Raw genomic sequence first — 57671 nt, 5'->3', positions numbered from 1 at the left:
CCACCGAACTCGCTCGACGCGGCGCCTCGGTCGTCATCACGAGCCGCAAGGCCGAACCACTCGAGGACGCGGCCGGTCGGATCCGGGACGCGGTGCCCGGCGCGACGGTATCGGCGTGTGCCGGCAACACCGGCGACGCCGACGACAGGGCCGCCGCGGTGGCCGCCGCCGTCGCGCAGGGCGGCGGCATCCACATCCTCGTCAACAACACCGGCATCGCACCGCTTGCCGGTCCGCTGATGGGCGCCGACCTCGCCGCGTACCGCAAGACCTTCGACACCAACGTGGTCGCCGCCCTGGGGTTCGTCCAGGAGGCGTATCGAGCAGGCATGAAGGACACCGGTGGTTCCGTCGTCAACATCTCGTCGGTCGCCGGCTTACGGTCCACGGGTGTCATCGCGGCCTACGGGACGTCCAAGGCCGCACTGATCCGACTCACCGCCGAACTGGCGTGGGAACTCGGCCCGACCATCCGCGTCAACGCGATCGCACCGTCGATCGTGCGAACCAAGTTCGCGTCGGTGTTCACCGAGGGCGACAACGAGGCACGCGCCGCCGCGTCCTATCCGATGAAGCGCATCGGCGAACCCGAAGATGTCGCCCGCGCGGTCGCGTTCCTCGCGAGCGACGAATCGGCGTGGATCACCGGCGAGACCCTCGCCGTCGACGGTGGCATGCTGGCCACCGGCGGTTCATGACGTTCCGGCTCGACGACATGGTCCCGTCCGGATCGCCGCCGGTGACGAAGGACGGGGTGTGAGCTCCGGAGTCATCGTCGCGGGGGCCGGACCCGCCGGCCGCGCCCTCGTCCACCGATTGGCACATGCCGGCGTATCGGTCACGCTGGTGGACCCGTCTCCCGACCGGACCTGGCGGTCCACCTTCGCCTGCTGGTCCGACGAGCTGCCCGACTGGATCGAGCCGTCCGCCGTCGCCGCCCGGACCGAACGGGTCGGGGTCGCCGGTCGCGGCCTCGAGGAGGTGGCCCGCGGCTACACCGTCTTCGACACGCCCGGCCTCCAGCGGTCACTCACCCTCGACGGGGTTCCGATCAGGACCGCACGCGTGGTCGAGATCGACGGCGAGCGGGTCCATCTCGATGACGGAACCGTGCTGACCGGCGACGCAGTGGTCGACTGCCGCGGTGCGCTCCCCCATGACGCTCCTCGACAGACGGCGTACGGGATCGTCGTCGATGCACGGACAGCTGCGCCGATCCTGGCCGGACACGAAGCGCTGCTGATGGATTGGCGGGGCGGCGCGACTGACCGCCGGGCGCTGCCGTCGTTCTTGTACGTCGTACCCCTCGGCGGGGGCGAGTACCTCCTCGAGGAGACCTGCCTCGCCGGCTATCCCGCATTGGGTCTCGACGAGCTCGAGCGGCGTCTCGCCGACCGTCTGGACGGGATGCCGTCGGAGATCCTGCGGGTCGAGCACGTCGATTTCCCGCTGACCGGCTCGTCGCCACAACCGTGGCGCGACACCACGTTCCGGTTCGGCGCCGCGGGCGGATTCAAGAACCCGACAACGGGTTACAGCGTCGCGACTTCCCTGATGTGCACGGACGCGGTGGTGTCGGCTCTGGCCGCGGGCCGCGACCCCGCCGCGGATCTGTGGCCGTCCTCCACCCGCGCGGTACACAACCTGCGTCTGCGCGGACTCAGCGCGCTGCTCCGGCTGAGCCCTGCACAGACCATCGCCTTCTTCGAGGCGTTCTTCGCGATGCCCATTGCCGCACAACGCAGTTACCTGAGCGGTCGCGACGATCTCACCGGCACCATGGGCGCGATGACCCGGGTCATCAAGGCCGTCGACATGCGCACCCGCGCAGTGGTCGCGCGCGGTGCCATGTCGACTCCGGCATGGGCAGGCGACGCCGAGTGACCCGGTCGGGGATCCGATCCGGTCAGGGTTGCGCGCGCAGCGACGGCGCCATGATCTCTTCGATGGGCCCCGACAGGTACCGGGCGTACCGGCCTGTCAGGTGGAACCTGCCGGAGTACACCAGCTGATCGGCGATCACTGCCGGGCAGATCTCGGTGCAGAACCAAGGGTCGACGTCGATGAAGGTCTGGCCAGTGATCTCCGCGGCACCCGACCAGCCCGACTGGACCGGGAGAGCCTGCGACGCCGGCTCAGCGCATCGGGTGAGGTCGGTGGGATCGGCCGCCACGCACTCCGACGGACTCTCCGCCGGACGCGGGATACCGCCGAGCAGATAGGCTTTCGTGCCGGCGGGCAGCTCGTTGATCGTTGTCACCAGTCCGTCGCGCCAGATCTGTGGAGTGGTGTCCCGCCCGGGTCCCTGGTTGCCGCCGTCGTGCCAGCCGGCCATGACGACGATCTCCGCCTTCTCCCGGCCGATGGTCTCCATCCGCCAATCCTGCCAGTCGTCACATTCGGTGTAGGCCCGTTTGAGCTGCCACTGGTAGTAGGTCAGTGCAGCGGGGCCGCAGTTGCTCTTGGTCAATGCGAGAACTCGCCACCCGTTGCGCTTGCCGATGAGGTCGAACGCCGAGTGCCACATCGATGCCGCCGAGTCGCCGATGAGCGCCATGGTCCGGTTGCTGGTGGTGTCCCCGAGAATGCATGGTCCGATGTCGTCGAGCCGACCGACTTCCAGCGGCGGTTCGCAGTCCTCGACCGACCACTGGTCGGAGTAATCACCGCTGGCCGCCAGCAACTCGTCACTGGTGATGGTCGGCGGCAGGTCCCGCAGCGCAGTTGCGGCCCGGACCGCTGCCAGGACGTCGGTGGTCGACACCGCCGGGACGGTCTCCGATTCCGTACTCGTCGCGGCGCCCGACCGTTCGGGAACCGCCTGACATCCGCCCACCATCACGGCAGCACACAACGACACGGCCGCCACGACCTTGGCGGTGGCTCTCCTGGTCATCCGACGATCCTTTCGCAAAACACTCTCAGAACAGTTGCTGGACAAGGGGAATCGGGAGTGCCCAGCGGTAGCGCTCGAAGGCTGCGGCCGCGAACACGACGGCGACGCTCGCCGGGATGATGGCCAGACTCCACCACGGACGGTCGGCGAGGGCGCGCGACCGGCGGATCGGGTTCTCGAAGGCGTGGTACATGCCCGCCGCACACACGACGGTCGCACCGATGAGGAGCAGTTGAACCGGCAGGGTGAAGTCGGCACCGATGCGGGCAGCGGCGATGGTGAACAGCGGCCAGTGCACGAGATACAGCGAATAGGAGATGTCCCCGAGGTAGACGAGCACGCGCGCGCCCAGCACGGACACGGGAGCGGCGCGCTGCGTACGCATTCCGGTGATCAGGACCGCAGCGGTGCCGAGCACCGGGATGACGGCGATCCACCCCGGGAAGCCTCCGGTGTCGTCGAGGGCCACCACCGACCAACCGATGGCCACGAACCCGGCCCAGGCGAGTGCGGTGGCCACGGCCTGCCGCGCGACGACCCTGGTGGTCAGCCACGGTCTTGCGACGGCGAGCAGACAGCCGACCGCGAGCTCCCAGGCGCGGGTGAAGGGCGAGAAGAACGCTTCGACCCCGTTGACCGGGGTCAGCACGATCGAGTACAGGTAGCTCGCCAGCGCGAGCACGACCAGAACCCCGACGAGCAACTGCCGCAGAGTGACCAGTCTCGTCCGCGCTGCAACGCCGAGCGCCAGGATCATCAGCAGTGGCCAGACCAGGTAGAACTGCTCCTCGACCGCCAGCGACCAATAGTGTTGCAGCGGCGAGGGATCGCCGCCGAGCCGGGCATAGTCGGACCCGGTCTCGATGAAATGGAAGTTCGCGAGGAACAGCGATGCGGCTGTGGCATCCGGTAACACCCGAGCGCCCCGGACGAAGTTCGTGAACTCGAATGTCGCGACGACGGTGAGCACGATCACCAGGGTTGCGGCAGGCACGATTCGTCGAGCACGCGCGGCGTAGAAGCCGAGGAACCAGGCGCCACGCGATTCGGTGGGCCGCCGCAGAAGCATCTCGGTGATGACGTACCCGGAGATCACGAAAAAGACGTCGACCCCGACGAAACCGCCTGGGAAGCCCGGCATTCCGACATGGTCGAGAATGACCACCAGAACCGCGACCGCGCGCAGGCCCTGGACGACGGGGCTGCGGTGCCGTCGGGAGGATGCGGGCTGTTCGTCGCGCGCGGCGCCGACTGCAATTGCCACCGGCCCTGCCTTCGCTCCCCTGTGAGCTACCTGTGCAGCTCCTGGAGGGAAGCTAGCATGCAGGTTAGGCTAACCTCAAACTGTCGGCCTTGAGCGGACGGGCGATCGCAACCAGAGAAGCGCTTTCTGTATCCAGCGCGCAGATAACCGGACGTAGCGATTTTGTGCCGAGTACTTTTGGCGTCAACTGGGGGCCTCACGATCACGAGTACTGTCCCGGAACTTGACCGGCTGGATGTCAACGATCACAACCCTGTCGGGGGTGCTCGCGGGCACGTGCCGTCCTCCCGCGCAGACGAGTGCAAGGCGGAGCGGGCGCAACACAGGCGTCAGCTCCGCAGGGCCCGCCACCGCCGGATCACTTCGTCGACGTCGACGGTGTGCACGACGACGCTGTGCGGCAGCATCATCTGACGCGACGCCAGATGTGCCTCGCGCACACGGCGGTTGAAATCGGTCAGAATGTCCCGGACGGCGTTCTCGTCGGCGATGTCGCGCAGCGACTCCGGAAAGTCCTGTGCCTCCCGGCGCAATTGCAGCGGCGCCGGAAGCAGCGCCGACGAATCCAGGTTCTCATCGCGAATCTTGCGTTTGACCCACCAATCGGGATCGTCGCTGTCAGTGAGATCGAGCGGCTTGCCAGCACCCGGCAGATCATCGAACTCGCCGCGTTCGGTGGCCTCGCGGATCATCCGCTCGACGCGCGACTCGAAACGCCTCATGCGATCGCAGCCGGTGAATGATGCCAGACCGTCGGTTTAAACGGTGAAGCCGAGGGCGCGGAGCTGCTCGCGACCGTCGTCGGTGATCTTGTCGGGCCCCCACGGCGGCAGCCACACCCAGTTGATCTCCAGTTCGGTGCACAACCCGCTGCTGACGAGTGCGCCGCGGGACTGGTCCTCGATCACATCGGTCAGCGGACATGCCGCGGAGGTGAGGGTCATGTCGATCTTGGCGACCGCATCGTCGGTCACCTCGATGCCGTAGACCAGTCCGAGGTCGACGACGTTGATCCCCAGTTCGGGGTCCACCACGTCGCGCATGGCCTCTTCGACATCCTCGATCGCCGGTAGCGAGGTCGCCGGTGCCGGCGGCGTCCCCGTCACCCCGGTGTCGGTCGGGGCCGGGTCGGTGGTCACTGTGTCGTCACTCATGCTGTCTCCGCTCGTGTCTCATGACTGTCCATCGTCTGCGCGAGTGCGTCCTTGAAGGCCATCCAGCCCAGGAGTGCGCATTTGACGCGCGCCGGGTACTTGCTCACCCCGGTGAAGGCGATGCCGTCGCCGATGACGTCCTCGTCACCGGCGTCCTTACCGCGTGAGGTCATCATCGCGTTGAACGACGCGACGGTGGCCAGGGCTTCGCCGACCGATTGGCCGACGATGAGGTCGTGCAGCACCGACGTCGACGCCTGCGAGATCGAACATCCCTGTCCGTCGTAGGACACATCGTCGATGGTCGAGCCGTCGTCGGACACCGCCACGCGCAACGTCACCTCGTCTCCGCAGGTCGGGTTGACGTGGTGGACCTCCGCGCCGAACGGTTCGCGGAGTCCGCGGCCGTGCGGGTGTTTGTAGTGGTCCAGGATCACTTCCTGGTACATCTGTTCCATCCGCATCGCTCAGACCGTCCCGAAGAACTTCTGCGCCTTGACGATCGCGGCGCCGAGCGCATCGACCTCGGCGAACGTGTTGTACGCGGCGAAGGATGCACGAGCGGTGGCGGCGACGCCGAAGCGACGATGCAGCGGCCACGCGCAGTGGTGGCCGACCCGGATGGCCACGCCTTCGTCGTCGAGGATCTGACCGAGGTCGTGGGCGTGGATGCCGTCGACGAGGAACGACACCGCTCCCCCGCGGTCCGCAGAGGTGGCCGGACCGACGATGCGCAGACCCTCGATGGCGCCGAGCACCTCGAGTGCGCGTTCGGTGAGGTCATGTTCGTGGGCGGCCACCGCGTTCATACCGAGGGTCTCGAGGTAGCGGACAGCCGCGCCGAGTCCGACGACCTGCGAGGTCATGGGAACACCGGCCTCGAAGCGCTGCGGCGCAGGCGCGTAGGTCGACACCTCCATGGTGACCGTCTCGATCATCGAACCGCCGGTGATGAACGGGGGCAGCGCATTCAGCAGGTCGGCCTTGCCGTAGAGGGCTCCGACCCCGCTGGGTCCGAACATCTTGTGCCCGGAGAAGGCGGCGAAGTCGACGTCGAGTGCCGGGAAGTCGACCGGCATGTGCGGTACCGACTGGCACGCGTCGAGCACGACCAGCGCGCCGACAGCGCGCGCCCGGGCGACGAGCTCGGGCACATCGGCGACCGCGCCGGTCACGTTCGACTGATGGGTGAACGCGACGATCTTCACCGTCTCGTCGAGCACCAGCGAGTCGAGGTCGATCCGGCCGTCGTCGGTGACCCCGTACCAGCGCAGAGTCGCACCTGTGCGGCGGCAGAGTTCCTGCCACGGCACGAGATTGGCGTGATGTTCCAGCTCCGTCACGACAACGGTGTCGCCGGGTCCGAGCGGTGCACCACCCAGAACGGGAGCCGAGCGCGGGTCGCCGAGGGTGTAGGCCACCAGGTTCAGCGCCTCGGTCGCGTTCTTGGTGAACACGAGCCGCTCGGACGACGCCCCGACGAACTGTGCGATGACCTCGCGCGCGTCCTCGTAGGCGTCGGTCGCCTCCTCGGCGAGCTGATGGGCACCCCGGTGCACGGCGGCGTTGTGGTGGGTGAGGAAGTACCGCTCGGCGTCGAGTACCTGGACCGGCCGCTGTGAGGTCGCGCCCGAATCCAGGTACACCAGCGGCTTCTCGTCACGCACCGTGCGAGACAGGATCGGGAAGTCGGCCCGCAGCGCGGCGACGTCGAGTGCCGACGCGGTCACCTCGGTCGAGAGTGTCACCAGAGCACCTCCTGTGCTGAGGTAGTCGGAACGGTCGAGAATTCCGGGCGGGCGAGAGGGTCTCAGACGGCCTTGGCCGCAGAGGTGAAGCGCTCGTAGCCCTTCTCCTCGAGCACGTCGGCCAGCTCGGAACCGCCGGACTCGACGACTCGGCCGTTGACGAACACGTGCACGAAGTCGGGCTTGATGTAGCGCAGGATACGGGTGTAGTGCGTGATCAGGAGGACGCCGCCGTTGTCGCGCTCCTTGTAGCGGTTGACGCCCTCGCTCACCACGCGCAGCGCGTCGACGTCGAGGCCGGAGTCGGTCTCATCCAGGATTGCGATGCGCGGCTTGAGCAGGTCGAGCTGGAGGATCTCGTGGCGCTTCTTCTCACCGCCGGAGAATCCCTCGTTGACGCTCCGCTCCGAGAACGACGGGTCGATGTCGAGCGCGGTCATCGCCTCCTTGGTCTCCTTGACCCAGTGACGCAGCTTCGGCGCCTCACCACGCACGGCCGTGACGGCGGTGCGCAGGAAGTTCGACATCGAGACCCCGGGGACCTCGACCGGGTACTGCATCGCCAGGAACAGGCCCGCGCGGGCGCGCTCGTCGACGCTCATCTCGAGGACGTCTTCGCCGTCGAGGGTGATCGATCCGGAGGTCACCTCGTACTTGGGATGGCCGGCGATGGCATAGGACAGCGTCGACTTGCCGGAACCATTGGGTCCCATGATGGCGTGGGTCTCGCCCGACTTCACGGTCAGGTCGACACCCTTGAGGATGTGAATGGGCTCGGCGTCGGTGTCGCTCTGGACGACGTCGACGTGCAGGTCACGGATTTCCAGTGTGGTCATGTCGGTTCTTTCTCAGGCTGTGGAATGTTCGTGGGCTGGCGCGACGGGCGGTCAGGCGCCGGCGATCTCGAGCTCGCGTTCGACTGCGGCGGAGAGACGTTCGCGGAGTTCCGGGACACCGATCTTGGCGATCACCTCGCCGAAGAAGCCACGGATGACCAGGCGACGCGCCTGATCCTCCGGGATACCGCGGGCCTGGAGGTAGAACAGCTGCTCGTCGTCGAATCGTCCGGTGGCACTCGCGTGGCCTGCCCCGACGATCTCGCCGGTCTCGATCTCGAGATTCGGCACCGAGTCGGCCCGGGCATTGTCGGTGAGCACCAGGTTGCGGTTGAGTTCGAAGGTGTCGGTGCCCTCGGCCTCGGCCCGGATGAGCACGTCGCCGATCCACACGGTGTGGGCCTCGCGGGAGCGGTCGCCCGACGTATCACCCTGCAGCGCACCCTTGTAGACCACGTTGGACCGGCAGTGCGGCTGACTGTGATCAACGAGGAGACGCTGCTCGAGGTGCTGGCCGGCGTCGGCGAAGTACAGACCCCACATCTCGACGTCGCCACCGGGCGCGTCGTAGTGGACGATCGGTGACAGCCGAACGAGGTTGCCGCCGAAGCTGATCGCGAAGTGGCGGACCACGGCGTCACGGCCCACGCGCACGTGGTGCGTGGCGACGTGCACCGCGTCATCCGCCCAGTCGTGGACGTTGACCACGGTGAGCGCTGCGCTGTCGCCGACGACGAACTCGACGTTCTCGGCGAAGGTTCCGCTGCCCTGCTGGTCGAGGACGACCACCGCGCGGGCGAACGCCTCGAGGCGGATCTGGATGTGACCGAACCCGGTCTCACCCTCGCCGGGACCGGTCACCGTGATGGTGACCGGGTCGGCGAGCTCGACTTCGCGGCCCACGGTCACCACGGTCGCCTGCGTGAACGACGAGTACGCCTGTGCGGCAACACGGTCGAACGGCACGCCGCCCTCGCCGAGACGCTTGTCGTCCCGGCCGACGGTCTCGACCGTCACGCCGTCGGAATCCCCGGGGGTGGTCACCTCCACGCCCGCCTCCGCGGTCCGCTGCGCGGACCCGTCGTGCAGACCGCGCAACCGACGGAACGGGGTGAAGCGCCAGGCCTCCTCGCGAGGACTGGGCACCTCGAACGCGTTGACATCGAACGAGGTGAACAGCTCACCCTTGTTGACGACGGGCGCCTGGGAACCAGGGGTGGACACGGGCAGTGTGGGATCGGCCATCAGCCGACAGCTCCTTCCATCTGAAGCTCGATCAGGCGGTTGAGCTCGAGCGCGTATTCCATCGGGAGTTCCTTGGCGATCGGCTCGACGAAGCCGCGGACGACCATCGCCATCGCCTCGTCCTCGGTGAGGCCACGGCTCATGAGGTAGAAGAGCTGGTCGTCGCTCACCTTGGACACGGTCGCCTCATGTCCCATCGTCACGTCGTCCTCGCGGATGTCGACGTAGGGATAGGTGTCGCTGCGGGAGATCGTGTCGACGAGCAGCGCATCGCATTTCACCGTCGAGCGGCTTCCGTGAGCGCCGTTGTTGATCTTGATCAGACCGCGGTAGGACGCGCGTCCGCCACCGCGGGCCACCGACTTGGAGACGATGTTGCTCGAGGTGTTCGGAGCGAGGTGCACCATCTTGGAACCGGTGTCCTGGTGCTGTCCGGGACCCGCGAACGCGACCGAGAGGACCTCGCCCTTGGCGTGCTCACCGGTCAGCCACACGGCCGGGTACTTCATGGTGACCTTGGAGCCGATGTTGCCGTCGACCCACTCCATGGTGGCGCCGGCCTCGGCCTTGGCTCGCTTGGTGACCAGGTTGTAGACGTTGTTCGACCAGTTCTGAATGGTCGTGTAGCGGCACCGGCCGCCCTTCTTCACGATGATCTCGACGACCGCGGAGTGCAGTGAATCCGTCTTGTAGATCGGCGCGGTACAGCCCTCGACATAGTGCACGTAGGCACCCTCGTCGACGATGATCAGCGTGCGCTCGAACTGGCCCATGTTCTCGGTGTTGATCCGGAAGTAGGCCTGCAGCGGGATGTCGACGTGGACGCCCGGCGGCACATAGATGAACGAGCCGCCCGACCACACCGCGGTGTTGAGTGCGGAGAACTTGTTGTCACCCGCGGGGATGACGGTCCCGAAGTACTGCTGGAAGATCTCCGGGTGCTCTTTGAGCGCGGTGTCGGTGTCGAGGAAGATGACGCCCTGCTGCTCGAGGTCCTCGCGGATCGAGTGATAGACGACCTCGGACTCGTACTGCGCCGCGACACCGGAGACCAGCCGCTGCTTCTCCGCCTCGGGGATGCCCAGCTTGTCGTAGGTGTTCTTGATGTCTTCGGGCAGGTCGTCCCACGTGGCGGCCTGCTTCTCGCTGGAGCGCACGAAGTACTTGATGTTGTCGAAGTCGATACCCTCGAGACCCGCACCCCAGCCGGGCATGGGCTTCTTGTCGAAGATCTTCAGCGCCTTGAGGCGCTGTTCGAGCATCCACTCGGGTTCGCTCTTCTTCGCCGAGATGTCGGCGACGACCGCCGGTGACAGTCCGCGCTTGGCGCTCGCGCCCGCGACGTCGGAGTCGGCCCAGCCGTAGCCGTACTTGCCGAGGGCGGCGATCGTCTCCTCTTGGGTGAGGGGCGCCGCGGGGGTCGGGGTGGCCGGATCGGTGACAGTCATCGCGTGGCCTTTCGGGTTGTCATGGCGTTCGGTGTCGGTGCAGAGGTCGCGCGGCGCGATACGGGCTGGATATCGAGGTCCGCCGCGGCCCCTGGTCGATCGGGTCTGTCCTCGTGCGCCCCACCCGGCGGCGGGTGGATCGGCACATGGGTCGTGCAGGCGCAGTCACCGTTGGCGATGGTCGCCAGGCGCTGGACGTGCGTGCCGAGGAGTTCGGTGAAGACCGCGGTCTCCGCCTCACACAGCTCCGGGAACTCGGTGGCGACGTGCGCCACCGGGCAGTGGTGCTGGCAGATCTGCAGGCCGGTCCCGACCTGACGTGTGTTGGTCGAGTACCCCGCGCTGGTGAGGGCATCGGCGATCTCGTCGACCGTGTCGGCCACCGTCACCGGATCGGTGCTGGGACGGACATCGGCCACGATGCGTTCGACGCGTTCGCGGGCGAATTCGGCGACCGCGTCCGTGCCTCCGAGGTCACGGAGCTTGCGCATGGCCGCGCCCGCGAGGTCGTCGTATGCGTGCCGCATCTTGCCGCGCCCGGTGGCGGTGAGCTGGAAGTACTTCGCGGGTCGGCCCCGGCCGCGCTGGCCGAATCCCGGCGAGGCGACTTCGATGTCTCCCGCACCTTCGAGGGCGTCGAGGTGGCGTCGGACTCCGGCCGCCGAGATCCCGAGACGCTCGCCGATCTCACCCGCGGTGAGGGGTCCGTCCTCGACGAGCAAGGTGACCACGGCCTCACGCGTCTGACCGTCGTGGTGCGTGTCGGCGGCACCGGTCGTTCCAGCGACGCCCGTACCAGCGGAGGGCACGGCGCCGGCACTGTCCGAAGACAGCACAACATCGTTCCGCATGGTTTTCACAACACGAGTGTGACGTAATTGCTTCCCACCTGCCAGCAAGGGTGCCCTTAGCGCAGGGGGTCGTCGGGCCACCACGTCCGGCTATTACAGTCGTCGTGTGCCCGAAACCACAGCTCCGCGCCGCGTGCCGGACTACTTCGGACTCGTGTGGACCCGGTTGCTCGCCGTGCTGAACTACCTCGGACTGCGCAAACAGCGCCCCGCCGACACCGCTCCCGCCGACACCGACCGCGGCGACTACGGCAAGACGCTCGCCCGTCTGCACGACGACGAGCGCGAGGTCGGACCGCTCAACGCCGAGGAGACCCGTCGGTTGCGCCGCATCAAGCTGTTCGGCGCCACGGGTTCGGTCCTCATCCTCATCGGCGCCCTCGGGACCGGTGCGGTACCCGTGCTGCAGAACCCGGTGGCCGGGATGCGGGTCCTGTCGTTGCCGTCACGAATGTTCGGTACCGCCCTCGCGTTGTCGATCGGTGGTGCGATCACTCTGGTGGTCGCGTGGCTGCTGCTCGGACGGTTCGCGGTCGGCCGGTTCAGCGTCGAGGTGCGTCACGGCCGGAGCCCCGAGCGCCGCATGAGCCGGCGCCAGGCCGATCGGACCCTCATGCTGTGGATCGCGCCGATCATCGTGGCGCCCCCGCTGCTCAGCAAGGACATCTATTCGTATCTTGCGCAGAGCGCGATCGCGTTCCGCGGCATGGACCCCTACTCGGTGAGCCCGGTCCGTGGGCTGGGGGTCGACCACATCCTGACCAGGTCGGTCCCCAACCTGTGGCGCGACACCCCGGCGCCCTACGGTCCGTTCTTCCTCTGGATCGGTGAGGGCATCACCAAGGTCACCGGCGACAACATCACCGCCGCGATCTTCCTGCACCGCATCGTCGCGCTGACCGGCGTCGCCCTCATCGTCTGGGCACTCCCGCGACTGGCCCGCCGATGCGGGGTGTCGTCGGTGGCCGCACTCTGGCTCGGGGCGATGAATCCGCTGGTCATCCTGCATCTCGTGGGCGGCATCCACAACGAGGCCCTGATGCTCGGGCTGATGCTCGTCGGTCTCGAGTTGAGCTTCCGTGCGATCTACGGCGCCGAACGATTACGCCGACCGGGCACGTTCGTCCCCACCCGCGCGGGTTGGTTGCTCGTCGCCGGCGGCGCCGTGCTCGCGGCATCGGCGATGATCAAGGTCACATCGATGCTCGCGCTCGGCTTCGTCGGCATCGCCCTGGCCATGCGCTGGGGCGCCACGCTGCCCGCTCTCCGTCACGCCCCGATCCGCGAATGGTGGGGCCGGTCGCGCTGGTCGGTGTACATGCTGAGCGCGTCCGCGGCCTTCTACGTCGTGGTCCTCGGCGTCGTGATGATGGGCATCTCGCTGGGAACCGGCCTCGGCTTCGGCTGGACCGGCACATTGTCGACGGGCGAGATCGTCCGCTCCTGGATGTCGATGCCCACGCTGCTGTCGGTGACCACCGGGCGGATCGGGGTGACCCTGGGTCTCGGCGAACACACGCAGGCGATCCTCGAGGTGGCCCGACCCATCGCACAGCTCGTCGCCGCCCTGTTCATCGTCCGGTGGATGCTGGCCACCCTCGGGGGCCGACTCCATCCGCTCGGCGCGCTCGGTGTGTCGATGGCCACAGTTGTGCTGTTCTTCCCGTTCGTCCAGGCCTGGTACCTCCTCTGGGCCGTGATCCCGCTTGCCGCCTGGGCCACCCGTGCCTGGTTCCGGATCTCGACCATCGCCGCATCGGCGATCATCGCGATCGTGGTGATGCCCACCAGTTCCAACACGAGCGGAGTAGTACTGGCACAAGGACTTCTGGCCGGCGTGATCATGGTCGCGGTTCTCACCGCACTGTTCTTCGAGGACCGTGCGCCCCGTCGCCGGCGCCGTCGCGGACCGTCACCGGACGACGACGAGGCCCCCGCCGCGTCGGCATCGGCGCAGCGATGAGCACGCGCACGGTGGGCCCTGTCACCGTTTTTCGTCCCTGGGCTCCGAGCGCCTAGTCTGACCTGTGTGCGAAGCACGACCTCTCGGCAGATCAGCGACGACGATCGGGTGAACGATCGTCGGCTCCGCGATCCCGGGTCCGGAGGCTCGTCCACGGATTCACCCACCCCGCCCCCTCCCGCCGTCGAGGTCCGGGGTCTGGTCAAACGCTTCGGTGACCGCACCGCCGTCGACCGGCTCGACCTCACCCTCGAACGCGGCGAGATCCTGGCCCTCCTGGGTCCCAACGGCGCGGGCAAGACCACGACCGTCGAGATCTGCGAGGGCTTCACCGCGCCCGACGCCGGGAGCGTGCGCGTCCTGGGACTCGATCCCATCGCCGACAACGACGCGCTCCGACGCCGGATCGGCGTCATGCTGCAGGGTGGCGGCGCCTACCCGGGAGCTCGAGCCGAGGAGATGTTGCGCCTGGTCGCGGCGTACTCGGCGGATCCCATCGACCCCGAGTTCCTCCTCGACGCACTCGGACTGACCGAGGTCCGGCGTACGTCCTATCGACGCCTGTCCGGCGGACAGCAACAGCGCCTCGCGCTGGCGTGTGCGGTCGTCAGCCGACCCGAACTGGTCTTCCTCGACGAGCCGACCGCGGGACTCGATGCGCACGCCCGCCTGGTCGTGTGGGAACTCATCGATCGGCTCAGGGCCGACGGTGCCTCCGTGCTCTTGACGACGCACCTGATGGACGAGGCCGAAGAGCTCGCCGACCACGTCGCGATCATCGACCACGGGCGAGTCGTCGCCGACGGGACGCCCGCCGACCTCACGAGCACCGGGGCGGAGAACGAACTGCGTTTCACCGCACCCCGCGGACTCGACCTGTCGATGTTGGTTCTCGCGCTTCCGGAGGACTACCACTGCACGGAAGCGACCCCCGGCTCCTACCTCGTGATCGGTCCGATGACCCCGCAGGTGCTGGCGACCGTCACCGCATGGTGCGCCAAGATCAACGTCCTCGCGACCGACCTTCGCGTCGAGACGCGCAGCCTCGAAGACGTCTTCCTCGATCTGACCGGACGGACTCTTCGACCGTGACCTCACCCGCACCCACCGGACTCCCCCGTCCCGCCGACCGTGCCGCCGGAACCTTTCCCGACGGCCTGTTCGGTCCGGCTCCCCGTGCGGCGTCGCTACCGGCGATGATCGCGGCGCAGAGCACCCTCGAACTCAAGCTCCTGCTCCGCAACGGCGAGCAGCTGCTCCTCACGATGTTCATCCCCATCACGCTGCTCGTCGGATTGTGCCTGCTGCCGATCGACACCGGCCTCGGCGCCGGCCCGGCAGAGCGGGCGGCCTTGTTCGTCCCGGCGATCCTGACCGTGGCGGTGATGTCGACAGCGTTCACCGGGCAGGCGATCGCCGTCGGGTTCGACCGTCGCTACGGTGCACTGAAACGCCTCGGCGCCACGCCTATCCCGCGCTGGGGGATCATCGCGGGCAAGTCGATCGCCGTGCTCGTCGTGGTCGCGCTGCAGTCGGTGATCCTCGGCGCGATCGGTGCCGCGTTCGGGTGGCGGCCGAGTCCGGTCGGCCTGCTGATCGGTGCGGTCGTGCTCGCGGTCGGCACCGCCTGCTTCGCTGCGCTCGGTCTGCTGCTCGGCGGCACGCTGAAGGCCGAGGTGGTCCTGGCGCTGGCGAACCTGCTCTGGTTCGCGTTCATCGGCCTCGGCAGTCTCGTCGTCGTCGATTCCAACATTCCCGATGCCGTGCACTGGATCGCGCGGTGCATCCCCTCGGGGGCCCTGAGCGAGGCGCTCGAGATGGCCTCGGAGGGTTCGTTCGACGCCTTCGGGGTGGGTGTCTTGCTGGTGTGGGCCGCGGTGGCCGGCACCTTGGCGGTGAGGTGGTTCCGATTCCGATGACATCCGATACTTCCAACGCTCCGGCGACGTCCCGGTCCGGCGAGCGACCCGCGTCCGGTGGGGACGCCCCCCGTCCGCTGACCGGCCCGTGGCGGTTCGTCCCCGGCTTCGGTCGGCCGACAGCCCGATTCGTGCACCGTTGGGCGATCGCCCTGCTCGTCTCGAACGTGGGCATCGTGGCGACCGGCGGCGCGGTCCGTGTGACCGCCTCGGGACTCGGTTGCCCCACCTGGCCGCGGTGCACCGACGAATCGTTCGTGCCGCACGGCGAGCTGGGCATGCACGGCGCGATCGAGTTCGGCAACCGCCTGCTCACCTTTGTGCTGATCATCATCGCCATCGCGACCTGGGTCGCGGTCCTGCGCCTCGCGGGGTCGGCGCGTCGGGACAAGTGGCTGGTCACCCTGATCGCGCTCGGCATCCCGTTCCAGGGGGTCATCGGCGGCATCACGGTGCTGACCCAGCTCAATCCGTGGGTCGTGGCGCTGCACTTCCTGCTGTCGATGGCGTTGGTGTCGGCATCCACCGTGCTGGTCTACCGGATGCGCCCGTACCCCGTTCCGGCCGAGCCCGAGGCCCTCGACTCGGACGCCCCTCCGACGGCGACCCGCCGACTCGGCATCTACCTGGCCTGGCTCGTCTACCTCGTCACCTGGGTGACGATCTACCTCGGCACGGTCGTGACCGGCTCCGGGCCGCATGCCGGCGATGCGGACGCCCCGCGCAACGGTCTCGACCCCGGCAACGCGACACAGCTGCACGCCGATGCCGTCTTCGCCCTCGTCGGACTCGCGATCGCGGCCCTTGTCTACGCGCGGGTCTTCGCGCGTCCGCAGCAGCGATCGGCAGTGGTGTTCATGCTGCTCCTGTTGCTGCAGGGTGTGATCGGGTTCGTCCAGTTCGCGACCGACCTGCCCGTAGCCCTCGTCATCGCGCACATGTTCGGCAGCGCGGTACTACTCATCGGCGCCACCTGGCAGCTCGTGATCGCCAGGAACCCGATCCCGAAGAACCCGGTCACGAAAAAGGCAGACCCGCTGCGCGAGCCTGCCTGATCGACGTCGGACCTCAGAGGATGGCGCGGTTACGCGCCCGCGGGAAGCGCTTCTGCCGCGCGACCCAACCAGCCATCTTGCGGTAATGCGAAGTCGACACCGTCGTCTCCGACGTGAGATCGCGGTCCCATTCGGCGATCTCGAGACCGTCCACCGCGTCCACCACGGCCTGCGCGGTCGCGAGATCCGGCACGACCCGGTCACCGAGGATGCCGTTTGCGTCGCCCACCAGCGTGATCCGTACGCCGGCATCGCCGATGGCCTGGAGGACGACCTTCGCGCTTCCACCTTCGCGGGCGACGAACTTGCGTACCGAGGCGACGACCTCGGTGGGTGCCTCGATCTTCTGCGGCGTGTCCGAGTTCTCGTCGGCGGTGGTGTTCGTCATGGGGGTCAGCATACCGGGGTGATTTCTGCGTGTAGAACGGTGTCGTGCGTGCTATCCAGGTGACCCGCCACGGCGGACCCGATGTCCTTACCTTCGGCAGCGTCGACGATCCCATCCCCGCGGCCGACGAGGTGATCGTCCGGACCTCCGCGGTGGGCGTCAACTTCATCGACACCTACCTGCGTCGCGGTCTCTATCCCTCGACGCCGCCGTACATTCCCGGCACCGAGGGCTCGGGCGTCGTCGTCGCCACCGGCCCGGACGTGACCTCGTTGCACGAGGGCCAGCGCGTGGCGTGGTGTGCGGCACCCGGGTCCTACGCCGAGCTCGTCGCGGTCCCGGCGTCGAAAGCGGTCCCGGTGCCCGACGCCGTCGACGATGCGGTGGCCGGGTCGTCGTTGCTGCGCGGTCTGACCGCTCATTATCTTCTCGACGGGAGCGCCCATCCCCAGGCGGGTGATCCGGTCCTCGTACACGCCGGCGGTGGCGGCGTGGGGCTGATCCTCACCCAGCTCGCCAAGCGCCGAGGACTGACGGTCATCACGACGGTGTCCTCCGACGAGAAGGAGGAACTCTCCCGTGCGGCGGGTGCCGACCATGTTCTGCGCTACGGCGCGGACCTGAGCTCCCGTGTCCGTGACCTCACCGAGGGGCGCGGGGTCCCGGTGGTCTACGACGGCGTCGGTGCCGACACCTTCGAACAATCGCTGGCGTCGACCGCGGTCCGGGGGATCATCGTGCTCTTCGGGGCGGCGAGCGGTCCGGTGCCGCCGTTCGACCTCCAGCGCCTCAACGCCGCCGGATCGCTGTCGGTGACCCGGCCGACGCTCGCGCACTTCACCGCGACGTCCGAGGAGCTCCACCGGCGGGCAGACGAGTACTTCGCGGCGATCGTCGACGGTAGCGTCGAGGTACGTGTCGGACAGCGCTACCGGTTGGCCGACGCGGCGACGGCCCACGCAGATCTGGAAGCTCGCGTCACGACGGGCACGACGGTGCTGGTGCCCGCAGGGGTCTGATCCGGCCTCAGAAGTAGGACGAGATGGTCTGCAGTCCGACGACCGCGTCGATCGCCAGACCGCAGAACACGATGGCGAGGTACTCGTTGGACTGCAGGAACACCTTGAGGGGCGCGACCTCGACACCGCGTTTGGTGTCCCGGTAGAGCTTGGTGACCCGCTCGAGGAACCACGCACCGGCGGCGAGCGCGATCACCGTGTAGATCCAGCTGGTCGCCGGGATCAGCAACAGTGAGCTGATGACGGTGAGCCAGGTGTACACGAGCATCTGGCGGGTGACGCGTTCCTCCGTCGCGATGACGGGGAGCATCGGCACGCCGGCGGCCTTGTAGTCCTCCTTGTAGCGCATCGCAAGCGCCCAGGTGTGCGGCGGCGTCCAGAAGAAGATGACGGCGAACAGCACGATCGGCTGCCAGCTGATCGTGCCGGTGACCGCGGCCCAGCCCACCATTGTCGGCATGCATCCGGCGGCACCGCCCCACACCACGTTCTGCCAGGTGCGACGTTTGAGGATCAGGGTGTAGACGCCGACGTAGAACAGGATGGTCGCGGAGACGAGCAGCGCAGACAGGAGATTGGCCGCGAAGTACAGCACCGCGAAGGACGCGGCCCACAGCACGAGACCGAAGACGAGAGCGCTGCGTGTCGAGACGGCCCGGCGGGCCAGCGGACGCCGGGCGGTGCGCTTCATCTTCTTGTCGATGTCGGCGTCGGCCACCATGTTCAGGGTGTTGGCACTGCCGGCGCCGAGCCAACCGCCGATCAGGGTGAAAGCGATGACAGCGATGTCGACGTGGCCGCGGTCGGCCTGCAGCATGACCGGGATCGTCGCGACGAGAAGCAACTCGATGACACGCGGCTTGGTCAGCGCGATGTAGGCGAGCACCGTCGCACGCACACGCCCGGCCCACGACAGATCGGCCGGCGCGACCGAGTCGGTCGATACCTGCGGATTCGATGCGGTGTCGGTCGAGTGAGATGCGGCGGAACTGTCCCCGCTCGCACGCTCCCCTATCCTCACGAACACTCCTCGTCCGCCCGCACAGACGCCCGCGGGCTACTACAGAGCATGGTAGACGTTTGCCTTTGCGAACCGTGAATCGAGGCGGGGCGACGCCTCGGGCGGGCCCTCGACCGGCAACGACGTCCCGACTCGTCGGTAACCATCGGTCGGCGCGCAGCGTGGGCCCGGCGCCGATTACTCTGGACTCGTACGCACCGACGATCGTCGGTTGCCGCACTACCGACAGCCGCCAGTACCCAGCGCCCACCAGTACCGATCGCCCCCCAGTACCGATCGACACCGTACGAATCGCACCGAGCAGGCACAGGAGACAATCAGCATCGTGGCCGACACAGACGAGATCCGCGCATTGACCACCCCCCGTCACCCGGACGACTGGACCGACCTCGACACCCGCGCCGTCGACACGGCACGGCTGCTGGCCGCCGACGCCGTCCAGAAGTGCGGAAGCGGGCACCCCGGTACCGCGATGAGCCTCGCTCCCCTCGCCTACACCTTGTTCCAGCGAGTGATGCGCCACGACCCCACCGACACCGATTGGGCCGGCCGCGACCGCTTCGTGCTCTCGTGCGGACATTCGAGCCTCACGCTCTACATCCAGCTCTATCTCGGTGGTTTCGGTCTCGAACTCTCCGACATCGAGGCGCTGCGCACCTGGGATTCCCTCACCCCGGGGCACCCGGAGTTCCGCCACACCCGAGGTGTCGAGATCACCACCGGCCCGCTGGGGCAAGGTCTCGCCTCGTCGGTCGGCATGGCGATGGCGGCCCGGCGCGAACGCGGCCTGTTCGACCCCGACGCGGCACCCGGACAGAGTCCGTTCGACCACTACATCTATGTCATCGCCTCCGACGGTGACATCGAAGAGGGCGTGACCTCCGAGGCCAGCTCGCTGGCCGGAACCCAGCAGCTCGGCAACCTGATCGTGTTCTACGACCAGAACCAGATCTCGATCGAGGACGACACCGACATCGCCCTGTCCGAGGATGTGGCGAAGCGCTACGAGGCCTACGGTTGGCATGTCCAGACCGTGGAGGGCGGCGAGGACATCGTCGCCATCGAGGCTGCGATCGAGGCAGCCCAGCAGGTCATCGACCGGCCGTCGATCATCTGTCTGCGCACCATCATCGGGTATCCCGCCCCGAACATGATGAACACCGGCATGGCCCACGGCGCGGCACTCGGCGAAGACGAGGTCGCGGCGACGAAGAAGGTCCTCGGCTTCGACCCCGAGAAGAACTTCGAGGTCACCGACGAGGTGATCGGCCACACCCGCAAGCTGGTCGACCGGGGCGCCGAGGAGCGCACGGCCTGGACCTCGTCGTTCGACGCATGGGCGGAGAAGAACCCCGACGCCAAGAAGCTGTTCGACCGGCTCACCGCCCACGAACTGCCCGAGGGCTGGACCGACGTGCTGCCCAGCTGGAACGTGGGCGACAAGGACGTCGCGACCCGTAGCGCGTCCGGCAAGGTGCTGAGCGCCCTCGCGCCCGTGCTGCCCGAGCTGTGGGGCGGTTCGGCGGACCTGGCCGGCTCGAACAACACGACGATGGACGGCGAACCGTCGTTCGGTCCGACCTCGATCAGCACCAAGAAGTGGTCGGCCAACCCGTACGGTCGCACCCTGCACTTCGGCGTCCGTGAGCACGCGATGGGATCGATCCTCTCGGGCATCGCCCTGCACGGTCCGACCCGCGCCTACGGCGGCACGTTCCTGCAGTTCGCCGACTACATGCGTCCCGCGGTCCGCCTCGCGGCGCTGATGGAGATCGACCCGATCTACGTCTGGACCCACGACTCGATCGGTCTGGGCGAAGACGGTCCGACCCACCAGCCGATCGAGCACCTCGCCGCTCTGCGCGCGATCCCGAATCTCGATGTCGTCCGTCCCGGCGACGCCAACGAGACCGCGTACGCGTGGCAGCACCTGCTGACCCGCCGCAACCACCCGGTCGGCCTGGCCCTCACCCGCCAGAACATCCCGATCCTGGAGGGCACATCGGCGCAGGGCGTCGCCAACGGCGGGTACGTCCTGAGCGACTCCGAGGGTGACCCGCAGGTCGTGCTGATCGGCACCGGCTCCGAGGTCCACCTGGCCGTCGACGCACAGAAGGCATTGGCGGACAAGGGAATCAAGGCTCGAGTCGTATCGATGCCCTGCGTCGAATGGTTCGATGAGCAGCCACAGGGGTACCGCGACCACGTGCTGCCGCCGTCGGTTCCGCGCGTCGCCGTCGAGGCCGGGATCGCCATGCCCTGGTACCGCATCGTCGGCGCCGGTGGCGAGATCGTCTCGATCGAGCACTTCGGGGCCTCCGCCGACTACAAGGTGCTGTTCACCAAGTTCGGTATCACCGCCGAGGCCGTGACCGCGGCCGCCGAGCGCGCTGTCGCCGGCTGAGCGCCCACAACCCAAGAGGAGAGAATCGTGACCCAGAACGAGAAGCTCGCCGAACTGTCCGCCGCCGGAGTCTCGGTGTGGCTGGATGACCTGTCCCGGGACCTGATCAGCTCAGGCGATCTCGCGGACCTCATCGCGACCAAGTCGGTCGTCGGGGTCACCACCAACCCGTCGATCTTCCAGGCGGCGCTGTCGAAGGGCAGCGCGTACGACGACCAGGTCAACGAACTGGCCGCACGAGGCGCCGATGTCGACGCCACCATCCGGACGGTCACCACCGACGACGTCCGTAACGCCTGCGACGTCCTCGCCCCGGTCTTCGAGGCGTCCGACGGCGTCGACGGACGGGTGTCGATCGAGGTCGATCCGCGTCTGGCGCACGACACCGACGGGACGGTGGCACAGGCCGTCGAACTGTGGAAGATCGTCGACCGGCCGAACCTGCTCATCAAGATCCCGGCCACCGAGGCGGGCCTCCCGGCCATCAGCAAGGTCATCGCCGAGGGCATCAGTGTGAACGTCACGCTGATCTTCTCGGTCGAGCGCTACGAGAAGGTCATCGAGGCCTACCTCGACGGCCTCGACGCCGCGGCCCAGGCCGGCCACGATCTCTCGGGAATCCACTCGGTCGCATCGTTCTTCGTGTCGCGGGTCGACACCGAGATCGACAAGCGACTCGACGCCATCGGCACCCCGGAGGCCGTCGAGCTGAAGGGCAAGGCGGCACTGGCCAACGCGCGCCTCGCGTATTCGGCCTACCAGCAGGTCTTCGAGGTCGAGTCCCGATTCCCCGACCTTCTCGCCAAGGGCGCGCGGCCGCAGCGCGCACTCTGGGCGTCGACGGGCGTCAAGAACCCCGACTACCCCGACACGCTGTACGTGAGCGAGCTCGTCGCGCCGAACACGGTCAACACGATGCCGGGCAAGACGATGGACGCCTTCGCCGACCACGGGTGGGTCAACACCGGGTCCATCATCGGCCTCGCCGCCGAGTCGCAGGAGATCTTCGACAAGATCTCGGCAGTGGGGGTCGACGTCGCGGACGTGTTCAAGGTTCTCGAGGACGAGGGCGTCAGCAAGTTCGAGGACGCGTGGAACGACCTGCTCAGCGCGACCGCCGAACAACTGTCCGCGGCGAACAAAGGCTGACCGCAGGTGGCGGGAGGCGAGGACTCGGTCGGGCCAGGTTCTTGGACCAATCCGCTCCGTGATCCACAGGACAAACGGCTGCCGCGCATCGCGGGGCCGTGCAGCCTGGTGATCTTCGGGGTCACCGGCGACCTGGCACGCAAGAAGCTGATGCCGGCGGTCTACGACCTCGCCAACCGCGGCCTGCTGCCACCCTCGTTCGCCCTTGTCGGGTTCGCCCGGCGTGACTGGACCGACGAGGACTTCGGCGCCATCGTCCACGACGCCGTTCGCGAACACGCACGGACCGGATTCCGCGAAGAAGTGTGGGAACGCCTCGCCGAGGGATTCCGGTTCGTACAGGGCGCCTTCGACGATGACGCCGCCTTCGACAAGCTGCGCGACACACTCAAGTCGCTCGACGTCGAACGCGGAACCGACGGCAATCACGCGTTCTACCTGTCCATCCCGCCCAAGGCGTTTCCGACGGTCTGCGAGCAGCTCGAACGCAGCGGGCTCGCGGCGCCGACGGGCGACAGCTGGCGGCGGGTGGTGATCGAGAAGCCGTTCGGTCACGACCTCGAAAGCGCCCGCGAACTCAACGCCATCGTCAACAACGTCTTCCCCGAGTCGTCGGTGTTCCGCATCGACCACTATCTGGGCAAGGAGACGGTCCAGAACATCCTGGCACTACGGTTCGCCAATCAGCTGTTCGATCCGCTGTGGAGTTCGCATTACGTGGACCACGTCCAGATCACCATGGCCGAGGACCTCGGTCTGGGCGGGCGAGCGGGGTACTACGACGGGATCGGCGCGGCGCGCGACGTCATCCAGAACCACCTGATGCAGCTCATGGCCCTGGTGGCGATGGAGGAGCCGATCTCCTTCGAGCCCAAGCAATTACAGGCCGAGAAGATCAAGGTCCTCGCCGCGACGCGTAACGTCCTGCCGATCGACGAGAACACCGCCCGCGGTCAGTACGGACCCGGTTGGCAGGGCAGTGAGAAGGTTCTGGGTCTCAAGGAGGAGGAAGGCTTCGCGCAGGACTCGAAGACCGAGACCTTCGCGGCCATCGCCCTCGAGGTCGATTCCCGCCGGTGGGCGGGGGTGCCGTTCTACCTGCGTACCGGCAAGCGTCTGGGGCGGCGGGTCACCGAGATCGCGCTCGTGTTCAAACGCGCGCCGCATCTTCCGTTCGATCAGACCATGACCGAGGAACTGAGCCAGAACGCGCTCGTGATCCGAGTTCAACCGGACGAGGGCATCACCCTGCGCTTCGGTTCGAAGGTTCCCGGGTCGAGCATGGAGGTCCGGGACGTCAACATGGACTTCAGCTATGGCACCGCCTTCACCGAGGCCTCGCCGGAGGCCTACGAGCGCCTCATCCTCGACGTCCTGCTGGGTGAGCCGTCTCTGTTCCCGGTGAACGAGGAGGTCGAGTTGTCCTGGCGCATCCTCGATCCGGTGCTCTACCACTGGTCCGCGTCGGGATCGCCCGACACCTACGAGTCCGGTACGTGGGGTCCGCGTTCGGCCGAGGAGATGATGGCCCGCACCGGTCGCGCATGGCGCCGGCCGTGACGAGAAGCCCGCACGTCCTCACCGACCGTTCCGTTCAGGAGGCCTCCCGATGATCGTCGAACTGCCCGACACGTCGACCGGAAAGGTCGCGAAGAAGATCATCGAGGTCCGCGCCGCAGGCGGTGCGCTGAGTCTCGGGCGCGTGCTCACGCTGGTCGTGTGCGTCGACCTCGGCGAACCGATGGAGGGCGCGATCGAGGCCGCGATCGGCGCGAGCCGGGAGCATCCCAGCCGTGTCATCGTCGTCTACCGCGGAGTGCGAGAAGGCGATTCGCGCCTCGACGCGCAGATCCGCGTGGGTGGGGATGCGGGCGCCTCGGAAGTGGTGGTGCTGTCGCTGCAGGGCGAACTCGCTGACCATCCGGAGAGCGTCGTCACCCCATTCCTGTTGCCCGACACCCCCGTCGTCACCTGGTGGCCGGGCAAGGGACCCGCGCGTCCCGCCGACGATCCGCTCGGCAAGCTCGGGCACCGACGCATCGTCGACGCCACCAAGGCCGGCGACTCGCTCGCGGTGCTGGCGCAGCGGCTCGAGACCTACTCCCCCGGCGACACCGATCTCGCGTGGACCCACGTCACGCACTGGCGCGCGATCCTAGCCTCCGCGTTCGATCGTCCACCGCACACCCCGGTCGTCGAGGTCGAGGTGACCGGGTCGCAGAACTCGCCGTCGGTGGACCTCCTCGCCGGATGGTTGCGGTCGACCCTGCAGGTTCCGACACGACGACGCCGCGGCAGTTTCGAGATCCGGCTCCACCGCGACGAGGGTCCGACCATCCTCGCCGTGGACGAGGAGAACAACGCCGTGCTGACGATGCCCGGCAAGCCCGACGGTCGCGTGGCGATGGGCCGGCGCGAACTGCCCGCATGTATCGCCGAGGAACTCCGCCGGCTCGACACCGACGAGGTGTACGTCGAAGCGCTGAAGGGCGTGCCCGAAGTCGAGTTCGCAGACGATACCGAAGGAGCAACCGCACGATGACCACCGAGACCCTCGTCTTCGATTCCAAGCAGGAACTCGTCGAGACCGCAGCGACCCGTTTCGTGGACCTCGTCACCCGCGCCCAGGCCGAGCGCGGCGTCGCCGCCGTGGTGCTGACGGGCGGCAGCAACGGCATCGGCATCTTGTCGGCACTCGCCGCGGACAGCGGCACCATCGACTGGTCGAAGGTCGACATCTACTGGGGCGACGACAGGTTCGTCCCTGCCGACGATCCGGAGCGCAACTCGGGCCAGGCGCGTGAAGCACTGCTCGACGCGGTGCCCGTCGACCCCTCACGGGTGTTCCCGATGGCACCGTCGGACGGTCCGCTCGGCGACGACATCGAGGCCGCCGCCGCCGATTACGCCGCGATCCTCGCCGGCCGGTCGACCGACGGTGTGGCACCGCACTTCGATCTCCACCTGCTCGGGATGGGCGGCGAGGGTCACATCAACTCGCTGTTCCCACATACCGCGGCCACCGCGGAGGCCACGAAGTCGGTTGTCGCCGTCGAGGATTCGCCGAAGCCGCCACCGCGCCGGCTCACCCTGACCCTGCCCGTCGTGAATCGCTCGCGTCAGGTGTGGTTCCTCGTCGCCGGGGCCGACAAGTCCGAGGCGGTCGCCGCCGCACACCGCGGCGCCGATCCGGCCGACTGGCCTGCCGCCGGCGCCCGCGGCACCGAGGAGACGATCTGGTTCCTCGACAACGCGGCCGCCGCCGACCTGACCTGATCTAGCCCGAATTGCGCAGAGCGGTCGCGAGGCCGTTCATGGTGAGCTGGATTCCGCGTCGCACGATCGGGGTGTCCTCCCCCGCCCGGAAGCGGCGGAGCAACTCGACCTGCAGCAGGTTCAGCGGCTCGAGATACGGGAACCGGTTGTAGACCGATCGTTTCAGCGCGGCGTTGTCATGGAGCAGGTCGTCGGTGCCGGTGATCTTCGCGCACATCGCGATCGTCCGTTCGTGTTCGTCGACGATCATGCCGAACACCTTGTCACGCAACTCCTCGTCGGGAACGAGCTGCGCGTACCGGTGCGCGAGCCCCATGTCGGACTTCGCCAGCACCTGGGCCATGTTCGACATGACGGTTCGGAAGAACGGCCACTTCGCGTAGTACCGCTGCAACGTCTCGAGGCGCTCCGCGTCGTCGCCCACCCATTCCTCGAATGCCGAACCCGTGCCGTACCAGCCGGGCAGCATGACTCGGGACTGCGTCCACGAGAGCACCCATGGGATCGCACGGAGATCGGAGATCTTCTCGGTCTGCTTGCGCGACGCCGGGCGGCTGCCGATGTTGAGCGCCCCGATCTCCGACAGCGGCGTCGAGGTGGTGAAGTACTCGACGAATCCCGGCGTCTCGTGGACCAATCGGCTGTAGGCGGCTCTCGCCCTGGCTGCGATGTCGTCCATGATCTCGTAGGCCGAGTCGGATTCGTCGCCGAGGCCTTCCACGTCGAGAAGCGACGACTCGATGGTCGCGGCGAGCAGCGTCTCGAGATTGCGTCGCGCCGCGACCGGTTCGGCGTACTTCGCGGCGATGATCTCGCCCTGCTCGGTGATGCGCAGCGAGCCCTGGACCGCGCCGGGCGGTTGCGCCAGGATGGCGTCGTAGCTGGGGCCGCCGCCGCGGCCGACGGTGCCGCCGCGCCCGTGGAACAGACGCAGCCGGATGCCCGACTGCGCCGCCGCCTCGACCAGGTCGAGCTCGGCACGGTAGAGCGCCCAGTTCGCGGCCATGTAGCCGCCGTCCTTGTTGGAGTCGGAGTAGCCCAGCATGATCTCCTGAATACCGTTCTGGGCCTGCACCATCGCGCGATAGAACGGGACGTCGAGGACCGCGAGCAGGGTCGTGGCACCCTGTTGGAGGTCCTCGATGGTCTCGAAGAGCGGGACCACCCGGACCGGACAGCGCGGCGTTCCGCCATTCGGGTCGTATAGGCCGGCCTCCTTGAGGAGGATCAGTGCCTCGAGCATGTCGCTCACCGAGGTGCACATGCTGATGATGTAGTTCGGCACGGCGGCCGGCCCGAAGGTCGCGACCGCCCTGGCGGCCGCGCGGACGATGCCGAGTTCCTTGGTCGCCAGCTCACTCAGTTCGGCGTCAGGGCGGGTCAACGGGCGGCGCGCGGTCAGCTCGGCCGACAGGATCTCGACCCGCTCGGACTCATCGAGCGACGCGTATTCCGGATGCACACCCGCCCATGCGAGCAGTTCGGCGACGACCTCCTCGTGCGTGTCGGAGTTCTGCCGCATGTCCAGTCCGGACAGGTGGAAACCGAACGTGCGCACCGCTTCACGCAGTGCGAGGAGTCGATCGTCGGCGATCGTGTCGTCCTTGTTCGCGCGGAGCGCGGCGTCGATCACATCGAGGTCGGCGAGGAGTTCGGCCGCGTCGCCGTACGGTTGCCTACCGTCGATCAGGAACAGATCGCTCGAGGTGAGGAAGTCGTCGTCGAACATGTCGCGGGCGGTCGCCACCAAACGGGAGCGGATGGAGCGCAGAGCGAGGCGGAAGGGTTCGTCGGCCCCCGGATCGTCGGCGTCGGCCCCGGCCAGGTCGAACAGGGTGTCGTCCGCGTCGATGAGTCGCGCCGACATGCTGAGTTCCTGTGCGAGGCTCTCGAGTTCGGAGAGGTGATGTGCGACGGCGGTCTGGGCGGCGAGCGTCGTGGCCAGGGTGACCACGTCGGAATTCACGAACGGATTGCCGTCGCGGTCGCCGCCGATCCACGACCCCATGCGGATCATCGGCTCGTCGGCGAGCCCGGCGTCGGGGTACGTCGAGCGCAGCGCGTCGCGCACCGCGGTGTTGATGGCCGGCACGACCTCGAAGAACGACGCGTCGTAATACCGCAGACCGGAACGGATCTCGTCCTGGATGGTGAGACGTTCGAGCCGGATGAGGGCGGTCTGCCACAGCGTCAGGATCTGACGTCGGATCGACTCGGTGACCTCGGCGTCCTCGTCCGGCGTCAGCTCGGTGCGTCCGCGGAACCGCATCTGCTCGGTGATCCGGTTCTGGGCCTCGAAGACGGTCCGGCGGCGGGTCTCGGTGGGATGCGCGGTGATGACCGGCACCACCACCGCGTCGGCCAGGGTCCGGCCGACCTCGTCGTCGCCTAGTACAGCTTCGGCGAGCTTGCGGTAGGTGGCGGCGAGGCTGCTGTCCTGCGGCGGGTCGCCGGCCCGAACGTGGATGGCCCGGCGCCGTTCGCGGTGGATGTCCTCGGCCAGGTTCGCCAGCAGGGCGAAGTGACTGAATGCCCGGATGACCGGGACGGCGGTGGAGATGTCCAGATCGACGAACATGTCGGCGAGCTCGGTGCGGTCGATCTCGTTGCGGCGCACGCGGAACGCGGCGACGCGGGCAGCTTCGACGAGGTCGAACACATCGCTTCCGCAATGTTCCCGGACGACGTCGCCGAGGATCCCGCCGAGCAGGCGAATGTCCTCCCGCAGGGGTTCGGTGAGCGCCCGGCCCTCGTCGTCGACGACGATGTGGTCGACGATGGAGATGGATGGGCGCCAGTCCGGGACTCCCCGTGCGGGGACGGTTTCACTCATGCCGTCAAGTATCCCGGCCCGGCCCGGGCACGGCATCCCGAGAGGTTGTCCCGGGCTGATGCTATCCGGAGAGCTTGATGTCGACGCCCACGCCGACGATGAAGATCACCCAGATGAGTCCGACGAAGATGGTCAACCGGTCGAGGTTGCGTTCGACGACGCTCGAGCCCGACAGGCTGGACTGGACACCGCCGCCGAACAGCGACGACAGACCGCCACCCTTGCCGCGGTGCAGCAGGATGAGCACGATCAGCAGCACGCTGGTCACGATCAATCCGATGTCGAGTGCACCTTGCACAGTCACGAGTCGAAACGCCCTTCCGTAAAGCCCCTACATACAGCTGTGGCAGGTCAGCCCCCGAAAAGAGGCCAACCTGCCACAGTGTACGCGTGGGTATGACCCGTCAGGGCAAGGGGCCACCCGCGGCGATCGCCGACAGTGTCGCGAACTCGTCGGACTTCAGCGAGGCGCCACCGACCAGTGCGCCGTCGACGTCCGGGCGTCCGACGATGTCGCCGACGTTCTTGGCGTTGACCGATCCGCCGTAGAGGACACGCACCGACGCCGCGGTGTCGGCGTCGGCGATCTCCGCGACGGTCTCGCGGATCGCCTTGCACACCTCTTGCGCGTCGTCCGCGCTGGCGACGCGGCCGGTGCCGATCGCCCAGACCGGCTCGTAGGCGATGACGGTCTTGGCGATGTCGGCCGCCGACAGACCCGCGAGCGAACCCTTGAGCTGCGCGACGTTGTACGACACGTGCTCGCCGGCCTCGCGGATGTCGAGACCCTCACCGATGCACACGATCGGGGTGAGCTCGTGCTTGAGCGCGGCCTTGGTCTTGGCGAGCACGATCTCGTCGGTCTCGCCGTGCAACGTGCGTCGCTCGGAATGTCCGACGACCACGAACGTGCAGCCAAGCTTCGCGAGGAACGCGCCGCTGATCTCGCCCGTGTAGGCACCCGAGTCATGCGCCGACACATCCTGCGCACCGTAGGTGAGCAGCAGCTTGTCCCCGTCGACGACGGTCTGCACGCTGCGGATGTCGGTGAACGGCGGGATGACCGTCACGTCGACCTTGTCGAAGTACTTCGCCGGCAGGGCGAACGCGATCTTCTGAACCAGCGCGATGGCCTCGAGGTGGTTCAGGTTCATCTTCCAGTTACCCGCGATGAGCGGTTTACGAGTCGGCATCAGATCAGCTCTCCAGCACCTTGAGTCCGGGGAGTTCCTTGCCCTCGAGGTACTCCAGCGATGCACCACCTCCGGTGGAGATGTGCGAGAAGTCGGAGTCGGGCAGGCCCAGTGTCCGTACCGCGGCGGCCGAGTCGCCACCGCCGACCACGGTGAACGCGCCGTTCTGAGTCGCGCCGGCGATGGCCTCGGCGACACCGCGGGTGCCCGACGAGAACTTCTCGAACTCGAACACACCCGACGGACCGTTCCAGAAGACGGTCTTGGCCCCGGACAGGACCGCGGCGAACCGCTTCACCGACTCCGGACCGATGTCGAGGCCCATCCAGCCATCGGGGATGGCGTCGGAGGCCACCGTGTCCGCCTGCGCGTCGGCGGCGAACTTGTCGGCCACCACGACGTCGACCGGGAGATGGATGACGTCGCCGAATCGCTCCAGCAAGCTCTTGCAGACGTCGATCTGATCGTCCTGCAGAAGCGACGTGCCCACCGAATATCCCTGTGCGGCAAGGAAGGTGAACGCCATTCCGCCGCCGATGACCAGAGTGTCGACCTTGGGAGCCAGTGCCTCGATGACGCCGAGCTTGTCCGAGACCTTCGACCCGCCGAGAACGACGGCGTAGGGACGCGTCACCTCCTCGGTGAGCTTCGAGAGCACATCCACCTCGGCGGCGACCAGCTCGCCCGCATAGTGCGGGAGCAGCTTGGCGACGTCGTAGACCGAGGCCTGCTTGCGGTGCACCACTCCGAAACCGTCGGAGACGAACGCGCCGTCCTCACCGACAAGCTCGACGAGAGCCTTGGCGAGCGCCTCGCGCTCGGCGTCGTCCTTGGAGGTCTCCCGCGGATCGAAGCGGATGTTCTCCAGCAGCAGGACGTCGCCGTCGGTGAGCCCCTCCGCGCGGGCCAGCGCGTCGGTTCCGACGACGTCACCGGCGAGCTGCACGTTGCGGCCGAGTTCCTCGCCGAGACGTGCGGCGACCGGCGCCAGCGAGAACTTCGGATCCGGCTCGCCCTTCGGACGACCCAGGTGCGCGGTGATGATCACCTTGGCACCGGCGTCGATGAGCGCGTTGAGCGTCGGCAGGGACGCGATGATGCGACCCGGATCGGTGATCGTCGACCCGTCGAGCGGGACGTTGAAATCCGACCGGACCAGCACACCCCTGCCCGAAACACCTTCTTCCAGAAGGTCTTTCAGAGTGGGAACACCCATGAGGCGTTGACTCCTAAAGTCGTTGGGAGCGGGTCAGAGCGACTTGCCGACGAGACCGATGAGGTCGACGAGGCGGTTGGAGTAGCCCCACTCGTTGTCGTACCACGACACGACCTTGGCCTGGTCGTCGATCACCTTGGTCAGGCCGGCGTCGAACAGCGAGCTGTGCGGGTCGGTGACGATGTCGGACGAGACGATCGGAGCATCGTAGTACTTGAGGATGCCCTTGAGCGGACCGTCGGCGGCAGCCTTGAGTGCAGCGTTGATCTCGTCGGCGGTGGCCGACTTCGACAGCTGAGCGGTGAGGTCGGTGACCGAACCGGTGGGGATCGGGACGCGCAACGCGTAACCGTCGAGCTTGCCCTTCAGCTCCGGGAGGACCAGCCCGATGGCCTTGGCGGCACCGGTGGAGGTCGGCACGATGTTGATGGCCGCGGCGCGTGCGCGACGCAGGTCCTTGTGCGGGCCGTCCTGCAGGTTCTGGTCCTGGGTGTACGCGTGGATCGTGGTCATGAGGCCCTTGACGATGCCGAACTCGTCGTTGAGGACCTTCGCCAGCGGCCCGAGGCAGTTGGTGGTGCACGAGGCGTTGGAGATGATGTTCTGGCTGCCGTCGTACTTGTCGTCGTTGACGCCCATCACGATCGTGATGTCCTCATCCGAGGCCGGGGCGGAGATGATGACCTTCTTGGCGCCGGCGTCGAGGTGTCCCTGAGCCTTGGCGCGCGCGGTGAAGATGCCGGTCGACTCGACGACGACGTCGACGCCCAGATCGCCCCACGGAATCGCGGCCGGGCCCTCCTTGACCTCGAGGGCCTTGATCTTCTGGTCGCCGACGACGATGGTGTCGTCACCCTCGAGGGTGACGTCGTCAGCGAGGCGACCCAGGATGGAGTCGAACTTCAGCAGGTGTGCGAGGGTCGCGTTGTCGGTCAGGTCGTTGACCGCGACGATCTCAATGTCGGTGGTGCCCAAAGCTTTTTGCGCTTCGACGGCGCGGAAGAAGTTGCGGCCGATCCGGCCGAATCCGTTGACGCCTACCCGAACAGTCACAGTTGTGCTCCTTAGCGGTATTCATGGTCGGGCCTGGTGGTCAAGCCCTGTCTGGCCGCGCGTGAGCGGTCAGCGAAGCACACCTGAGTGGTCACGCCTCCGCCCACGTCGCCACCAGCCTAGTAGGCGACCCTGTGCTCGGCACACCGCAGGTCCGGGTCACGCGCGCCGGTGGGGTCTCCGGCGTGCGACTCAGGCCTCGTCGAGCAGCTCGGAGGTGACCGCGGATTCGGTGTCGGGGATGCCGTCCTGACGGGCCTTCTTGTCGGCCATCGACAGGAGCCGGCGGATCCGTCCGGCGACGGCGTCCTTGGTCATCGGCGGGTCGGCGAGCTGACCGAGCTCTTCGAGGGACGCCTGCCGGTGGGTGATGCGCAACTGTCCGGCCGCGATGAGATGGTCGGGTACCTCGTCGCCGAGGATGTCCAGGGCGCGTTCCACGCGGGCGGCGGCGGCGACCGCCGCACGGGCCGACCGACGCAGGTTCGCATCGTCGAAGTTGGCGAGGCGATTGGCGGTGGCGCGCACCTCCCGCCGCATCCGGCGTTCCTCCCAGACGAGCCTCGTGTCGTGGGCGCCCATGCGGGTGAGCAGAGCCCCGATGGCCTCGCCGTCGCGGATGACGACGCGGTCGGCGCCGCGGACCTCGCGCGCCTTGGCCGTGACGCCGAGCCTCCTCGCCGCGCCGACCAGGGCCAGAGCCGCCTCGGGGCCGGGACAGCTGACCTCCAGCGCCGAGGACCGGCCGGGTTCGGTGAGCGAGCCGTGCGCCAGAAACGCTCCGCGCCAGGCGGCCTCGGCGTCGGCGACACTGCCACCGACGACCTGTGCGGGCAGGCCGCGCACCGGCCGGCCGCGCAGGTCGAGCAGTCCGGTCTGTCGTGCCAGGCCCTCACCGTCCTTGGTGATCCGCACGATGTAGCGCGCCGACTTCCGTAGACCACCGCCACGCAGGACGTGGACATCGGAGGCGTAGCCGTAGAGGTCGTGGATCTCGCGACGCAACCGGCGTGCCACGTTGCCCATGTCGACCTCGGCCTCGACCACCACGCGACCCGCGACGATGTGCAGGCCACCGGCGAAACGCAACAGAGCCGACACCTCGGCTCTCCGGCAACTCACCTGAGTCACCGACAGGCGACTGAGTTCGTCCTTCACCGCCGCCGTCATCGCCACCGGTACCTGTCCTCCTGTCAACAGACCACACGTCCTAGGAAATACGCGGAAACCTCGCCCGAGTCAGGCGTCCGCTCGGCCAGAGTAACGGGTCAATTCACCTTCGCACAGTTCGTTCACCACGGCGGCGACTTTCGCCGGGTCATGGACCTGACGGCCGGGCACCGCGACGTCCCCGACATTCAGCTCCGCGCCGAACAACCCGGCCGCACGCTCGAGGTGATCCCGTTCCCGCCCGGCGGGGACAGACGATGCGTCCACGAGGACGTGGTCGACCCGAAAGGTGTTCGCATGCGCGTGCAGCACATGGAGGTGACGCTCGACCGAGAACCCCGGCGTCTCCCCCGGCTCGGGGGCGAGATTGACCACGAGCACCTTACGAGCCCTGCTGCGCTGCAAGGCCTTCAGTTGCTCGGGCACCAGCACGTGCGGGATCACGCTCGAGAACCAGGAGCCCGGTCCCAGCATCACCAGGTCGGCCGATTCGATTGCCTCGAGCGCCGATTCGCAGGCCGGCGGGTCGTCGGGCAGCAGACGGACGCGTCGGACCTTGCCCGGGGTGGTGGCCACCGCCACCTGCCCGCGGATCTCGCGGCTGATCCGGGGATCGGCCTCCAGTCCCGAGACATCGGCCTCGATGTCGAGCGGCACGGTCGACATGGGCAGCACGTGGCCGGTGATACCGAAGATCGTCCGCAACTCGGCGAGGGCGCCGACGGTGTCGCCGAGCACCTCGGTGAGTCCGGCGAGCAACAGGTTGCCGATCGGATGCCCGGCCAGAGCTCCGCGGCCACCGAAACGGTGCTGGAGCACCTCGGCCCACAGTTCGTGCCGGCGGCGGGCGGCCGGATCGACGGCCGGGGAGTCCTCGAGCCCCGCGGGCGTACTCATCAACGCGGCGAGCGCCATTCGCAGATCACCGGGCGGGATGAGTCCGAGCTCGGCACGCAGGCGCCCCGACGATCCCCCGTCGTCGGCCACGGTGACCACCGCGGTGATGTCCGCGCTCAGATAGCGCATCGCGGTCAACGTCGCGTAGAGGCCGTGTCCGCCGCCGAGGGCGACGATCCGGGGCTCCCGGGGACTCATTCGCGCCCCAGGTCGCGATGCATGACCCGTACGTCGTAGGACTCGTTCCCGGCGTCGTCGACGGCGCGGTCCAGACGAGCCGACAGTTCCTCGGCGATGGCCACACTGCGGTGCTTGCCGCCGGTACAGCCGACGCTGATCGTCATGTAGCGCTTGCCTTCTCGGAGGTAGCCCCGGCCGACGATGGAGACCAGCCCGGTGTAGAGGTCGAGAAAGCCATCCGCGTCCGGTTGACCCAGGACGTAGTCACGGACCGGCGCCTCCCGGCCGTTGTGGTCGCGCAGCTCGTCGATCCAGTGCGGATTGGGTAGGAACCGGACGTCGGCGACGAGATCGGAGTCGATGGGCAGCCCGTACTTGAAGCCGAACGACTGCACCACGATCGACAGACGGGGTTCGGTGTCGCCCGGCGCGACGCCCTCGACGATCGCGCGCAGTTTGGCCGCGGTCAGCGCGGAGGTCTCGACCACGAGGTCCGCGACGTTCTTGATCGGGGCCAGGATCGCGCGCTCGCGGGCGATCCCCTCGACCAGGGTCTCCTTGCCCTGCAACGGGTGCCGGCGACGAACCTGTTCGAAGCGTCGGACCAGCACCTGGTCGCTCGCGTCGAGATACAGGAGTCGGGTGCGGATCCCGGACTGTTCCAACCGGTCCCGCAACTGCTCGAGCTGGTGGGCGAGGTTGTCGTCGGACGCCCGCAACACCATGGCGAGCCGGGTGATCGACGGATCGTCCTCGCGGACCATCCCGACCATCGTCGAGATCAGTGACGGGGGCACGTTGTCGGCCACGTACCAGCCGTCGTCCTCGAGCACGTTCGCCGCGGTGGACCGGCCGGCGCCGGACATCCCGGTCACGAACAGCACGGTGAAATCCGTGCCCGCCTGCTCAGTCATCGGCACCTCGTCCCGGGTCACCGGTTGCCACCGTCATCTCCTTCTCGGCCCCCAAGGGGGCCGGGGTCGGGGTCTGCTCCGGCGTCTGCGCGTCGACGGAGAGCGCGGACTTGACCGCGCGCGCCGTGGTGAGGCCTATTCCGGGCACCTGGGATATCTCGTCCAAGGATGCCTCACTCAAGCGCGCAACCGACCCGAAGTGGGTCACCAGTGCGGTGCGGCGGGTCCGACCCAGGCCGGGGACCCCGTCGAGCACGGACTCGGTCATGCGTTTGCTGCGTTTGCTGCGATGGAACGTGATGGCAAAGCGATGCGCCTCGTCACGCACGCGTTGCAGCAGGAAGAGCGCTTGGCTGTTGCGCGGCAGGATCATCGGATCGTCGTCGCCGGGTACCCAGACCTCCTCGAGGCGTTTGGCGAGCCCGATCACCGAGACGTCGGTGACACCGAGTTCGTCGAGCACCGCCGCCGCGGCGTGGACCTGCGGCGCACCGCCGTCGACGACGAAGAGGTTCGGCGGATAGGCGAACTTGCGTGACTGCGCCGGCGTGTCGGCGGTGGCGGCGCTGATCTCGCCGGACACCGGTGGCGGCGCATCCCGGTCGGACCGGTGGCGGAGGAACCGGCGCCGGGTGACCTCCGCAATGGACGCGACGTCGTCGGAGTGGCCCTCGCCGGCGGCATGCCGGATCGAGTAGTGCCGGTAGTCGGACTTGCGCGGCAGACCGTCTTCGAAGACCACGAGCGAGGCGACCACATCGGTGCCCTGCACGTGCGAGATGTCGACGCACTCGATGCGCAGCGGAGCCTGATCGAGCAGGAGCGACTCCTGCAGTTCCGTGAGCGCCGCCGAGCGGGTGGTGAGGTCGCCCGCGCGTCGGAGCTTGTGCTGCGCAAGAGCTTCGCCCGCGTTGCGCGCGACGGTCTCGAACAGCGCCTTCTTGTCGCCGCGCTGCGGAACCCGGAGTCGGACCCGACTCCCGCGGAGCCCGGACAGCCACTCCTCGAGTTCCTCGGCGTCGGAGGGCAGTTCCGGGACCAGCACCTCACGGGGTATGGACTCCCCGTGGGCCCGGTCGGTGCCGACCTCGACCGAGGCGTCGAAATCGACCTGGGCGCCGTAGAATTGGGTGACGAACTCCCCCACCACGTCGCCGTCGGTGCCGTTGTCGCTGCGTTCGACGACCCAGCCGCGCTGGCCGCGGACCCGCCCGTCGCGGACGTGGAAGACCTGCACCGACACCTCGAGCTGGTCGCCGGCGAGCGCGATCACGTCGGCGGTGGTGCCGTCGCCGAGCACGACCGCCTGCTTCTCCATCGCGCGTCGCATCGCACCGATGTCGTCGCGGAGCCGGGCGGCACGTTCGAAGTCGAGCTCCGCGGCGGCGACGTTCATGTCCCGTTCCATCTTGCGGATCATCAGGTCGGTTCGGCCGGCGAGGAAGTCGCAGAAGTCCTCGACGATCTCCCGGTGTTCCTCGGCGTCCACCCGCCCCACACAGGGCGCCGAACACTTGTCGATGTAGCCGAGCAGGCATGGGCGGTCGATCTGACGGTGCCGTTTGAACACACCGGCCGAGCAGGTACGGGCCGGGAAGACCCGGGTGAGTAGATCGACCGTCTCGCGGATCGCCCAGGCATGCGCGTACGGGCCGAAGTAACGCACCCCCCGTCGGCGCGGACCCCGGTAGACGAACAGCCGGGGGTACTCCTCGTTCAGGGTGACCGCGAGCATCGGGTAACTCTTGTCGTCGCGATAACGGACGTTGAAGCGCGGGTCGAACTCTTTGATCCAGTTGTATTCGAGCTGTAGCGCCTCCACCTCGGTGCCGACGACGGTCCACTCGACCGACGCCGCCGTCGTCACCATCTGGCGGGTGCGCGGGTGCAGCGAGGTGATGTCGGCGAAATACGACGTCAGCCTCGACCGGAGATTCTTGGCCTTGCCCACGTAGATGACACGACGATGCTCGTCGCGGAACTTGTACACCCCGGGATCGGTCGGGATGGACCCCGGCGCGGGGCGGTAGGTAGTCGGGTCGGCCACGTGTTCCAGGCTAGTGGCCGGGCCGGACAGTCCCGCGGTAGCGCTCCTCCACCTCGCGGAACCGGCTCATCGCGTCGATCGCGCGCTGGCCGTCACCGGCCTGAACAGCCAGGACGGTGATGTGTTCGTCGGACGGGAACAGCAGCCACGCCCCGAACCCCTTCTCCGGATAGGTGAGACCGAGAACACGGTCCCACTCGAAGAGTCGCACCGTCACCAGGTTGCGCACCTCGACGCCGGCGGCGCCGACACGCAGTCGCGGTCGGGTGAACAGCAGAATCGCCGCCGAGACGAGCACGCCGATGAGGATGATCGCGACCTGGTCGGCACCGCCGAGGTTGCGGACCCCCACGTCGTCGATGGTGAGCAGCAGACCGAACGTGATGTGGATCGCGAGCACGACCACGGCCGCCGCGATCGCCCACCTCGGCAGATTGCGGGGTCGGTACACGAGATCCCAACCCGCGGCGTCGGTCGGCGGGGTGTCCGCGGAACTCACGCCGAAGCTCCTCCGACCGCCACGGGATGGGTCTCGCCGCGGTGCAGCGCGCGCAGGGTCAGCGCCGACGCCAGCGCGGCGACGGTGGCCTGTGCGCCCTTGTCCTCCGTCGAGCCCGGGAGCCCGGCCCGGGCGATCGCCTGGTCCTCGGTGAGGACCGTGAGCACCCCGTTGCCGACCGGGGTCGACTCGTCGAGCGACACCCGCGTCAGGCCGGCGGTCACCGCGTCGCAGACGTACTCGAAATGCGGTGTCTCGCCCTTGATCACGACACCGAGGGCCACCACCGCGTCATGGGTGCGGGCCAGCGCCTGCACGATGACGGGCAGTTCGATGGCACCGGCAACCTGCACGATGGTCGGCTCGGTCACGCCGTTGTCCCGTGCGGCCCGGATGGCCCCGTCGAGGAGTGCGCCGCAGACGGTCTCGTGCCATTGCGACGAGACGATGGCCAGACGCAGGGTCCCCGCATCGGCGAGTTCGAGGGTCGGCTCTCCGTGGCCGCTCATGCAGGTGCTCCTTCGGATGCGCCGTCGGTGGGCTGGGCGTTGTCGGAGTGGGCGTGATCGTCGAGGCCGACGAGATCGTGGCCCATCCGATCCCGCTTCGTACGCAGGTAGCGGAGGTTCTCGGCGTTGGCGCGCACCGGCATCGGGACCCGGTCGACGATGTGCAACCCGTAACCGTCGAGGCCCACACGCTTGGCCGGGTTGTTGGTCAGCAGCCGCATCGACGAGACGCCGAGATCGACGAGGATCTGTGCACCGAGACCGTAGTCACGGGAGTCCGCGGGCAGGCCGAGCTCGAGATTGGCGTCGACGGTGTCGGAGCCGGCGTCCTGCAGCTGGTAGGCCTGCAGTTTGTGGAGCAGGCCGATGCCGCGGCCCTCGTGCCCGCGCATATACAGGATGATCCCGCGACCCTCGGCCGCAACCATCTCCATGGCCGCGTCGAGCTGCGGCCCACAGTCACAGCGCAGGGAACCGAAGACGTCGCCTGTCAGACACTCCGAATGCACGCGCACGAGGACGTCGTGGCCCTCGCCGTCGTCGCCGGTGATGTCGCCCTTGACGAGGGCGACGTGCTCGACGTCGTCGTAGACGCTCGAGTAACCGACCGCACGGAAATCGCCGTGGCGGGTGGGGATTCGGGCATCGGCGACGCGGACCACGTGCTTCTCGTGGCGGCGGCGCCAGGCGATGAGGTCGGCGATCGAGATGAGGGCGAGGTCGTGTTCGTCGGCGAACACGCGCAGCTCGTCGGTCTGCGCCATCGAACCGACGTCCTTCTGGCTCACGATCTCGCAGATCACCCCGGCCGGGGCGAGATCGGCGAGTCGCGCGAGGTCGACCGCGGCCTCGGTGTGCCCGGGGCGGCGCAGGACGCCGCCTTCCTTCGCGCGCAGCGGCACCACGTGTCCGGGCCGGGTGAAGTCGGCTGCCGCGGCGTCGGGATCGGCGAGCAGGCGCATCGTCGTCGCACGGTCGGCCGCGCTGATGCCGGTGCCGATGCCGTCGCGGGCGTCGACCGTCACGGTGTAGGCAGTGCCGTGCTTGTCCTGGTTCATCGAGTACATCGGGGGCAGGCCGAGGCGGTCACACGCGTCGCCGTCGAGCGGGACACACAGATAACCGGAGGTGTAGCGCACCATGAAGGCCACCAGCTCGGGGGTGGCCATCTCGGCCGCGAAGATCAGGTCGCCCTCGTTCTCGCGATCCTCGTCGTCGACCACCACCACGGCCTTGCCCGCCGCGATGTCGGCGATGGCGCGTTCGATCGTGTCGAACTCGACTCCGGTCCCCTCGCTTGTGGTCACGTCTTCACCGTCTCGCGGCGACTCGCTCATCAGAACCTCACTCGTTGTGCTCATTTCGCCCCCGCAACATCAGGAGTAACAGTCGTGTCCGAACCCAGGTGGAGGCGTTCGACGTACTTGGCGATGACGTCGACCTCGAGGTTGACCACGGTGCCGGGTCGGGTGGCGCCGAGGTTGGTCTCGTTGAGAGTCGTCGGGATCAGTGAGATCTCGAACCAGGACTCGTCTCCGGCTCCGCCGACCGCCGACACGGTGAGCGATACACCGTCGACGGTGATCGACCCCTTCTCGACGAGATAACGGGTGAGCGTGGCGGGCACGGCGATTCGTATGACCGTCCAGTTCTCCGACGGGCTGACGGCGGCGATCGTGCCGGTTCCGTCGACATGGCCCTGCACGATGTGGCCACCGAAACGACCGTTCGCGGGCATCGCGCGCTCGAGATTGACGGTGCTTCCGGCCGATAGGTCGGACAGCGAACTCCGGCGCAGCGTCTCGCCCATCACGTCGACGGTGAACTCACCCGGACGGAGGTCGACGACGGTCAGACACACGCCGTTGACAGCGATCGAGTCGCCATGGCCGGCGTCGGCGGTGACCACGGGCCCTCGGACGGTGAAACGGGCGGCGTCGGAGAGATCCTCGCGGTCGGCGATGACGCCGAGTTCTTCCACGATTCCGGTGAACACGCACTCCTCCTGCTCGCTCGGAGCAGACAGGGCGGCCTCGTGTCGCCTGTTCTCTCGCATCCGGACTATGACCGTCGGCTTCGGATTCGCACCGAATCTGCTGTCCCTGCCTGGTGGCAGGCGCTCGCGGGCTGGACGATGCGGATCCACCGCACCCTCATCACCGCCGGTGGGGAATTTCACCCCGCCCCGAGAACTGGTGACATCGACGCTAGCACGGTCGGCGATGTCCGTCGCATTGCGATTCCGGTGAGCGAAAAGCGCCGCGGTCATGTCGTGCCGCTCAGCTTTCGCGCGAAGTGGTCGAGGGGCGCGACAGGGTGACGAGGACGTCGTCGCCGAGCCGGGTCACCGACGTCGTGCTGAACCGCAGGCCGTCGGCGAGGGTGGTCACCCCGGGGATCTCCACCGAACTGCGACCGGCGCCCAGCACCAGCGGGGCGACGTACGCGTGTACCTCGTCGACGAGTCCGGCGGCGAAGAAGGCCCCCAGAATGTGCGGCCCGCCTTCGACCAGCACCCACAGGGCGTCGGGCAGGGCCGCGAGGACGTCGGCCGGATCGTGGGAGTCGACCTGGATCAGCGGGCCACCGACGGACTCCCGGAGGCGGGCGTCCGCGGGGAGGTCGCGGTGACCGAGGACGACGCGGGCCGGCTGGTGCGGATGCAGCGTGCCGTCGGCCGTGCGCGCGGTGAGCGTCGGATTGTCGGCCAGCGCGGTGCCGGTGCCGATGACGATGGCGTCGATCCGGGCTCGTTGGGAGTGCGCATGGTCGCGTGCCTGTGGGCCGGTGATCCACTGGCTGGTGCCGTCGGGCGCGGCGATCCGGCCGTCGAAACCCGACGCTATTTTCGCGGTGACATGCGGCCGACCCAGGCGCTGCCGGGTGAGCCATGGGCGGAGCGGGCCGTTCTCGACGTCCTCGACGGCGACTCCCCCGGTGACGCGTACCCCGGCGGCCCGTAGGGTCTCGGCGCCGCCGGCGGCGACCGGGTTGGGGTCGCTCACCGCGTAGTGGACCTCGGCGACGCCCGCATCGACGAGGGCCTGCGCGCACGGGCCGGTGCGGCCGGTGTGGTTGCAGGGTTCGAGAGTGACGACCGCGGTGCCGCCACGCGCGGCATCGCCCGCGGCCCGCAGTGCCATGACCTCCGCATGTGGTCCGCCGGGTGGTTGCGTCGCCCCGACGCCGGCGACGGTGCCGTCGGCGGCGAGGATGACTGCGCCGACGGGCGGATTCGGGGAGCTGATCCCCATCGCCTCCCGGGACGCGCTGATCGCGCGTTCCATGGCGGCGCCGATGTCCATCTCTCAGGCCTGGGTCTGTGCCCGTGCGGTGGCGGCCGACTCGCGCAGCGCCGCGATGGCCTGTCCGGGATCATCCGCGCCGTAGACGGCCGATCCCGCGACGAAGCAGTCGATCCCGGCCTCGGCGGCCTCCTCGATGGTGTCAGCGTTGATGCCGCCGTCGATCTCGACGAGGAGCTTCAGGTCCTCGGCATCGATGAACTTCCGGATGGCGCGGGCCTTTTCGAGTACATCGGGGATGAACTTCTGACCACCGAAGCCCGGTTCGACGCTCATGATCAGCAGGGTGTCGAAGTCGCGCAGGATCTTCAGATACGGCTCGAGTGCGGTGCCCGGCTTGATCGACAGACCCGCCTTGGCCCCGGCGGCCCGGATGTCACGGGCGACGCCGATCGGGTTCTCGGTGGCCTCGGCATGGAACGTGACGTTGTGTGCGCCGGCCTCGGCGTACGGCGGTGCCCACCGTTCCGGGTTCTCGATCATCAGATGGCAGTCGAGCGGGATGTCGGTGGCCTTCAGCAGGCTCTCGACGATCGGCAGGCCCAGCGTGAGGTTCGGCACGAAGTGCGCGTCCATGACGTCGACGTGCAACCAGTCCGCCCGGGTGTCGCCCGGCCGCGCAACCGCGGCGGCCTCCGCCGCGAGATTCGCGAAGTCCGCGGAGAGGATGGACGGGGCGATCATGGGCGCGGTGCCAGCGGTGCACATGGTCGACAAGTGTAGGACGCGGGGTTCGTACGGACGTATAGCGGTCGGGCCGGGTCCACGGAAGTCCCGACCTTTCACGACTTCGCCACTCCGGACCTGGAAGTCAACAGAGTTCGGGCCTGATCCTCCGGGACCCGGCGATGAACACAGTCACAGTGCCGAGCCTGCGGGCCAGCCAGGATCCTGGGGCTGCGGAGAGCGCGGCATGGGTCCGCTGCCGCGGACCTCAGCCTCCGCGGGCACTCCTGAAGGGAGCGGCTCGGCATTACACCCTTCGGCTTCCTCGGGGAACCCGCCCGCGGAAGCAAGAAACTCAAAGTCGTCAACTTTCCAGTCACCGAACACATCACTGTCCGGCCTTCGTGCTATCCCGCGCTGCCCTGCCGGCGGGGCCTGCCCCAATCTAGAGAATTCGATTATCGAAGCCAGACTGCTTTTTGGATGAGTTCGCCAGCGTTTCGCCCCTGAGCTATCGACAGAGGAGTGATAACCGAACTCGCACAGCACAACACGAGTGCGGTTTCCTCGCTGCAGACGGCTTAGCACACTAAAGGTTGACGTCCCCACCAGTTTCGACGACGCACTCTGACTCGGCAGAGCCCGCACCTTGGCCTCGGTATCTGAGGGCGAAGCGTCCACGAAGCCGGGATACGCCCACGACAACGACTGCCCCTCCTGCGCCAAGTAAAACGACTCCACGTATGCCCGAATGAACGTACCCTCCGCACTCATCGGATCGAAGCGGTCATTCGCTGGCCATCGGAAGGTGACGTCGAAACCGGGCGGTAGGCCCTCATCTCGAGTGGCACTACCAGGGGACGCCTCTCTGTCCTGGTTGTTACTGGCTCCGACGCACGAGGTCAGCGCAAGCACCGTAAGTATCACCAGAAACGCTCTGCCACCACGCAGTTGCAGATTCCTCACCACCCAGCACCCTTCGGTAGCTTGGGATCCTTTAACCTGTTCAGCTGATTCTCGTACTCGTTCAGGAAATCGTTGTCCCGGTCACCGAATATGTCTTGCACCACAGAATTGATCTTCTTTGTGTCGCCACCCTCAGCGAGCCCGTTGCGTCGTAGATTGTCGACAAACTCCGGGTCATCCATTCGATCGCCATAAATGTCGCGCATTTCTACGCTATCTAAAAAGCTGGGGTTACTTCGTATATATCCCTCAAGCAGTCCTTGATAGACCGAATCCAGATTAGTCCCTCTGAAAACGCTTGCGCGAACCTCGTTGAACTGGACATCTGGGCTGATATCGTCTGGATTCGGCGGCATCCCGACCACGCCCAGCTTAAGCGACGGCGAAGCAACATCTACGAACGTTTTGAAGAGCGGATTCAGGTTGGGGGCCGCGAGCCCCAATGACTTCACTGAATCGAATGCAGCACCGTGTAGGGCGTAATCACGTGCGGCCTCATAACGTTTGTCGGCGACGTCCTCGTCGAGCATCTCGTTTAATCCACCGGTCATCGCGCCATGCAACCGCCCCACAACCTCGCCCAACCCGGCACGAGTCGCGTCGGCTCCGAATATCTGTTCTAGTGCACTCGCCTGCAGCATGGCATTCGTGTTGATTATTCGTCCTGCATCCGGGTCTGTATCCAGAATATGGAACAGCGCCTTGAAGTCATATGCGTCATCGAGAGGCACAACGCCCCGAGTCTCGAATATATCGGAATCTGCGCCTCCGAGTTCGGCCAAGTACGGCGCGACGGCCGAAGCCAAGGTTCGCGTGAGTTCAGGGTTCAGCGCGCCAAGAGATTCCGGTGAGCCGTTAACGTCTGCGAAGTCAACCTTGTTGTCCGCTATGAATCGAGCCAAGGCGCTGGCGACCTCGCCCGACCTCACACTGTCGGCCATCTGTTCCGCAGTTGCGTGATCTGGGGTGTTGGCGACGCCGGGCATCCAGTTGAAGAGTTTGTTGATGCCGTCACTCCCATGCCCCGCCTCATCGGTCCAATCGAACGTCAGCAGACGCTTGAGGGCTTCGGCATCCTTGAATGACCGCTCGGTGCCGTCCATATCGAACGTCGTCGGCATCGTGCTGCTGGACGGATTGCCGGTCGCCGACATCACTGCGTCATGTACCGCAATGTGATCACTACCCGCGACGCCGAGCATCTGAACGAGGAGACTTTCGACTTCGCCCTTGCCGACGAGATTGTGATTCAACAGGCCGGGATTGGAGGCATACTCAGTGGCACCTGCACCTGCGATCTCACTGGCTCTCGCGATCAAGGCCCGGTCGACGTCGCTTCCCAACTGCACAGACTCCGAGCCGTACGCACCCCCGGCCGGATCAACTGAGCGGTGTTCAAGGATGTCCATCACCGACGTGAGGTCGTCGAAGGTCTTCAGATCGGTAACCGACCTGTGGCCGCCGGAGTGCGCGCCCGAGTCCGGAACCGTCAACCGGCCCTTACTCGCAGCAGATTCGGTCAGCGCGTCCCGGATCGGCGCCGGAAGTTGACTCATGCCGCCGGTCACGAATGGTGCTTGAGTCCCCAAGATCTCGGCGAACGGGTTCGAATCGGTCTGTGCGGTCCGCAGATGAGGATTGCCGAGCATGAACACCCCATCGGCAAGCCCCTGCTTCAAGCTCTCCTGTTCCGCGCCGGCGTACTTGTCGCCGAAAGACTTCAGTGCGTCGAGCGAGCGGGGCTGCTGCCCCTCGGGTCCGGCGCCCCAGTTCGGCGTGTAGATCGCTTTCAGGTAATCGAACTGTTCTTTGGGAATGACCGCAAGGTCTCCGCGGGCCAGCGCTGCGCGCTGTTCCGGGGTCAGGCTGGTCGCGCTGAAGAACCGATCCTTCTGCTCCCTCGTGGCGGTCCCACTCATGATGGCTTGGACATCGATACTGGCCTGGCCCGGTGAGTAGCTCGACGCCAACGGCGCATTGCCCTCCGCGTCCCCGAAGGCCGTCGCGAGCACTCGCGCCCCGTTGCGATCGTCCTCACCCATCTGGTCTGCGAGTGACTGAAGTGAGAGGGTGGCCGTTTTAGCTTCTTCAGAACGCGACGCCTGGTCGGCGAGAATCGCACCTTCGGTCGCGCTCCCCGCCTCCACGCCCTTGAGCTCGGCCGCATAGTCCCGGGTGTCTCGTACAGTCCAGTCGTCGGCAACGCTGAACTTGTCCCGTTCCAGTCCGAGCGCGCGAAGCAGCGCCGTGGTGCGATTCGGGCCGATCGCTGACGAGGTGTTTCGTAGGACGTTGGCAGCGTGGGTGAGGTCGGCGCCGAGCTTGTTGATCTCGACCCGATCCGAGCCGGCGCGGGCTTCACATCCGAGCTGTGAGGCGCCGACCCATCCCTTCGAGTCACCGGCCCTCATCGGCGCGTCCGCCATCGCCTGCGTCTGTTTCCGAAGACCATCCGCCCCGGCGTCGAGCGCGTTCGCCGCAGCATCCAGGGACATCACGTCCCACCCATTGACAATGGACCTCGATGGACGTGACATCAGAATTCGCTGATCGCACGGAAGCCGCTGGCCAGTGCCTCCTCGGTGTCAGCGACCTCGCCGACCGCCTGGTAGCAGGTCTGCGACACCTGGTCCATCCTCGCCGCCGCGCGACCCAACAACGAACGAACAGTGTCGTCCTTACCTGAGCACGCCGCACCGATGGCCGAGGCCGGCATCGCACCCGAAGCGTCGCCGAAGGCGGACTTCCCGGTCCACAGGGCTCGCGTCTCCGACGAGCATCGAGCCAGCGCATCGCCGACGCCGGTGATGACACCCAGTTCCTCGACACCAAACCGTTCAGCCATACAAACCCCCCCGAGTCTGCATCAGTCCACGACGTGGCACACACCGCCACCACGAACAACCTAGTACGACATCACGCTGCCGTCCGTCCGCCATCCACAATCAGGAGGCAGCGAGTATCTGGATCAGGCGCGTTTCGACGCCGCTCCATGTTGCCGGCTGATGCCCGATCGCGGGCGGGGCAACGCTCCGATGTCGGGCCTTGGTCGGGGTGATCACGTCGATCACGCGTACCCCGCCCACCATCTTCACGTTGTAGAACCAGCCGGGCGCTTCCTTGGCGCGGTTGTGGAGCATGCAGGTCCCGTCTGCGTTGACCGCGCTGGTCGGCCCCCTGCGTCGGTGCGGTGCCGCGTGGTCGATCTCCGCGACCGGCGCACCGCAATAGGGGGTCCGGCACCGCTGGTCTCGTAGACGTATGTAGCGGGCAAGTGCGGGCGGGAAAGCCCGCGATCGAGATTCCATCGCGACCAGGGCCCCGTCGGATGGTCGTGCGTACAGGCGGCGCAGTGTCGACGCGGTCTCACCCTCGGGGTCTACCGAATCGGCTATCAGGAGTCTCGCGACGGTCGCCGGGACCGGACCGTACCCCGACACGTCCGCGGCCGTATCCGCCAGGCCCAACAAGCTCTGTTCGGACAGAACGACATTCACCGCGATCGGCGTCGGCTCCGCAACCGAGCGGCCGGTGACACGCTCAACGAGGGTGTCGGCCATGACTTCCTGATGAGAGCGGCCATCGGACGCGGACACCGAGTCGGCGTGCTTCTTGAGCGCGGCGTACACCGCGATCCCGTCCGCCATCGGCAGCAGCGCCGACAGTTGCGTCATCAGATCCGGCGCGGGCCGAACGGTGACGCGACGATCCTTCTCGGCCTTCGCCTTCCGAGCCACCACCGCTTCTGGTTCCAACTCGTAAGCGTGTCGTTTGGCGAGCGCCTCGATCTCGCGATCGGACATACCCATCAGCACCGCGGGATCACCACAGATGCGGCGGTCGGTCTCCTCGCGCGATTCACGTATCAGATAGGCGGTCTCGCGCACCAGGATCGTTGCCCGCCACTCGGTGAGGACTCCCGCGGTGAGTGCCGCCAGAGTGTGCGGCATCTCGTACGCCAGGGCGCGGGCGAACCCGAGGCACTGACTTCCCTTGCGAGGCGACACCTTACGCGCCAGACCCACTTCGGCGGCCAGACCGCGCCCGCGCCGCTGGTGTGGGACGTTCCGCGCGGCTTCGTCGGCCGCGCGCAGGTCATCGAGATTCGCGGTCTCCCGCACCTGAGACGCGGTGCACGCCGACTTGATCTCTTCGAGAAGAGTGAGGCGACCCACCGATTCCGCCTCGTCGACACCTACCGGCATCGCCGACAAACCATCCGCGATAGACCGCAGATGGTCGGTACCCAAGAGAATCTTTGTGTTCGGCGATGCCTCGTACATGCATTCGATAGTACCGAAGTATCCGCGGTCCAGGAAGCATTTTCCACAGGATCTGGGTAGCCATTTCACTTAGCCATTGAGTTCAGCGTAAGAACCTGTCACACTTAGCCACATGGCACATAGTTCGACTCCACTCGACGAGATCTTCGGCGCGCTCTCCGATCCCACGCGTCGCGCCGTCGTCGAACGCCTGGGGCGTGGGCCGGCCAGTGTCGGCGAGCTCGCCGACCCCTTCCCCATCACCCTGCCGTCGTTCATGAAGCATCTCCGCGTGCTGGAGGACAGCGGGCTCGTCTTGACCAAAAAAGTCGGACGTACGCGAATGTGCACCCTTGACAGGCGGCGTATGCGCCGTCTGTCGACGTGGCTCGAACACCAACGCACCGTGTGGACCGAACGCACCGACCGTCTCGAAGACTTCGTCACGGACACCGAGGAGACACCATGATCGACCCCGAACTCGACCTGACCCTGCACCGGGTGATCCGCGCTCCGCGAGAACGCATCTGGGATGCCTGGACGCGGCCGGAGCAATTCGCACAATGGTGGACGCCGGCGCCGACCGTCACCCGCGTCGACCGCCTCGAAGCCACACCGGGTGGCGCGCTAGTGACCCGGATGAGCGAGGACGGAACCACTTTCGTCCCGCACATGGACGCCGTCTTCCTGGTCGCGGACGCCTACGAGCGCTTCGTGTTCACCAATGCCGTCGACAGCTCGTGGCGTCCCGCCGAACCGTCGCCGGTTCCCATGACCGCCGAGGTCACATTCGCCGAGCACGCGGACGGAACCGAGTACCGCGTCGTGGTGCGCCATCGGAGTCCGTCCGACCGTGACCGCCATGACGAACTGGGGTTCTACGACGGCTGGGGTTCGGTCACCGCCGCACTCGCCGACCTGGTGGAACGCGAAGCCCCACAATGAAGGTCGCCGTCTCGGACCTCGTCGTGATCGACGACGCCACGGTCGTCAGCTTTATACCGACGGATGGACCTGCCAACCGGGCGACGGCTTCATCGCCGGCCATGGTCGCGGCGCGAAATCGTTAGGCTGTCGCGGAATTTCGGAGTTCGTCCCGGTTCGACCGCACTCCGCCGTCTCCTTGGCGTAGCGCGTGCCACCGACGGATTGGCGAACGTAATCGACAACGCGCCACGCGCCGAACACATCTCGGTTGGCACCTCTGGCTGTCCCACCCCGGTCGGCCGCCGGAAGAGCGCCAGGCGTGCGTTCGAACCGGATGACAGCGGGGAAGGTCCACTCCGGGTAACTCGTGTTCAACCATTCGCGGGCAGGATCCTCGGGATTCCTGCGCACGGATTGAACATCGCTTCGGCACAGGACCATGGTCGTGAACAACCCGTCGTCCTCGCGTCTGAGAGGACGGAAGAAATAGGTGCCGGCCAGGTCCGTCGAGTAGCTCGGAGACACGAGCCGACCAGCGACAAGGGAGTCAATGTCCGCCGGTGCAGCCTCCCTGAACCCCGGGTAGCCCCACTCCGGAGACCGACCGGCGAACGCCAACTCGAACGACTCCACAAAAGCCCGCACGAAGGTGCCCGTCGGATCGTGCAGGTCGACGACATCGGTCGGCGCCCAGCGGAAGGTGACGTCGTACCTCGGCGGCAGATGGTCCGCGGAAGGTGCCGCAGACGTCGACTCCGGCCGCGGCGTGTCGGTCGGGCCACACCCGGAAGACGTGGCGAGGACTGTCAGAACCAGGAACAACCCGACGACGGTTCTGGCCACGCGTGGTGGAACGACTACAGTCACCAGCCCTCCCGATGCTCGGTCGCGGTCCTGGCTCGGTCGAATTGCGGGTCGTACAGGGTGCTGTAGTTGTCGATCTCGACGCCCGGGAGGTTCAACATGAATTCTGGGACCTTACCGATGTCCACCGAGTTCGGCGGCAACGTATCGCCGGTGCGTAGCCCTTCAAAGAACTCCTCCCCTCGGCCGGGAAACATAAGTCGAAAATTCGGGTCGTCAACGAGATCGGGATGCGCCCGAAGATGGCCCTCCAGCATCTGGACGTATTGAGCCTCCGTCGACATGGTCTTGAAGACTTGGTTGTCGAGAGCTGACAGCTCCGCGTTGCCACTGCCCTGCCCAGGCGGGAGCCCTACAAACTCTAGCTTTGTCTCTGGCGCGGACACGTCGAGAATGGCTTTCACGACTGGGCCGAGGCCTGGCACTGCAGAAACCAGGGCCTTCCCACTGTCGAACATCGCCCCATGTTTGGTGTACGCCTCGACTGCGTGGGCTCGATTGTCCGCTGTGTCATTGTCGATCTGTTCCTGCATTCCCCCCGTCATCGCTCCTTCGATTCGACCCGCGAGAGTACCGAGCGAGGCTCGGCTCGGGTCCGCACCGAAGAGTTCTTGAATATGGTCAACCTGGATTGCTGCCATCGAGTTGAAGATCCGCCCTGACACCGGGTCAGAATCGAGAACCTGGAACACCGACTTCAACTCGTAGGCGGAATCCAGAGATGACGTGCCCAGTGTCCCGAAGATCTCAGGATCCGCACCGGCTAGTTCCGGAGTGTATGGAGCGAGAGCTTTGGCAAGGGTTTGCGTGAGTTCGGGATTGAGTTCGCCGATTGCCTGCTTATCGTCACCGATGTCAACGAGTTCAGTCCTGTTCTCTGCGAATATTCGTGCCAGCTCGCTCGCAATATGACCAGCTCGCTCACTTTCGGCGATTGCCTCTGGACTCCCATCGTGCGGAATCGCGGCATCTGGCATCCAGTTGAACAGTTTGTTCACTCCGTTGCTGCCGACTCCCACTCCGTTTGTGTCGACTTGGTCCGACCAATCGAAGGTGAGCAGATTTCGCATCGCATCAGATGCGTTGTACGAACTTGCTTTCCCGTTCAGGTCGAAGACCTCGGGCATGAAACCCAGCGGAGCCGCACTACCGTGCCGGCCCATGAGCGCGTCGTGGACAGCGATGTGATCGCTGCCCGCGTTGTCAACCATTCTTCGTAGAAGCTTCTCGACATCGCCGTGCGCGATCTCATCGTCGCCGATGCTGTAGGCATCCTTCCCATTTCCTCCCCCCGCGATTTCGCTGGCACGCGCAATCAGGGCGCGGTCGATGTCACTGCCGAGTTGGTTGCTCTGTCCCGGCTCGGTCGACCGGTGGTCGAGGATGTCCATCAACTTCTGAAATCCGTGGTACTTCTCGATGTCGGCGTAATGACCGGTCAAAGTCATCGATCTCGACACATCCCGCTCGGACACCGCCGACTTTGTCAACAGGTCCTTGACCGATGCGGGCAGCTCATTCACGCCCCCGGTCACAAACCTCTGCGGCGATGTGATGCCCAGGGTCTGCAATGGTCCAGCGAGGAATCCCGGCTCGAGTCGCTGTTCAGTCCGCACCCGGGGATTGCCGAGAAGGTAAAGGCCGTCTGCGAATTGCCGTTTCAGCACGTCCGACTCCGCGCTCCCGAAGCGATCTCCGAAGGTTGCCTGCGCGTCCAGACCGCGCGGCAGCCCCGCGACACCGCCCTCCGACGCCTCATAAAACGCCTTGAGGTAATCGAGTTGCTCTTTGGCGATCACTGCATAGTCTCCGCGGGCCAACGCGCCGCGCTGCTCGGGCGTCAGCTGTGTCGCGCGAGTGAAACGCTCGCGCTGTTCGTCAGTAGCCGTGCCTTGCATGATGGCGAGCCAGTCCGCCTTGGCGGTTTGTGGTGAATAGGCCGAAGTCACGGGCGCGTGTGCGTCGGCGCCGGCAAACGCCGCGGCGAGCGCGCGAGCACCGTTGCGGTCGTCCTCCCCCATCTGATCAGCGAGACCTTGCAGGGACAGCTTTGCATTCGTGGCCTCAGTCGCGCGGTCGGCTTGCTGGGACAGAATGCTACTTTCAGCGGCGCTCCCAGCTTCCACACCGTTGAGTTCGCTCGAATAGTCACGGGTGTCGGTGACCGACCAATCGTCGTGCACCTCGAAACGATCCATCTCCAGTGCCAACGACCGGGTCAGCGCGACGTTGCGGTTGGCGCTGATTGCCGTCGAAGTGTTCCGTAGGACATTCGCCGCTGCAGAGAGTTCGGTACCGATCTTGTTGATCTCCGTGCGGTCCGACTGCGTTCGACTTTCGCACCCTAGTTGAGATGCACCCACCCATGCCTGCGAGTCACCTGCGATCATTGGTGCGTCGACCATTTTCTGCGTCTGTCTCAATAACAGCGTGACGGCGGTATCGAGTTTGTTGGCCGCGTCGTCGAGAGACAGAACGTCCCATCCGTTGACGGTCGACCGGGAAGGCCGATTCATCAGAACTCTGAGATCGCGTTGAAACCGCTGGCAAGCTCGTCCTCGGTGTCGATCACTTGCTGTCCGGCCTCAAAGCAAGTTTGCGCCACTTGGTCGAGCCTGGCCGCTGCCCTGTCGAAAATTGCGCGCACGAGGGCATCCTTGTCCGCGCAGGCCTCCCCGATCGCCGAGTTTGGCATTCCTGCGGTCGCGAGAACGAACGCGCCCTCAGTCGTCCAGAGATTTCCGATCTCGGAACCACATTGCGCGAGCGTGGCTCCGACCTCGTAGATCGTGCCCACCTCGTCCACAGCAAACCGTTCGCCCACCATTTCCCCCGTCCGTGCACACGCAGGCTCTTCGCCGGTTGCGAAAACGCGATCGCAGACTACCCCAGGACAACTCCGAAGTCTGTGCCTTGTGCACACGTTGACGGACTGGACCGGGCTCGGTCGTTGTCGTCAGTCCCGCGTCAACGCCGCCAGGAACATCGCGTCGGTGCCGTGGACGTGTGGCCAGAGCTGCACGTGGGGGCCATCTCCCAGCAGATCCGGACCGAGCTTGCCCACCGTCACGAGCGGCCTGGCATCGAGTTGGCGCACACCGTCGACCGATCCCACCACGTCGGCCACCACCGCGGTCGTCTCGGCCGGGTGCGGCGAGCACGTCGAATAGACCACGACACCACCGGGTTTCACCAACCGCAGGGCCTCGGTGAGCAGCTGCTTCTGCAGGATGACGAGTTCGTCGACGTCGGCAGCGGTCCGCCGCCAGCGGGACTCGGGTCGGCGGCGCAGCGAGCCAAGGCCCGAGCATGGGGCGTCCAGCAGAATGCGGTCGTAACCGACGTCGAGGCCACTCGACCGGGCGTCGGCGACATGGATGGTCACCGGTAGGTCGGAGACGACCTTGCGGATCAGCCCGGCACGGTGCTCGGACACCTCGACCGCATCGAGGCGGGCGCCGTCGATCTCGGCGAGAGAACCGATGAGCGCGGCCTTCCCGCCGGGGCCGGCACACATGTCGAGCCATCGGCCGCCGTCGTCGGCGACCTCCGCCACCGTCACGGCACGAGCGACCAGCTGGCTGCCCTCGTCCTGGACTCCCGCGTATCCCTCGCGGATCGCCGCGACGTCGCCGGGATCGCCACCCGGCAGGTACACGCAGTACGGGGAGAAGTCGCCGACCTCCCCCTCGCTGGTGAGGGCGAGCTCCTCGGCTGTGATGAACCCGGGACGGGCGACGAGATGGACGGGTGGTCGCTCGTCGTCGGCGGCCAGCGCGGCCTGAAGTTGTCCCGCCGAGCCCCCGAGAGCATCTCGGAACACCTCCGCGATCCATCGCGGGTGCGCGTACTGGAAGGCGAGGTAACCGACGAGATCGTCGGCGGGCGACGGGGCGAGCTCCGTCACCCACATGTCCTCGTCCTTCTGCGACACCTTCCGCAGCACCGCATTCGCGAACCCGGAAGGGCCCATACCGTTCTCGGCGCGCACCAGATCCACCGACGTGGACACCGCCGCGTGGGCACCGACCCTGGTCCGCAGCAGCTGATAGGTCCCGAGCCGCAGGACGTCGAGGACTGTGCCGTCGATGTCGGTGACGGGACGTTTGGCGGCGGCGGCGATCACCGCATCGAGCAGACCCTGGGCCCGTGCGGCCCCGTACGCCAGCTCGGTGGCGAAGGCGGCATCGCGTCCTTCGATCCTCCGGTCCCGCAGCATCTTCGGGAGGACGAGATTGGCGTAGGCGTCGCGCTCGCGCACGGCGCGCAGGGTGTCACGGGCAGCCACGCGCGCGGGATCGAGATCCTTCTGCCGGAACTTGCCGCTCATCCCAGGACCGTCCCGTCGGTGAGGCGTGCACCACGAGCCCAGTCGGCGGCGGGCATCGGCTTCTTTCCCGGCGGTTGCACGACGCCGAGTGTCACCGGCTGCGTACCGGTGCCGACGAACACCGCCTTCTTGGTCACCGCCAGTACGCCGGGCGCGAGCGCACCGTCCCGAACCGACTGCGGCAGAACGGGATCATCCGTCGACCCGACGATCGTCACCGGCCCGACCTTGATCCGAGCCCCGTCGAGACCCGTCCACGGTCCGGGTGCGGGGGTATACGCGCGGATCAGTCGATCGATGATGTGCGCCGGCAACTCCCAGCGGATTCGCGCGTCGTCGACCTCGACCTTGGGCGCGTGGCTCACCCCTGTCGTCGGCTGCGGTTCCGGGGCGAGTTCACCCGCCTCGAGACCGTCGAGGGTGGAGAGCAACAGCCCCGACCCGGCATCGGCCAGTCGCGCCAGGAGGTCACCGCTGGTGTCGGTGGGCCGAATCGTCTCGGTGAGCACACCGAAGACCGGACCTGTGTCGAGCCCCTTCTCCAGCCGGAACGTGCTTGCTCCCGTCACCTCGTCGCCGGCCGCGATCGCAGCCTGGACGGGAGCCGCACCCCGCCAGGCCGGCAGCACCGAGAAGTGCAGATTGATCCAGCCGTGGAGAGGCAGGTCGAGCAGCCCTGGTGGCACGAGCCCGCCGTAGGCCACGACGGCGCCGCAGTCGGGCGCCCAGCGCCGGAGAACCTCGTCCACCTCCGGCTCCGACAGCCGACGCGGGGCGATGACTTCGAGGGAGTGCTCGTCTGCGAGCCGGCCGACGGGAGATCGCGTCACCTTGCGGCCGCGGCCGGACACCGCGTCGGGACGGGTGATGACCCCGACCACCTCATGCGACGGCGAGTCGATGAGAGCTTGCAGCGACGGCACGGCGACCTCGGGGGTCCCGGCGAAAACAATGCGCATTCATCCGATCGTAGGCGGGTCGATCTGCACCCGGATCGGCCCGGTCTGCCGATGTGTGTTGCGGCGTGCCTGACCCGCGACGAGCGCCTCCGCGAGGAGCCGTCCGTCCTTGCGTGGCAATCGCACCAGGATTCGATCCATCTCGTCGTCGGCTGCGGCCTCCCACTCCGCGCTACCGGCGGGTGGGCGCACTCCCGGAGGCAGCGGCACGGGCCCGAGAACATCCGCCTCGGTGGGCAATTCGAGATGTTCGACGAAGTCGGTGATCACCCCGGTCGGTCCGTCGACCGATGCCATCGTCACTGCCGGCGGGAAGCCGAGTTCCACTCGTTGTCGCAACTGGATCGAGGCGAAACCGACCGGGTCCCAACGGATCAGCGCCTGTACGGGCGCCAGCGCCGAATCGGCGACGATCACCACACGGCCACCTTCACCGTGCGAGGTGACCATCGCCGCCAGCGCCATCCAGCGCCGGACCGCGTGCTCCTCCGCACGCAGATCCGCGCGGTCGAGCTGTGCCCAGGTGTCGATGACGACCGCGGCGCCGTACCCGCCTGGTGCCACCGGTTCGGCGCCGGGCGTCGCGACAACGAGCCGCGCACCGGGTTCGATCTCGTCGATGATGGTGTCGCCGCCGCTGGTCAGCACCGGCACGCCGGCAAAAGCGCGTCCCAGCTCCTCGGCGGTCCGGCGGGCACCGGTCACCGTCGCCCGCACCGTCGTGTTGCCGCACTCCGGACAGCGGAAGGACCGTTCCGGCCGGCCGCACCACCGGCAGCTCAGCCGCTGGTCGGCATCGAGTTGCAAGGGCCCGTGACAGGCACGGCAGCGCGCATGTTCTCGGCAACGGGTGCATGCCAGCGACGGCACATAGCCCCGGCGCGGGACGCTGAACACCACCGGCCGATCGGCGGCGAAGGCCGATCGCGCCGCGTCGAACGCGACTTCGGGGATGCGAGCGGACCTCGCCATGGGGTCACGAGCGATCTGCCGGTCGTCGTCGGAGATGGCCTGGACGCGTGGGCTGCGCGTGCGGACCGTCGCTCGATCCGCGACGAGATCGTGTGCCCAGCCCGACGCCACCAGAGCCTGGGCCTCGGCGGTCCGGGCGAATCCGCCGAGCAGGAGACCGCACCGCTCGTGGTGTGAGCGCAGCACCGCCACCTCACGGGGATGCGGGTACGGCGCGCGCGGGTCGGCCATGCTGTCGTCGCCGTCGTCCCACACGACGACGAGGCCGAGGTCGGCGACCGGCGCGAACACCGCGCTTCGGGTGCCGATCACCAGTTGCGCGGCGCCGCGGCGCACGGCCAGCCATCGGCGGTAGCGCGCGGTGGGTCCGAGTCCGGCGGACAATGCGACACCGCGGTCGCCGATCAGCGGCTCACACTCGGCCCACACGCGATCGAGATCTCGCTGATCAGGCACGACGAGGATGCACCCGCGTCCCGCCGCGAGCGTCGCCGCGGCGAGCTCGGCGAGACGGCGTGGCCAGTCCTCCCCCGGGAGGGCCTGCCACACGGCGCGGGGATGACCGTCGCGGAGGTTCTCGACGTAGGAGTCGGCAAGCGGGTACCGATGCCAGTGGGTGAGTTCGGGCGTCTCGACGACGGCGGCCGGGTCGGGCGTCGTCTCCTTCTCGGTGCGCGCGTGCCGAGGCGGTATCGCCAGACGCACGACGTCGCCCATGGTGCCCGCGTATCGGTCGGCGACCGCCCGGCACAGCGCTGCCAATTGCGGGGTCAGGACCGGTTCCGCGGACACGACACGGTCGAGCCACCCCAGCTTGCCGGGATGGTCGCTTTTCTCGATTCGCTCGAGCAGATACCCGTCGACGAGTCGTCCGGAGAAGCGCACGCGGACGCGCACGCCCGGCTGCGCGATCTCGTCCTGGTCGACGTCGATCAGGTAATCGAAGGGCCGGTCGAGATGCGCGAGCCCCAGAAGAGGCAGAACACGGGCCACCGGCAGCTCAGCGGCCGGGACCCGTGCTCCCTTGGGTGTCAGTGAAAGTGCTTCCGGAGGGGGTCTACAGACCCGCGGCGGCCCGCAGCTTCTCCGCGCGGTCGGTCCGCTCCCACGGCAGATCGACGTCGGTGCGACCGAAGTGCCCGTACGCGGCGGTGGGTGCGTAGATCGGGCGCAACAGGTCCAGGTCGCGGATGATCGCGAGCGGACGCAGGTCGAAGTTCTCCGCGATGACGCGCTCGATGACAGCCGGATCGACCTTCTCGGTGCCGAACGTCTCGACGAACAGACCGACCGGTGCGGCCTTGCCGATCGCGTAGGCGACCTGGACCTCGATGCGGTTGGCCAGGCCCGCGGCCACGGCGTTCTTCGCGACCCAGCGCATGGCGTACGCCGCGCTGCGGTCCACCTTCGACGGATCCTTGCCGGAGAACGCGCCGCCTCCGTGGCGGGCCATGCCCCCGTAGGTGTCGACGATGATCTTGCGGCCGGTCAGGCCGGCGTCGCCCATCGGACCGCCGAGGACGAACTTGCCCGTCGGGTTGACGAGCAGGCGGTAGTCGGTCGTGTCCAGGGTCGGCAGGTCGATCTCGGCGAGCACCGCATCGACGACCTGCTTCTTGATGTCCGGGGCGAGGAGGTTGTCCAGATCGATGTCGGCAGCATGCTGCGTCGACAGGACCACGGTGTCGAGCCGGACCGGGGTGTCACCGTCGTATTCGATCGTGACCTGTGTCTTGCCGTCGGGACGCAGGTACGGCAGCGTGCCGTTCTTGCGCACCTCGGTCAGACGGCGCGACAGGCGGTGGGCCAGCGCGATGGGGACCGGCATCAGTTCAGGGGTCTCGTTGGTGGCATAGCCGAACATGAGGCCCTGGTCGCCGGCACCCTGGCTGTCGATCTCGTCCTCGGAGATACCGCTGCGGCTCTCGTGCGAGTTGAAGACTCCGCCCGCGATGTCCGGTGACTGTGCGCCGATGGCGACGTTCACGCCGCACGACGCGCCGTCGAAGCCCTTGGTCGACGAGTCGTAACCGATCTCCAGGACCTTGTCGCGCACGATCTTGGGGATGTCGGCGTAAGCGGTGGTGGTGACCTCGCCCGCGACGTGCACCTGTCCCGTGGTCACGAGGGTCTCGACCGCGACACGCGCCTTCGGATCGTCGGTGAGGATGGCATCGAGAATCGAGTCGCTGATCGCGTCACAGATCTTGTCGGGGTGTCCCTCGGTGACGGATTCGCTCGTGAACAGGCGTGACGAGGTGGTCATCAGATCC

General features: G+C 67.2%; 50 protein-coding genes and 1 riboswitch (1 of these 51 running past the window's edge). Of the genes, 14 read left to right on the top strand and 36 right to left on the bottom strand.

Translation table 11 applies throughout. The features are described from left to right. On the top strand, positions 1 to 698 hold the 3' portion of the coding sequence (locus tag ACFW3F_RS03215) for an SDR family oxidoreductase (protein WP_388054550.1). The gene continues 115 nt to the left of window position 1, outside the view; 698 of the gene's 813 nt are visible here — the last part of the coding sequence; the start codon falls outside the window, past its left edge; it ends in the stop codon at positions 696 to 698. Between the two features lie 58 nt (positions 699 to 756). Continuing rightward, entirely contained in the window at positions 757 to 1884 is a 1128-nt protein-coding gene (locus ACFW3F_RS03210) for a lycopene cyclase family protein (protein WP_388054252.1), read from the top strand. A 22-nt stretch (positions 1885 to 1906) separates the two neighbouring features. Here ACFW3F_RS03210 and ACFW3F_RS03205 read toward each other — a convergent pair whose 3' ends face one another. The 10 genes from ACFW3F_RS03205 to ACFW3F_RS03160 all read right to left on the bottom strand — a co-directional run bounded on the left by ACFW3F_RS03205 (position 1907) and on the right by ACFW3F_RS03160 (position 11442). Beyond that, a complete protein-coding gene (locus ACFW3F_RS03205) occupies positions 1907 to 2896 on the bottom strand; it encodes an SGNH hydrolase domain-containing protein (RefSeq protein WP_388054250.1) in 990 nt (329 codons plus the stop codon). A gap of 25 nt (positions 2897 to 2921) precedes the next feature. Beyond that, complete coding sequence (locus ACFW3F_RS03200) at positions 2922 to 4160, bottom strand: acyltransferase family protein (RefSeq protein ID WP_388054248.1); 1239 nt, start codon at positions 4158 to 4160, stop codon at positions 2922 to 2924. Between the two features lie 329 nt (positions 4161 to 4489). Next, complete coding sequence (locus ACFW3F_RS03195; RefSeq protein ID WP_388054246.1) at positions 4490 to 4882, bottom strand: DUF1992 domain-containing protein; 393 nt, start codon at positions 4880 to 4882, stop codon at positions 4490 to 4492. A 36-nt stretch (positions 4883 to 4918) separates the two neighbouring features. Beyond that, positions 4919 to 5314 carry a metal-sulfur cluster assembly factor gene (locus tag ACFW3F_RS03190; protein WP_388054244.1) on the bottom strand — a complete coding sequence of 132 codons (396 nt, stop codon included), beginning with the start codon at positions 5312 to 5314 and terminating at the stop codon, positions 4919 to 4921. Then, the gene (gene sufU / locus ACFW3F_RS03185; protein ID WP_388054242.1) at positions 5311 to 5778 is read right to left on the bottom strand and encodes a Fe-S cluster assembly sulfur transfer protein SufU; all 468 of its coding nucleotides are present in this window, start codon (positions 5776 to 5778) and stop codon (positions 5311 to 5313) included. The genes ACFW3F_RS03190 and sufU overlap by 4 nt, the downstream gene beginning before the upstream one ends. Before the next feature lie 3 nt (positions 5779 to 5781). After that, positions 5782 to 7062 carry a cysteine desulfurase gene (locus ACFW3F_RS03180; protein ID WP_388054240.1) on the bottom strand — a complete coding sequence of 427 codons (1281 nt, stop codon included), beginning with the start codon at positions 7060 to 7062 and terminating at the stop codon, positions 5782 to 5784. A gap of 62 nt (positions 7063 to 7124) precedes the next feature. Then, positions 7125 to 7898, bottom strand: coding sequence for a Fe-S cluster assembly ATPase SufC (sufC, locus tag ACFW3F_RS03175; RefSeq protein WP_388054238.1), 774 nt, complete (start codon positions 7896 to 7898; stop codon positions 7125 to 7127). A 51-nt stretch (positions 7899 to 7949) separates the two neighbouring features. After that, complete coding sequence (gene sufD / locus ACFW3F_RS03170) at positions 7950 to 9143, bottom strand: Fe-S cluster assembly protein SufD (protein ID WP_388054236.1); 1194 nt, start codon at positions 9141 to 9143, stop codon at positions 7950 to 7952. Continuing rightward, positions 9143 to 10591, bottom strand: a complete 1449-nt coding sequence (gene sufB, locus ACFW3F_RS03165) for a Fe-S cluster assembly protein SufB (protein WP_388054234.1) — start codon at positions 10589 to 10591, stop codon at positions 9143 to 9145. Before sufB ends, sufD begins: the two co-directional genes overlap by 1 nt. Beyond that, positions 10588 to 11442 (bottom strand): helix-turn-helix transcriptional regulator, encoded by an 855-nt coding sequence (locus tag ACFW3F_RS03160; RefSeq protein ID WP_388054548.1) that lies wholly within the window; start codon positions 11440 to 11442, stop codon positions 10588 to 10590. Before ACFW3F_RS03160 ends, sufB begins: the two co-directional genes overlap by 4 nt. Positions 11443 to 11575: 133 nt before the next feature. Between ACFW3F_RS03160 and mptB the strand changes: the two genes are divergently transcribed. From mptB to ACFW3F_RS03140, 4 genes are all read left to right on the top strand, one after another. Continuing rightward, positions 11576 to 13405, top strand: coding sequence for a polyprenol phosphomannose-dependent alpha 1,6 mannosyltransferase MptB (gene mptB / locus ACFW3F_RS03155; protein WP_388054546.1), 1830 nt, complete (start codon positions 11576 to 11578; stop codon positions 13403 to 13405). Between the two features lie 66 nt (positions 13406 to 13471). Next, complete coding sequence (locus ACFW3F_RS03150; protein ID WP_388054232.1) at positions 13472 to 14497, top strand: ABC transporter ATP-binding protein; 1026 nt, start codon at positions 13472 to 13474, stop codon at positions 14495 to 14497. Continuing rightward, positions 14494 to 15324, top strand: coding sequence for an ABC transporter permease (locus ACFW3F_RS03145; RefSeq protein WP_388054230.1), 831 nt, complete (start codon positions 14494 to 14496; stop codon positions 15322 to 15324). Before ACFW3F_RS03150 ends, ACFW3F_RS03145 begins: the two co-directional genes overlap by 4 nt. Further along, entirely contained in the window at positions 15321 to 16379 is a 1059-nt protein-coding gene (locus ACFW3F_RS03140) for a heme A synthase (protein WP_388054228.1), read from the top strand. Before ACFW3F_RS03145 ends, ACFW3F_RS03140 begins: the two co-directional genes overlap by 4 nt. 13 nt (positions 16380 to 16392) lie before the next feature. Here the strand turns inward: ACFW3F_RS03140 and ACFW3F_RS03135 are convergent, their stop codons facing one another. Further along, positions 16393 to 16779, bottom strand: a complete 387-nt coding sequence (locus ACFW3F_RS03135; protein ID WP_388054226.1) for a hypothetical protein — start codon at positions 16777 to 16779, stop codon at positions 16393 to 16395. Positions 16780 to 16811: 32 nt separating this feature from the next. Between ACFW3F_RS03135 and ACFW3F_RS03130 the strand changes: the two genes are divergently transcribed. Next, positions 16812 to 17786, top strand: coding sequence for a quinone oxidoreductase family protein (locus ACFW3F_RS03130; protein ID WP_388054224.1), 975 nt, complete (start codon positions 16812 to 16814; stop codon positions 17784 to 17786). Between the two features lie 7 nt (positions 17787 to 17793). On the opposite strand, the gene ACFW3F_RS03125 is transcribed toward ACFW3F_RS03130, so the two are convergent. Further along, positions 17794 to 18807 (bottom strand): heme o synthase, encoded by a 1014-nt coding sequence (locus tag ACFW3F_RS03125; protein ID WP_388054222.1) that lies wholly within the window; start codon positions 18805 to 18807, stop codon positions 17794 to 17796. 325 nt (positions 18808 to 19132) lie between these two features. On the opposite strand from ACFW3F_RS03125, the gene tkt reads away from it, so the two are divergent. Genes tkt through pgl form a run of 5 tightly spaced genes read left to right on the top strand, consistent with a single transcriptional unit; the run spans position 19133 to position 25636 of the window. Beyond that, the gene (tkt, locus tag ACFW3F_RS03120) at positions 19133 to 21211 is read left to right on the top strand and encodes a transketolase (protein WP_388054220.1); all 2079 of its coding nucleotides are present in this window, start codon (positions 19133 to 19135) and stop codon (positions 21209 to 21211) included. 27 nt (positions 21212 to 21238) lie between these two features. Continuing rightward, complete coding sequence (tal, locus tag ACFW3F_RS03115; RefSeq protein ID WP_388054218.1) at positions 21239 to 22360, top strand: transaldolase; 1122 nt, start codon at positions 21239 to 21241, stop codon at positions 22358 to 22360. A 6-nt stretch (positions 22361 to 22366) separates the two neighbouring features. Continuing rightward, a complete protein-coding gene (gene zwf / locus ACFW3F_RS03110) occupies positions 22367 to 23920 on the top strand; it encodes a glucose-6-phosphate dehydrogenase (RefSeq protein ID WP_388054216.1) in 1554 nt (517 codons plus the stop codon). A gap of 49 nt (positions 23921 to 23969) precedes the next feature. After that, complete coding sequence (locus ACFW3F_RS03105; RefSeq protein ID WP_388054214.1) at positions 23970 to 24902, top strand: glucose-6-phosphate dehydrogenase assembly protein OpcA; 933 nt, start codon at positions 23970 to 23972, stop codon at positions 24900 to 24902. Next, the gene (gene pgl / locus ACFW3F_RS03100; RefSeq protein WP_388054212.1) at positions 24899 to 25636 is read left to right on the top strand and encodes a 6-phosphogluconolactonase; all 738 of its coding nucleotides are present in this window, start codon (positions 24899 to 24901) and stop codon (positions 25634 to 25636) included. The genes ACFW3F_RS03105 and pgl overlap by 4 nt, the downstream gene beginning before the upstream one ends. A gap of 1 nt (position 25637) precedes the next feature. On the opposite strand, the gene ppc is transcribed toward pgl, so the two are convergent. From ppc to ACFW3F_RS03010, 18 genes are all read right to left on the bottom strand, one after another. Next, a complete protein-coding gene (ppc, locus tag ACFW3F_RS03095) occupies positions 25638 to 28469 on the bottom strand; it encodes a phosphoenolpyruvate carboxylase (RefSeq protein ID WP_388054210.1) in 2832 nt (943 codons plus the stop codon). A 61-nt stretch (positions 28470 to 28530) separates the two neighbouring features. Then, positions 28531 to 28767, bottom strand: a complete 237-nt coding sequence (secG, locus tag ACFW3F_RS03090; protein WP_010841002.1) for a preprotein translocase subunit SecG — start codon at positions 28765 to 28767, stop codon at positions 28531 to 28533. 106 nt (positions 28768 to 28873) lie between these two features. Further along, positions 28874 to 29662 (bottom strand): triose-phosphate isomerase, encoded by a 789-nt coding sequence (gene tpiA, locus ACFW3F_RS03085; RefSeq protein WP_388054208.1) that lies wholly within the window; start codon positions 29660 to 29662, stop codon positions 28874 to 28876. A gap of 4 nt (positions 29663 to 29666) precedes the next feature. After that, positions 29667 to 30878 (bottom strand): phosphoglycerate kinase, encoded by a 1212-nt coding sequence (locus ACFW3F_RS03080; protein ID WP_388054206.1) that lies wholly within the window; start codon positions 30876 to 30878, stop codon positions 29667 to 29669. A 33-nt stretch (positions 30879 to 30911) separates the two neighbouring features. Beyond that, positions 30912 to 31931: a type I glyceraldehyde-3-phosphate dehydrogenase gene (gap, locus tag ACFW3F_RS03075; protein WP_388054204.1), complete on the bottom strand. Its 1020-nt coding sequence runs from the start codon at positions 31929 to 31931 to the stop codon at positions 30912 to 30914. Between the two features lie 192 nt (positions 31932 to 32123). Further along, positions 32124 to 33101: a DNA-binding protein WhiA gene (gene whiA / locus ACFW3F_RS03070; RefSeq protein ID WP_174316851.1), complete on the bottom strand. Its 978-nt coding sequence runs from the start codon at positions 33099 to 33101 to the stop codon at positions 32124 to 32126. Positions 33102 to 33170: 69 nt separating this feature from the next. Next, on the bottom strand, positions 33171 to 34196 hold the full coding sequence (gene yvcK / locus ACFW3F_RS03065) for a uridine diphosphate-N-acetylglucosamine-binding protein YvcK (RefSeq protein WP_388054203.1): 1026 nt from the start codon (positions 34194 to 34196) through the stop codon (positions 33171 to 33173). Beyond that, positions 34193 to 35092, bottom strand: coding sequence for an RNase adapter RapZ (rapZ, locus tag ACFW3F_RS03060; protein ID WP_388054201.1), 900 nt, complete (start codon positions 35090 to 35092; stop codon positions 34193 to 34195). The genes yvcK and rapZ overlap by 4 nt, the downstream gene beginning before the upstream one ends. Beyond that, complete coding sequence (gene uvrC / locus ACFW3F_RS03055; RefSeq protein ID WP_388054199.1) at positions 35085 to 37139, bottom strand: excinuclease ABC subunit UvrC; 2055 nt, start codon at positions 37137 to 37139, stop codon at positions 35085 to 35087. The genes rapZ and uvrC overlap by 8 nt, the downstream gene beginning before the upstream one ends. Positions 37140 to 37149: 10 nt before the next feature. Continuing rightward, positions 37150 to 37638, bottom strand: a complete 489-nt coding sequence (locus ACFW3F_RS03050; protein ID WP_388054197.1) for a PH domain-containing protein — start codon at positions 37636 to 37638, stop codon at positions 37150 to 37152. Next, a complete protein-coding gene (gene ribH, locus ACFW3F_RS03045; RefSeq protein ID WP_388054196.1) occupies positions 37635 to 38147 on the bottom strand; it encodes a 6,7-dimethyl-8-ribityllumazine synthase in 513 nt (170 codons plus the stop codon). The genes ACFW3F_RS03050 and ribH overlap by 4 nt, the downstream gene beginning before the upstream one ends. Next, a complete protein-coding gene (locus tag ACFW3F_RS03040; RefSeq protein WP_388054194.1) occupies positions 38144 to 39484 on the bottom strand; it encodes a bifunctional 3,4-dihydroxy-2-butanone-4-phosphate synthase/GTP cyclohydrolase II in 1341 nt (446 codons plus the stop codon). The genes ribH and ACFW3F_RS03040 overlap by 4 nt, the downstream gene beginning before the upstream one ends. Positions 39485 to 39504: 20 nt before the next feature. Beyond that, positions 39505 to 40143, bottom strand: a complete 639-nt coding sequence (locus ACFW3F_RS03035) for a riboflavin synthase (RefSeq protein WP_388054192.1) — start codon at positions 40141 to 40143, stop codon at positions 39505 to 39507. Positions 40144 to 40187: 44 nt separating this feature from the next. Continuing rightward, a riboswitch (FMN riboswitch) is annotated at positions 40188 to 40344 on the bottom strand. 82 nt (positions 40345 to 40426) lie between these two features. Further along, positions 40427 to 41452, bottom strand: coding sequence for a bifunctional diaminohydroxyphosphoribosylaminopyrimidine deaminase/5-amino-6-(5-phosphoribosylamino)uracil reductase RibD (gene ribD, locus ACFW3F_RS03030; RefSeq protein ID WP_388054190.1), 1026 nt, complete (start codon positions 41450 to 41452; stop codon positions 40427 to 40429). 3 nt (positions 41453 to 41455) lie between these two features. Continuing rightward, positions 41456 to 42160 carry a ribulose-phosphate 3-epimerase gene (gene rpe, locus ACFW3F_RS03025; RefSeq protein WP_388054188.1) on the bottom strand — a complete coding sequence of 235 codons (705 nt, stop codon included), beginning with the start codon at positions 42158 to 42160 and terminating at the stop codon, positions 41456 to 41458. Positions 42161 to 43080: 920 nt separating this feature from the next. Next, complete coding sequence (locus tag ACFW3F_RS03020) at positions 43081 to 45579, bottom strand: hypothetical protein (RefSeq protein ID WP_388054544.1); 2499 nt, start codon at positions 45577 to 45579, stop codon at positions 43081 to 43083. A 41-nt stretch (positions 45580 to 45620) separates the two neighbouring features. Beyond that, a complete protein-coding gene (locus tag ACFW3F_RS03015) occupies positions 45621 to 45929 on the bottom strand; it encodes a hypothetical protein (protein WP_388054186.1) in 309 nt (102 codons plus the stop codon). Between the two features lie 100 nt (positions 45930 to 46029). Next, the gene (locus tag ACFW3F_RS03010; protein ID WP_388054543.1) at positions 46030 to 47289 is read right to left on the bottom strand and encodes a DUF222 domain-containing protein; all 1260 of its coding nucleotides are present in this window, start codon (positions 47287 to 47289) and stop codon (positions 46030 to 46032) included. Positions 47290 to 47479: 190 nt separating this feature from the next. Between ACFW3F_RS03010 and ACFW3F_RS03005 the strand changes: the two genes are divergently transcribed. Together ACFW3F_RS03005 and ACFW3F_RS03000 are read left to right on the top strand one after the other, a co-directional pair. Beyond that, complete coding sequence (locus ACFW3F_RS03005; protein ID WP_388054184.1) at positions 47480 to 47815, top strand: ArsR/SmtB family transcription factor; 336 nt, start codon at positions 47480 to 47482, stop codon at positions 47813 to 47815. Beyond that, positions 47812 to 48291, top strand: a complete 480-nt coding sequence (locus tag ACFW3F_RS03000) for an SRPBCC domain-containing protein (protein ID WP_388054182.1) — start codon at positions 47812 to 47814, stop codon at positions 48289 to 48291. Before ACFW3F_RS03005 ends, ACFW3F_RS03000 begins: the two co-directional genes overlap by 4 nt. Before the next feature lie 845 nt (positions 48292 to 49136). On the opposite strand, the gene ACFW3F_RS02995 is transcribed toward ACFW3F_RS03000, so the two are convergent. From ACFW3F_RS02995 to metK, 6 genes are all read right to left on the bottom strand, one after another. Beyond that, complete coding sequence (locus ACFW3F_RS02995) at positions 49137 to 51653, bottom strand: hypothetical protein (protein ID WP_388054180.1); 2517 nt, start codon at positions 51651 to 51653, stop codon at positions 49137 to 49139. Then, complete coding sequence (locus ACFW3F_RS02990) at positions 51653 to 51964, bottom strand: hypothetical protein (RefSeq protein ID WP_388054178.1); 312 nt, start codon at positions 51962 to 51964, stop codon at positions 51653 to 51655. Before ACFW3F_RS02990 ends, ACFW3F_RS02995 begins: the two co-directional genes overlap by 1 nt. A 129-nt stretch (positions 51965 to 52093) precedes the next feature. Beyond that, on the bottom strand, positions 52094 to 53467 hold the full coding sequence (locus ACFW3F_RS02985; RefSeq protein WP_388054176.1) for an RsmB/NOP family class I SAM-dependent RNA methyltransferase: 1374 nt from the start codon (positions 53465 to 53467) through the stop codon (positions 52094 to 52096). Next, complete coding sequence (gene fmt / locus ACFW3F_RS02980) at positions 53464 to 54426, bottom strand: methionyl-tRNA formyltransferase (protein WP_388054174.1); 963 nt, start codon at positions 54424 to 54426, stop codon at positions 53464 to 53466. Before fmt ends, ACFW3F_RS02985 begins: the two co-directional genes overlap by 4 nt. Beyond that, the gene (locus ACFW3F_RS02975) at positions 54427 to 56391 is read right to left on the bottom strand and encodes a primosomal protein N' (RefSeq protein WP_388054172.1); all 1965 of its coding nucleotides are present in this window, start codon (positions 56389 to 56391) and stop codon (positions 54427 to 54429) included. A gap of 64 nt (positions 56392 to 56455) precedes the next feature. Continuing rightward, entirely contained in the window at positions 56456 to 57664 is a 1209-nt protein-coding gene (gene metK / locus ACFW3F_RS02970; RefSeq protein ID WP_388054541.1) for a methionine adenosyltransferase, read from the bottom strand. Positions 57665 to 57671: the final 7 nt, after the last annotated feature.

It is taken from the genome of Gordonia sp. NPDC058843 (assembly GCF_042743165.1).
In the GTDB taxonomy this organism is placed as follows: domain Bacteria; phylum Actinomycetota; class Actinomycetes; order Mycobacteriales; family Mycobacteriaceae; genus Gordonia.
The sequence above is the reverse complement of the archived record's forward strand: the minus strand, read 5'-3'. Positions and strand labels throughout refer to the sequence as shown.

What these genes read in the sequence shown, in the direction of transcription:
- ACFW3F_RS03205 (WP_388054250.1), bottom strand. Translation starts at nt 2,896, where the DNA reads ATGACCAGGAGAGCCACCGCCAAGGTCGTGGCGGCCGTGTCGTTGTGT.
- ACFW3F_RS03195 (WP_388054246.1), bottom strand. Translation starts at nt 4,882, where the DNA reads ATGAGGCGTTTCGAGTCGCGCGTCGAGCGGATGATCCGCGAGGCCACC.
- ACFW3F_RS03190 (WP_388054244.1), bottom strand. Translation starts at nt 5,314, where the DNA reads ATGAGTGACGACACAGTGACCACCGACCCGGCCCCGACCGACACCGGG.
- sufU (WP_388054242.1), bottom strand. Translation starts at nt 5,778, where the DNA reads ATGCGGATGGAACAGATGTACCAGGAAGTGATCCTGGACCACTACAAA.
- sufC (WP_388054238.1), bottom strand. Translation starts at nt 7,898, where the DNA reads ATGACCACACTGGAAATCCGTGACCTGCACGTCGACGTCGTCCAGAGC.
- sufD (WP_388054236.1), bottom strand. Translation starts at nt 9,143, where the DNA reads ATGGCCGATCCCACACTGCCCGTGTCCACCCCTGGTTCCCAGGCGCCC.
- sufB (WP_388054234.1), bottom strand. Translation starts at nt 10,591, where the DNA reads ATGACTGTCACCGATCCGGCCACCCCGACCCCCGCGGCGCCCCTCACC.
- ACFW3F_RS03160 (WP_388054548.1), bottom strand. Translation starts at nt 11,442, where the DNA reads ATGCGGAACGATGTTGTGCTGTCTTCGGACAGTGCCGGCGCCGTGCCC.
- ACFW3F_RS03140 (WP_388054228.1), top strand. Translation starts at nt 15,321, where the DNA reads ATGACATCCGATACTTCCAACGCTCCGGCGACGTCCCGGTCCGGCGAG.
- ACFW3F_RS03135 (WP_388054226.1), bottom strand. Translation starts at nt 16,779, where the DNA reads ATGCTGACCCCCATGACGAACACCACCGCCGACGAGAACTCGGACACG.
- ACFW3F_RS03105 (WP_388054214.1), top strand. Translation starts at nt 23,970, where the DNA reads ATGATCGTCGAACTGCCCGACACGTCGACCGGAAAGGTCGCGAAGAAG.
- pgl (WP_388054212.1), top strand. Translation starts at nt 24,899, where the DNA reads ATGACCACCGAGACCCTCGTCTTCGATTCCAAGCAGGAACTCGTCGAG.
- ppc (WP_388054210.1), bottom strand. Translation starts at nt 28,469, where the DNA reads ATGAGTGAAACCGTCCCCGCACGGGGAGTCCCGGACTGGCGCCCATCC.
- tpiA (WP_388054208.1), bottom strand. Translation starts at nt 29,662, where the DNA reads ATGCCGACTCGTAAACCGCTCATCGCGGGTAACTGGAAGATGAACCTG.
- ACFW3F_RS03080 (WP_388054206.1), bottom strand. Translation starts at nt 30,878, where the DNA reads ATGGGTGTTCCCACTCTGAAAGACCTTCTGGAAGAAGGTGTTTCGGGC.
- whiA (WP_174316851.1), bottom strand. Translation starts at nt 33,101, where the DNA reads ATGACGGCGGCGGTGAAGGACGAACTCAGTCGCCTGTCGGTGACTCAG.
- yvcK (WP_388054203.1), bottom strand. Translation starts at nt 34,196, where the DNA reads ATGAGTCCCCGGGAGCCCCGGATCGTCGCCCTCGGCGGCGGACACGGC.
- rapZ (WP_388054201.1), bottom strand. Translation starts at nt 35,092, where the DNA reads ATGACTGAGCAGGCGGGCACGGATTTCACCGTGCTGTTCGTGACCGGG.
- ribH (WP_388054196.1), bottom strand. Translation starts at nt 38,147, where the DNA reads ATGAGCGGCCACGGAGAGCCGACCCTCGAACTCGCCGATGCGGGGACC.
- ACFW3F_RS03040 (WP_388054194.1), bottom strand. Translation starts at nt 39,484, where the DNA reads ATGAGCGAGTCGCCGCGAGACGGTGAAGACGTGACCACAAGCGAGGGG.
- ribD (WP_388054190.1), bottom strand. Translation starts at nt 41,452, where the DNA reads ATGGACATCGGCGCCGCCATGGAACGCGCGATCAGCGCGTCCCGGGAG.
- rpe (WP_388054188.1), bottom strand. Translation starts at nt 42,160, where the DNA reads ATGTGCACCGCTGGCACCGCGCCCATGATCGCCCCGTCCATCCTCTCC.
- ACFW3F_RS03020 (WP_388054544.1), bottom strand. Translation starts at nt 45,579, where the DNA reads ATGTCCCTGGATGCTGCGGCGAACGCGCTCGACGCCGGGGCGGATGGT.
- ACFW3F_RS03015 (WP_388054186.1), bottom strand. Translation starts at nt 45,929, where the DNA reads ATGGCTGAACGGTTTGGTGTCGAGGAACTGGGTGTCATCACCGGCGTC.
- ACFW3F_RS03010 (WP_388054543.1), bottom strand. Translation starts at nt 47,289, where the DNA reads ATGCCGGTAGGTGTCGACGAGGCGGAATCGGTGGGTCGCCTCACTCTT.
- ACFW3F_RS03005 (WP_388054184.1), top strand. Translation starts at nt 47,480, where the DNA reads ATGGCACATAGTTCGACTCCACTCGACGAGATCTTCGGCGCGCTCTCC.
- ACFW3F_RS03000 (WP_388054182.1), top strand. Translation starts at nt 47,812, where the DNA reads ATGATCGACCCCGAACTCGACCTGACCCTGCACCGGGTGATCCGCGCT.
- ACFW3F_RS02995 (WP_388054180.1), bottom strand. Translation starts at nt 51,653, where the DNA reads ATGAATCGGCCTTCCCGGTCGACCGTCAACGGATGGGACGTTCTGTCT.
- ACFW3F_RS02990 (WP_388054178.1), bottom strand. Translation starts at nt 51,964, where the DNA reads ATGGTGGGCGAACGGTTTGCTGTGGACGAGGTGGGCACGATCTACGAG.
- ACFW3F_RS02985 (WP_388054176.1), bottom strand. Translation starts at nt 53,467, where the DNA reads ATGAGCGGCAAGTTCCGGCAGAAGGATCTCGATCCCGCGCGCGTGGCT.
- fmt (WP_388054174.1), bottom strand. Translation starts at nt 54,426, where the DNA reads ATGCGCATTGTTTTCGCCGGGACCCCCGAGGTCGCCGTGCCGTCGCTG.
- metK (WP_388054541.1), bottom strand. Translation starts at nt 57,664, where the DNA reads ATGACCACCTCGTCACGCCTGTTCACGAGCGAATCCGTCACCGAGGGA.